At 52.1% G+C, this 57,671-nt stretch carries 52 protein-coding genes, 2 tRNA genes and 4 rRNA genes (1 of these 58 running past the window's edge); 19 read left to right on the top strand and 39 right to left on the bottom strand.

Going from position 1 to position 57,671, the window contains the following annotated elements:
• The 3 genes in view from aaeB to aaeX are tightly spaced (at most 7 nt apart) and all read right to left on the bottom strand, a layout consistent with a single transcriptional unit that may run on beyond the window.
• Positions 1–1,423, bottom strand: the 5' portion of a protein-coding gene (gene aaeB, locus K8W53_RS02505; protein ID WP_000510913.1) for a p-hydroxybenzoic acid efflux pump subunit AaeB. 545 nt of this gene lie to the left of the window's left edge; 1,423 of the gene's 1,968 nt are visible here — the first part of the coding sequence; it begins with the start codon at positions 1,421–1,423; its stop codon lies off the left edge, out of view.
• Positions 1,424–1,428: 5 nt separating this feature from the next.
• Positions 1,429–2,361 (bottom strand): p-hydroxybenzoic acid efflux pump subunit AaeA, encoded by a 933-nt coding sequence (gene aaeA / locus K8W53_RS02500; RefSeq protein WP_000855138.1) that lies wholly within the window; start codon positions 2,359–2,361, stop codon positions 1,429–1,431.
• 7 nt (positions 2,362–2,368) lie between these two features.
• Positions 2,369–2,572, bottom strand: coding sequence for a p-hydroxybenzoic acid efflux pump operon protein AaeX (aaeX, locus tag K8W53_RS02495; protein ID WP_000051840.1), 204 nt, complete (start codon positions 2,570–2,572; stop codon positions 2,369–2,371).
• Between the two features lie 181 nt (positions 2,573–2,753).
• Here aaeX and aaeR point away from each other — a divergent pair, with 181 nt between their 5' ends.
• Positions 2,754–3,683, top strand: a complete 930-nt coding sequence (aaeR, locus tag K8W53_RS02490; protein ID WP_000440300.1) for an HTH-type transcriptional activator AaeR — start codon at positions 2,754–2,756, stop codon at positions 3,681–3,683.
• 121 nt (positions 3,684–3,804) lie between these two features.
• On the opposite strand, the gene tldD is transcribed toward aaeR, so the two are convergent.
• From tldD to csrD, 8 genes are all read right to left on the bottom strand, one after another.
• Entirely contained in the window at positions 3,805–5,250 is a 1,446-nt protein-coding gene (gene tldD / locus K8W53_RS02485) for a metalloprotease TldD (RefSeq protein ID WP_023224484.1), read from the bottom strand.
• A 144-nt stretch (positions 5,251–5,394) separates the two neighbouring features.
• A complete protein-coding gene (gene yhdP / locus K8W53_RS02480) occupies positions 5,395–9,195 on the bottom strand; it encodes an AsmA2 domain-containing protein YhdP (protein ID WP_024147965.1) in 3,801 nt (1,266 codons plus the stop codon).
• A gap of 106 nt (positions 9,196–9,301) precedes the next feature.
• Positions 9,302–10,771: a ribonuclease G gene (gene rng / locus K8W53_RS02475; protein ID WP_000123188.1), complete on the bottom strand. Its 1,470-nt coding sequence runs from the start codon at positions 10,769–10,771 to the stop codon at positions 9,302–9,304.
• Positions 10,761–11,354, bottom strand: a complete 594-nt coding sequence (locus K8W53_RS02470) for a Maf family protein (protein ID WP_000210306.1) — start codon at positions 11,352–11,354, stop codon at positions 10,761–10,763. The genes rng and K8W53_RS02470 overlap by 11 nt, the downstream gene beginning before the upstream one ends.
• A gap of 8 nt (positions 11,355–11,362) precedes the next feature.
• The gene (mreD, locus tag K8W53_RS02465; protein WP_000179403.1) at positions 11,363–11,851 is read right to left on the bottom strand and encodes a rod shape-determining protein MreD; all 489 of its coding nucleotides are present in this window, start codon (positions 11,849–11,851) and stop codon (positions 11,363–11,365) included.
• Between the two features lie 2 nt (positions 11,852–11,853).
• On the bottom strand, positions 11,854–12,906 hold the full coding sequence (gene mreC / locus K8W53_RS02460; protein WP_000802538.1) for a rod shape-determining protein MreC: 1,053 nt from the start codon (positions 12,904–12,906) through the stop codon (positions 11,854–11,856).
• Positions 12,907–12,970: 64 nt separating this feature from the next.
• On the bottom strand, positions 12,971–14,014 hold the full coding sequence (gene mreB, locus K8W53_RS02455) for a rod shape-determining protein MreB (RefSeq protein WP_000913396.1): 1,044 nt from the start codon (positions 14,012–14,014) through the stop codon (positions 12,971–12,973).
• 307 nt (positions 14,015–14,321) lie between these two features.
• Entirely contained in the window at positions 14,322–16,262 is a 1,941-nt protein-coding gene (gene csrD, locus K8W53_RS02450) for an RNase E specificity factor CsrD (RefSeq protein WP_001241381.1), read from the bottom strand.
• 203 nt (positions 16,263–16,465) lie between these two features.
• Between csrD and K8W53_RS02445 the strand changes: the two genes are divergently transcribed.
• The 10 genes from K8W53_RS02445 to fis all read left to right on the top strand — a co-directional run bounded on the left by K8W53_RS02445 (position 16,466) and on the right by fis (position 26,014).
• On the top strand, positions 16,466–17,440 hold the full coding sequence (locus K8W53_RS02445) for an MDR family oxidoreductase (protein ID WP_001148246.1): 975 nt from the start codon (positions 16,466–16,468) through the stop codon (positions 17,438–17,440).
• A 112-nt stretch (positions 17,441–17,552) separates the two neighbouring features.
• Positions 17,553–18,557 (top strand): protein-methionine-sulfoxide reductase catalytic subunit MsrP, encoded by a 1,005-nt coding sequence (gene msrP, locus K8W53_RS02440; RefSeq protein ID WP_000723876.1) that lies wholly within the window; start codon positions 17,553–17,555, stop codon positions 18,555–18,557.
• The gene (msrQ, locus tag K8W53_RS02435; protein WP_001241496.1) at positions 18,558–19,157 is read left to right on the top strand and encodes a protein-methionine-sulfoxide reductase heme-binding subunit MsrQ; all 600 of its coding nucleotides are present in this window, start codon (positions 18,558–18,560) and stop codon (positions 19,155–19,157) included. It begins immediately after the preceding gene.
• A gap of 392 nt (positions 19,158–19,549) precedes the next feature.
• A complete protein-coding gene (accB, locus tag K8W53_RS02430; RefSeq protein WP_000354626.1) occupies positions 19,550–20,020 on the top strand; it encodes an acetyl-CoA carboxylase biotin carboxyl carrier protein in 471 nt (156 codons plus the stop codon).
• 10 nt (positions 20,021–20,030) lie between these two features.
• A complete protein-coding gene (accC, locus tag K8W53_RS02425) occupies positions 20,031–21,380 on the top strand; it encodes an acetyl-CoA carboxylase biotin carboxylase subunit (protein ID WP_000884627.1) in 1,350 nt (449 codons plus the stop codon).
• A 108-nt stretch (positions 21,381–21,488) separates the two neighbouring features.
• Entirely contained in the window at positions 21,489–21,731 is a 243-nt protein-coding gene (locus K8W53_RS02420) for a YhdT family protein (protein WP_000340016.1), read from the top strand.
• Entirely contained in the window at positions 21,721–23,172 is a 1,452-nt protein-coding gene (gene panF / locus K8W53_RS02415) for a sodium/pantothenate symporter (RefSeq protein ID WP_001175748.1), read from the top strand. Before K8W53_RS02420 ends, panF begins: the two co-directional genes overlap by 11 nt.
• 11 nt (positions 23,173–23,183) lie before the next feature.
• Positions 23,184–24,065, top strand: a complete 882-nt coding sequence (gene prmA, locus K8W53_RS02410; protein WP_001145849.1) for a 50S ribosomal protein L11 methyltransferase — start codon at positions 23,184–23,186, stop codon at positions 24,063–24,065.
• A 661-nt stretch (positions 24,066–24,726) separates the two neighbouring features.
• The gene (gene dusB, locus K8W53_RS02400) at positions 24,727–25,692 is read left to right on the top strand and encodes a tRNA dihydrouridine synthase DusB (protein ID WP_001219664.1); all 966 of its coding nucleotides are present in this window, start codon (positions 24,727–24,729) and stop codon (positions 25,690–25,692) included.
• Between the two features lie 25 nt (positions 25,693–25,717).
• Complete coding sequence (gene fis, locus K8W53_RS02395) at positions 25,718–26,014, top strand: DNA-binding transcriptional regulator Fis (protein WP_000462905.1); 297 nt, start codon at positions 25,718–25,720, stop codon at positions 26,012–26,014.
• Between the two features lie 157 nt (positions 26,015–26,171).
• Here fis and K8W53_RS02390 read toward each other — a convergent pair whose 3' ends face one another.
• The 10 genes from K8W53_RS02390 to K8W53_RS02345 form a co-directional block, all read right to left on the bottom strand.
• A complete protein-coding gene (locus K8W53_RS02390) occupies positions 26,172–26,480 on the bottom strand; it encodes a DUF3892 domain-containing protein (protein ID WP_001547818.1) in 309 nt (102 codons plus the stop codon).
• 150 nt (positions 26,481–26,630) lie between these two features.
• Positions 26,631–28,292 (bottom strand): terminase large subunit, encoded by a 1,662-nt coding sequence (locus K8W53_RS02385; protein WP_058654936.1) that lies wholly within the window; start codon positions 28,290–28,292, stop codon positions 26,631–26,633.
• Positions 28,276–28,632 (bottom strand): phage terminase small subunit P27 family, encoded by a 357-nt coding sequence (locus K8W53_RS02380; protein WP_000113647.1) that lies wholly within the window; start codon positions 28,630–28,632, stop codon positions 28,276–28,278. The genes K8W53_RS02385 and K8W53_RS02380 overlap by 17 nt, the downstream gene beginning before the upstream one ends.
• A 130-nt stretch (positions 28,633–28,762) precedes the next feature.
• Complete coding sequence (locus tag K8W53_RS02375) at positions 28,763–28,915, bottom strand: hypothetical protein (RefSeq protein ID WP_161397194.1); 153 nt, start codon at positions 28,913–28,915, stop codon at positions 28,763–28,765.
• Positions 28,908–29,351: an HNH endonuclease signature motif containing protein gene (locus tag K8W53_RS02370; RefSeq protein ID WP_058654938.1), complete on the bottom strand. Its 444-nt coding sequence runs from the start codon at positions 29,349–29,351 to the stop codon at positions 28,908–28,910. The genes K8W53_RS02375 and K8W53_RS02370 overlap by 8 nt, the downstream gene beginning before the upstream one ends.
• On the bottom strand, positions 29,351–29,650 hold the full coding sequence (locus K8W53_RS02365) for a head-tail connector protein (protein ID WP_001547824.1): 300 nt from the start codon (positions 29,648–29,650) through the stop codon (positions 29,351–29,353). The genes K8W53_RS02370 and K8W53_RS02365 overlap by 1 nt, the downstream gene beginning before the upstream one ends.
• A complete protein-coding gene (locus K8W53_RS02360; RefSeq protein WP_058654940.1) occupies positions 29,647–29,982 on the bottom strand; it encodes a phage head closure protein in 336 nt (111 codons plus the stop codon). Before K8W53_RS02360 ends, K8W53_RS02365 begins: the two co-directional genes overlap by 4 nt.
• Positions 29,979–31,220 carry a phage portal protein gene (locus K8W53_RS02355; RefSeq protein WP_058654941.1) on the bottom strand — a complete coding sequence of 414 codons (1,242 nt, stop codon included), beginning with the start codon at positions 31,218–31,220 and terminating at the stop codon, positions 29,979–29,981. The genes K8W53_RS02360 and K8W53_RS02355 overlap by 4 nt, the downstream gene beginning before the upstream one ends.
• Before the next feature lies 1 nt (position 31,221).
• Positions 31,222–31,782 carry an HK97 family phage prohead protease gene (locus K8W53_RS02350; protein WP_049007540.1) on the bottom strand — a complete coding sequence of 187 codons (561 nt, stop codon included), beginning with the start codon at positions 31,780–31,782 and terminating at the stop codon, positions 31,222–31,224.
• Between the two features lie 51 nt (positions 31,783–31,833).
• Complete coding sequence (locus K8W53_RS02345) at positions 31,834–33,000, bottom strand: phage major capsid protein (RefSeq protein ID WP_058654942.1); 1,167 nt, start codon at positions 32,998–33,000, stop codon at positions 31,834–31,836.
• 262 nt (positions 33,001–33,262) lie between these two features.
• Here K8W53_RS02345 and K8W53_RS02340 point away from each other — a divergent pair, with 262 nt between their 5' ends.
• Positions 33,263–33,775 carry a hypothetical protein gene (locus tag K8W53_RS02340; protein ID WP_058654945.1) on the top strand — a complete coding sequence of 171 codons (513 nt, stop codon included), beginning with the start codon at positions 33,263–33,265 and terminating at the stop codon, positions 33,773–33,775.
• A 46-nt stretch (positions 33,776–33,821) separates the two neighbouring features.
• Here the strand turns inward: K8W53_RS02340 and K8W53_RS02335 are convergent, their stop codons facing one another.
• From K8W53_RS02335 to K8W53_RS02305, 7 genes are all read right to left on the bottom strand, one after another.
• On the bottom strand, positions 33,822–34,157 hold the full coding sequence (locus K8W53_RS02335) for a hypothetical protein (protein WP_023309421.1): 336 nt from the start codon (positions 34,155–34,157) through the stop codon (positions 33,822–33,824).
• Between the two features lie 345 nt (positions 34,158–34,502).
• Positions 34,503–36,632 (bottom strand): DUF927 domain-containing protein, encoded by a 2,130-nt coding sequence (locus K8W53_RS02330; RefSeq protein WP_058654948.1) that lies wholly within the window; start codon positions 36,630–36,632, stop codon positions 34,503–34,505.
• Positions 36,632–36,997 (bottom strand): hypothetical protein, encoded by a 366-nt coding sequence (locus K8W53_RS02325; RefSeq protein ID WP_001549749.1) that lies wholly within the window; start codon positions 36,995–36,997, stop codon positions 36,632–36,634. The genes K8W53_RS02330 and K8W53_RS02325 overlap by 1 nt, the downstream gene beginning before the upstream one ends.
• A complete protein-coding gene (locus K8W53_RS02320) occupies positions 36,994–37,362 on the bottom strand; it encodes a hypothetical protein (RefSeq protein WP_040194363.1) in 369 nt (122 codons plus the stop codon). The genes K8W53_RS02325 and K8W53_RS02320 overlap by 4 nt, the downstream gene beginning before the upstream one ends.
• Positions 37,359–37,673, bottom strand: coding sequence for a hypothetical protein (locus tag K8W53_RS02315; RefSeq protein WP_046275057.1), 315 nt, complete (start codon positions 37,671–37,673; stop codon positions 37,359–37,361). Before K8W53_RS02315 ends, K8W53_RS02320 begins: the two co-directional genes overlap by 4 nt.
• Entirely contained in the window at positions 37,666–37,854 is a 189-nt protein-coding gene (locus K8W53_RS02310; RefSeq protein WP_001549752.1) for a hypothetical protein, read from the bottom strand. The genes K8W53_RS02315 and K8W53_RS02310 overlap by 8 nt, the downstream gene beginning before the upstream one ends.
• Positions 37,847–38,116 (bottom strand): host cell division inhibitor Icd-like protein, encoded by a 270-nt coding sequence (locus K8W53_RS02305; protein ID WP_106918304.1) that lies wholly within the window; start codon positions 38,114–38,116, stop codon positions 37,847–37,849. The genes K8W53_RS02310 and K8W53_RS02305 overlap by 8 nt, the downstream gene beginning before the upstream one ends.
• 133 nt (positions 38,117–38,249) lie before the next feature.
• Between K8W53_RS02305 and K8W53_RS02300 the strand changes: the two genes are divergently transcribed.
• Positions 38,250–38,444: a hypothetical protein gene (locus K8W53_RS02300; protein WP_024194847.1), complete on the top strand. Its 195-nt coding sequence runs from the start codon at positions 38,250–38,252 to the stop codon at positions 38,442–38,444.
• A gap of 123 nt (positions 38,445–38,567) precedes the next feature.
• Here the strand turns inward: K8W53_RS02300 and K8W53_RS02295 are convergent, their stop codons facing one another.
• The 4 genes from K8W53_RS02295 to K8W53_RS02280 all read right to left on the bottom strand — a co-directional run bounded on the left by K8W53_RS02295 (position 38,568) and on the right by K8W53_RS02280 (position 41,871).
• On the bottom strand, positions 38,568–39,347 hold the full coding sequence (locus tag K8W53_RS02295; RefSeq protein WP_004150969.1) for a phage antirepressor KilAC domain-containing protein: 780 nt from the start codon (positions 39,345–39,347) through the stop codon (positions 38,568–38,570).
• A 10-nt stretch (positions 39,348–39,357) separates the two neighbouring features.
• On the bottom strand, positions 39,358–39,642 hold the full coding sequence (locus K8W53_RS02290) for a helix-turn-helix transcriptional regulator (protein WP_001547839.1): 285 nt from the start codon (positions 39,640–39,642) through the stop codon (positions 39,358–39,360).
• A gap of 104 nt (positions 39,643–39,746) precedes the next feature.
• The gene (locus tag K8W53_RS02285) at positions 39,747–40,553 is read right to left on the bottom strand and encodes a DUF6387 family protein (protein WP_023309430.1); all 807 of its coding nucleotides are present in this window, start codon (positions 40,551–40,553) and stop codon (positions 39,747–39,749) included.
• Between the two features lie 91 nt (positions 40,554–40,644).
• Positions 40,645–41,871 carry a tyrosine-type recombinase/integrase gene (locus K8W53_RS02280; protein WP_023309431.1) on the bottom strand — a complete coding sequence of 409 codons (1,227 nt, stop codon included), beginning with the start codon at positions 41,869–41,871 and terminating at the stop codon, positions 40,645–40,647.
• A gap of 273 nt (positions 41,872–42,144) precedes the next feature.
• On the opposite strand from K8W53_RS02280, the gene yhdJ reads away from it, so the two are divergent.
• The 3 genes from yhdJ to K8W53_RS02265 all read left to right on the top strand — a co-directional run bounded on the left by yhdJ (position 42,145) and on the right by K8W53_RS02265 (position 45,526).
• On the top strand, positions 42,145–43,029 hold the full coding sequence (yhdJ, locus tag K8W53_RS02275; RefSeq protein ID WP_000642611.1) for an adenine-specific DNA-methyltransferase: 885 nt from the start codon (positions 42,145–42,147) through the stop codon (positions 43,027–43,029).
• A gap of 82 nt (positions 43,030–43,111) precedes the next feature.
• Positions 43,112–43,276 (top strand): DUF2556 family protein, encoded by a 165-nt coding sequence (locus K8W53_RS02270; RefSeq protein WP_000620015.1) that lies wholly within the window; start codon positions 43,112–43,114, stop codon positions 43,274–43,276.
• Positions 43,277–43,426: 150 nt separating this feature from the next.
• On the top strand, positions 43,427–45,526 hold the full coding sequence (locus K8W53_RS02265) for a putative bifunctional diguanylate cyclase/phosphodiesterase (RefSeq protein ID WP_023224481.1): 2,100 nt from the start codon (positions 43,427–43,429) through the stop codon (positions 45,524–45,526).
• Between the two features lie 2 nt (positions 45,527–45,528).
• Here the strand turns inward: K8W53_RS02265 and envR are convergent, their stop codons facing one another.
• On the bottom strand, positions 45,529–46,191 hold the full coding sequence (envR, locus tag K8W53_RS02260; RefSeq protein ID WP_001085721.1) for an acrEF/envCD operon transcriptional regulator: 663 nt from the start codon (positions 46,189–46,191) through the stop codon (positions 45,529–45,531).
• 413 nt (positions 46,192–46,604) lie between these two features.
• Here envR and K8W53_RS02255 point away from each other — a divergent pair, with 413 nt between their 5' ends.
• From K8W53_RS02255 to K8W53_RS02245, 3 genes are all read left to right on the top strand, one after another.
• Positions 46,605–47,762, top strand: coding sequence for an efflux RND transporter periplasmic adaptor subunit (locus K8W53_RS02255; RefSeq protein ID WP_000160383.1), 1,158 nt, complete (start codon positions 46,605–46,607; stop codon positions 47,760–47,762).
• A gap of 11 nt (positions 47,763–47,773) precedes the next feature.
• Positions 47,774–50,887, top strand: a complete 3,114-nt coding sequence (locus tag K8W53_RS02250; protein WP_001273283.1) for an efflux RND transporter permease subunit — start codon at positions 47,774–47,776, stop codon at positions 50,885–50,887.
• A gap of 236 nt (positions 50,888–51,123) precedes the next feature.
• The gene (locus tag K8W53_RS02245) at positions 51,124–51,345 is read left to right on the top strand and encodes a membrane protein (RefSeq protein ID WP_000825645.1); all 222 of its coding nucleotides are present in this window, start codon (positions 51,124–51,126) and stop codon (positions 51,343–51,345) included.
• A gap of 784 nt (positions 51,346–52,129) precedes the next feature.
• On the opposite strand, the gene rrf (K8W53_RS02240) is transcribed toward K8W53_RS02245, so the two are convergent.
• The 6 genes from rrf (K8W53_RS02240) to K8W53_RS02215 form a co-directional block, all read right to left on the bottom strand.
• Positions 52,130–52,245, bottom strand: a 5S ribosomal RNA gene (gene rrf, locus K8W53_RS02240).
• 39 nt (positions 52,246–52,284) lie between these two features.
• Positions 52,285–52,360: transfer RNA gene (locus K8W53_RS02235), tRNA-Thr, on the bottom strand.
• Positions 52,361–52,374: 14 nt separating this feature from the next.
• Positions 52,375–52,490, bottom strand: a 5S ribosomal RNA gene (gene rrf, locus K8W53_RS02230).
• A 198-nt stretch (positions 52,491–52,688) separates the two neighbouring features.
• Positions 52,689–55,595 (bottom strand): 23S ribosomal RNA (locus K8W53_RS02225).
• A gap of 232 nt (positions 55,596–55,827) precedes the next feature.
• Positions 55,828–55,903: transfer RNA gene (locus tag K8W53_RS02220), tRNA-Glu, on the bottom strand.
• 85 nt (positions 55,904–55,988) lie between these two features.
• Positions 55,989–57,530: ribosomal RNA gene (locus K8W53_RS02215) — 16S ribosomal RNA — on the bottom strand.
• Together the 16S, 23S and 5S rRNA genes with 2 tRNA genes alongside form the textbook arrangement of a ribosomal RNA operon.
• Between the last annotated feature and the right edge of the window lie 141 nt (positions 57,531–57,671).

Raw genomic sequence — 57,671 nt, 5'->3', positions numbered from 1 at the left:
TCGGATTATCCAACACAATAATGTTAATCGTACTGGCCAGCGCCCCCATCGACCCCAGACGCCGTTTCTGGACCTCAATGCCGATAAAGAACCCCAACACCGCCAGGCTCAAACATAACAACAGCATACTTTGCTGCGTATTGGGAATAATCACCAGGAAATAGAGCAATCCCAGCGGCAACGCCGCCAGAGTGCCATAAATAAAATCAATGCAGACCATGCGCGGATTGGGTAAACGCATCGCCAGCGAGGTCACCACGGCAATCATCACCATCGCGCCATTACCCGATGTCCAGCCGGTCCATAGCCAGAATAATGTCCCCAGTATGCAGGAAAGCGTGGTGCGCCAGAAGTTCACCATCGCATGGTGACGTTCAGCGGATTCCACTTTAACCACGGGTTCGCCTTGCAGGATCTCTTCTTCCGTCGCGCTGATTTTGGTGTTGCTGATCACGCCGCGTTTAAGCAGCAGATAGCGCGTCGCAGCGCCTACCCAGCTATAAAGCGTGACGGGCGTTTCGCGCTCACCGGTCCAGACAATGACACGCCGCATCCGTTTTAACTGCCTGTGGACGTCCTGTACCGTTTCAACCGGCGTCTCGAACAGTTCCCGGAATGTATCGGTAATCAGTTCCGGCCGCGTGTTTTGAATAAGATAAGTTTCACAGGATTGCGTAATCAGCGTGAGCGAAAGCGTATTCAACGCTTTCAGGCGGCGGTTAGCGCGTACCCAGCGCGAAGATTCCATATTCAGATTACTTCGCATCCCCTCCAGCGCCGCCGTGCGTCGCACCAGATCGCCCCAGGCGTTGTCGACTTCTTCGCTGTCGCCATGCTTAATACAAAGTTGCATTAGCTGATATTGCGCTACCAGTAAACTGTCCAGTTCGCGATCAACCTCCTGCTTTATCGATCGCGGCGAGAAAAGCAGATCCGCTAAAATAGCGCAGCCAATGCCGATGACGATTTCGCTACAGCGCTCAAGCGCAAATTGCGGCGTGAGCAGCGGCTCCGTCTGAATGGTAATCACAATGATCAGCGCAGTATAACCTGACAGTCCCCACGCATAAGAGTTTTCGATCCTTACTAAAGAGGAGATCCAGGTACAAAAACCGGCCCAGACACAGCACACCAGAATCATCAATAGCGGCGCGCGGATCATAGAGATAATAATGATAAGCGCGGCGATACAGCCAATAAACGTCCCGATAATACGCAACATTCCGCGATAACGGATAGCGCCGGAATAGGGTTCCCCGCCGGCGGCAAATGCCGGGCCTGCCGCCACGATCGCGGCGGTCAGCACCGCCCAACGCGGCGTCTCCAGTTGAAAATGGAAGCCGATAAATAATGCCAGCACAATGGCGCACGCCAGCTTTACCGCAAAACGAATGTGCTGGTTGGCAATGGAGAAAATGCCCATGACGATTAACCGAATTCGCGCAGCCGGTGCGCCAGTTTACGGAAGAAGGAGTCCTGGCTTGCGTCACGATCCTGCTTACCGGTGATCACGACGGTTGCCGTCGTACCGGCAGGCCACAAATTCCCCTGCTGCTCGTCGAGCCGGATACGCACCGGGACACGCTGGGCCAGACGCACCCATTCGAGGTTAGAGTCTATCGTCGCCATCCCTTTCGCATCGCTGGTACTGCTGGCATTCGTTACCCCTGCCGCCACGCTATCGACGGTACCTTTTAATACCCGGTTGCTGCCAAGCGGCGTGATTTCGGCACGATATCCCGGACGCACGCCTTCCAGCTTGGTCTCTTCCATATAGGCCTGCACGTAAAAAGAGTTCTTTTTCACCAGGGCGACGGCTGTGGAACCGCGGGTAATAAATTCACCGGCATAAACATTGAGGTTAGTCACCCAGCCGTCGGCAGGCGCGCGAATGACGGTGCGCTCCAGATCGAGTTTAGCCAGGTCGCGCGTCGCCTGGGCTTTAGCCAGTTGATGCAGTACAGTCTGCAAGACGTTGTTCGCCTGATCGATCTCTTCCCGGGACATCGCCTGTACGCCGAGGCGATTACGGCGACTGGCTTCCTGGCGTTTTTCCTGCGCCAGGACCTGATAATAGGCTACATCAGCTTCCGCTTCCGCCAGTGCTTTTTGATAGCGTGGCTGATCGATGGTAAACAGGACCTGATCCTTTTTCACCAGTTGGTTATCATGCACGTTTACATGGGTAATCAGGCCCGCGACATCCGGGGCAATAGCGACGACATCGGCGCTAAAACGCGCGTCGCGCGTCCAGGGAGATTCGGTGTAATACACCCAGGCGCGGAAAATGGCGATAAAGGCCAGAATAACCAGTACGAGGGTAATGGCCGTACGGGAGAGTTTTCTTGTTAGTGTTTTCACTTCAACCTCAAACGAACAGGCGCGATATTAAATAAAACAGACAACAATACAGCGCGGTATTGAACAGAGCCGGATGCCAGACAAAATCATAGATACCCGTCGGCACAAGCATCCGACGCACCAGCCAAAAAATAGCCAGTGACAAAAGCAATTCGAAAAATATCGGTGGGAAGGAAAGACCAAACACCACGATAACGGGAAACAGACTCATGTTGACCTTGATTTCTGAGAGAGAGCAGGCGATAGATTGTTAAGCTACATCGCCGCAGAGAAGGGCAAGAGACGCCAGGCGAGAGCGACATAGCTCTTATTCGAATAATAGTATATTAACGTAATTGTTATGCTGTTATCTATATTATGTGATCTAAATCACTTTTAAGCCAGAGTGAATAATGGAACGATTAAAACGAATGTCGGTATTCGCCAAAGTTGTCGAGTTTGGCTCTTTTACCGCCGCAGCCAGACAGCTGCAAATGAGCGTATCGTCCATCAGCCAGACTGTGGCGAAACTGGAAGATGAGCTTCAGGTTAAATTGCTCAACCGCAGCACACGCAGCATTGGGCTCACCGAAGCTGGAAAAATCTATTATCAGGGCTGTCGTCGTATGCTGCATGAAGTGCAGGATGTTCACGAGCAGCTTTACGCTTTTAATAACACGCCTATCGGTACATTGCGTATCGGCTGTTCTTCAACCATGGCGCAAAATGTGCTGGCCGGGCTTACCGCAAAATTATTAAAAGAGTATCCCGGTCTGGCGGTCAATCTGGTGACAGGAATTCCGGCCCCGGATTTAATTGCCGACGGGCTGGACGTGGTGATCCGCGTGGGCGCGCTGCAAGACTCCAGCCTGTTTTCCCGTCGACTCGGCGCGATGCCGATGGTTGTGTGCGCCGCCAAGCCCTACCTCGCTCAGTACGGCGTCCCGGAAAAACCCGCCGATCTCAGTAGCCATTCCTGGCTGGAATATAGCGTGCGCCCGGATAATGAGTTTGAACTTATCGCGCCGGAAGGAATTTCTACCCGACTGATTCCACAGGGGCGGTTCGTCACTAACGATCCGATGACGCTGGTACGCTGGCTGACCGCCGGAACCGGAATCGCCTATGTGCCGCTGATGTGGGTGATCGATGAGATTAATCGTGGCGATCTGGAGATTCTGCTGCCTCGCTATCAGTCCGATCCTCGTCCGGTGTACGCGCTGTACACCGAAAAAGATAAGCTGCCGCTTAAAGTGCAGGTAGTGATTAACGCGTTAACTGACTATTTTGTCGATGTCGCACACCTGTTTCAGGGGATGCACGGGCGAGGGAAAGAAAAATAAAAACACCGGGTAATTGCTGAAGACGATTGTAGCCAGATGCCACCCGAGGCTGACATTGCCTGATGGCGCTGCGCTTATCAGGCCTGGGCGGCACACACCACAGGCCTGATAAGGCGGACAGTTATGCGGTGCCGCCAACCGTCAGGTTATCGACTTTCAGCGTCGGCTGGCCTACGCCTACCGGCAGACTTTGACCCTCTTTACCGCAGACCCCCACCCCGTTATCCAGCTTAAGGTCGTTGCCGACCATGGAGATCTGTTGCATCGTTTCAATGCCTGATCCAATCAACGTCGCGCCCTTCACCGGCGTCGTGACTTTGCCGTTTTCAATCAGATACGCTTCCGAGGTAGAGAACACAAACTTGCCGGAGGTGATATCCACCTGACCGCCGCCAAAGTTAGGCGCATAGATGCCGTACTCAACGGATTCGATAATTTCCTGCGGCGTTGACTGCCCCGCCAACATATAGGTATTCGTCATACGCGGCATCGGCAGATGCGCATAAGATTCGCGACGCCCGTTACCGGTCGGCGCAGCGCCCATCAGGCGCGCGTTCAGCTTGTCCTGCATGTATCCTTTCAGCACGCCATTTTCAATCAATACGTTGTACTGGCCTGGCGTACCTTCATCATCGATAGCAACGGAGCCGCGACGGTTCATCATTGTGCCGTCGTCCACTACGGTGCAAAGCGCGGAGGCAACCTGCTCGCCGATCTGACCGCTAAACACAGACGTCCCACGACGGTTAAAATCACCTTCCAGCCCGTGACCGACCGCCTCGTGCAGCAATACGCCCGGCCACCCGGCGCCCAGAACCACCGGTAACGTCCCCGCTGGCGCAGCGACCGCAGAGAGATTAACCAGCGCCATGCGTACCGCTTCTTTCGCCCACGCGTCGGCGCGAACCTCGCCGTCGAGATCGGCAAGAAAATACTCATAACCAAAGCGACCGCCGCCGCCGCTGGCGCCGCGCTCGCGTTTACCGCCTTCTTCCACCTGCACGCTAACGGACAACCGCACCAGTGGACGGACATCCGCCGCCAGCGTCCCGTCGGTCGCCGCCACGAGGATTAATTCATATACGCCGGTCAGGCTGGCGTTAACTTCCTGCACGCGTTTATCGGCTTCTCGCGCCACTTTGTCAACGCGTCTGAGGATATCCAGCTTCTCTTCGCGGCTCATACTTTGCAGCGGATCAAGGGTGGTGTAGAGCGGCTGATGCGCTACGGCGGCGAGCGTTTTTACCTTACCTTCGCCGTTATCGCGTACAATGGTTCGCGCTGCCTGCGCACTCTGCTCCAGCGCGAGGAGGCTTATCTGGTCAGCATAAGCAAAACCGGTTTTTTCGCCGCTAATGGCGCGAACGCCAACGCCCTGGTCGATATTATATGAGCCATCTTTAATGATGCGGTCTTCTAAAACCCAGGATTCGTGATAGCTCGACTGAAAATAGAGATCGCCATAATCAAGACGGCGTTCGGCCAGTTGGCCCAAAATAGCGAACAGATCCTGATGGTTCAGGCCATTCGCCGCTAGCAATTGTTCACTTACCAGGTTCAGACTCATCGTTTTTGCTACTCATTGATTTCTGCCGGATGGCGGTTCACGCCTTATCCGGACTACGTTGTTAGATTGTACAAACCGGATAAACGCAGCGCCGTCCGGCATGACTATTTACTGAGAGTGGGGCAATTCCTCGCCCCCGTCAAATCATTGCTGGCTTTCTTTTCTCGGTTGGCGCAGAACTTCGTTGATCTGCGGCGCATCGACCGGACCGGTAATGCGATAACGCAGAATGGAGACCTTGCTCCATAGCGGCCCCAACACTTTACTGGCGGCAAATACCGCCGCGCCGACAATCGGGTTAACGGCAAACGCGGCGGCGACGCCTACGGTGGCGGAAATTTCCGGCGCGACAACGGCCTCCATATCAAGACGACGACGCACCAGATCAACAGAACCTTTCATTGCAATATCCGCTTCCAGCCCATCCACCAGCGTATCGTCAGTATGCAGGACGCCATCTTTAATCCACGCGGTACTATGAATAGAGTCGAAATAGAAGCCCTCGCTAAAGGTATCTCTGAAGTCAAACCGCAGCTTACGCAGCAACGCGTCAAAACTGAGCAGCCGCAGTAGCTGTCCGGCATGACCGCTACTGAGATCAGTAAACTCGCCTTTGCCCAGACGCGTACGTAAAATCCCGTTGAGCGTGGCTTCCTCAGGTTGCCAGGGCGGGTTTCGCCAGTGCAGATCGTAATCTACGTTAAAAGACGCGTTCTGGATTGGCGTCGAGATGCCGAAGAACCCGGCAGCCGTGTCGAGGTTACTACCATGCAGACTACCTTTCAGCGAGGTTCGTTCATTACCCGGCGCATTCACCCACTCGCCGCTCGCTTTCAAACGGGCGAATCCGGTATCGATCAGGCCATTCGCCAGAGTCAGCGTATTGCCTTTGATGGCGAAATCGCCATCAATACGCCCATATTTTTGCCCCCATAGCCAGCACTCTTCGCAGCGAAGCTGTAAGTCCGGCCAGCCGCGGAAGCTAATCGTGTTCGCCGAAGCCAACGGCGATGTCGGCGTTGGTGACGAGGCGTGCGTTTTTGCGACGCCAGGGTTGTAGTACAGGTACTTAATGTTCGCCAGCCACGGCGCATGGTTGCGCATGAGCAGCGTGGCGTTCACCTCACGGCCCTGCGCTTCAATTTTTGTTCCGTTCAGCGAGGGTGCTGAAACGACGCTCAAATTGTTCCACTGCTGGCCGCCCAGCGATAGCGCGGGAGTACGCAACGTGATGCGTTGAGGAAACTCGGCCGAACTGCTCACGTTATCCGCCGCGCCTTTCTGGAATAACGCCAGCCACTGCGCGCCATCCAGCGCCGGCAGATTGAGCTCAACGCCTTGTTGAGCAGGTAATGGCGGAATCGTCCGGCTGTCCGTCGTCCAGATAGCCCGATCCAACGTCAGCTTCTGATTTAATAACCAGCGGCTGTTAAAGTGATTTTTACTCCCTGCGCTCCCCGTTAGCGCAAAACTTTTCAGGTTGCCGTCAGCCTGAATGTTCACCGGAATGGCTTCGCCTGCGGGTTTATTTAGCGGAGAAGGTAAGTGACTGCTCACATTTCTCAGATCGCCGTTCAGCTCGATGTGATAAGTGGTGTCAGCGTGATACGGAAGATCGATGCCGACTTTACCATTCCACGTCACGCTGCCGCTCAGGGCGTCATTCAGTTGCGGCGGTAAGACGCCCATACGCGTTGGCTGCCAGTTACCGTTCAGGTTGACGGCGACCTGATAGGCTTTTGCCCCTTCCGTCGTACTGAAATCCAGGTTAAGCGGCTGATTAAACCAGTTTGCCGTCAGCGGCCCGCTTTTTAGCGCGCCATTCACAAAGCTGAATTTACCGTTCAGATTTTTGAGCGTGCTGTTTAGCGGCTTAATAAACAGACTGTTATTACGCAACGAGACATCGCCCTCGGCGGTAACCTGTTCGCCATCCAGCGGAATATCAAGATGTAAGCGAGCATTCACATCGCCATCTAATTGGAGCTCCGCCAGCGTCGAGCCAAGCGAGTCTTTTAGCGGCGTCTCGTCGAAATAAGGCCCAACGGCTTTTCCCGGCCCGTTAATATCGGCATCAATGAGCAGTTTCTCTTTGGAATAATCCGGAATCGCCGCCGCGAGTTTGCTGGCCTTCACCCCGCCCAAATCGACGCTATCCGAACGCATCCACAGGCCGTCGTTCAGGAAATCCAGTTCAATGTTGAGATTTTTTAGCGCCGGCCAGTCGGGTTGAAAAGCAAACGTCGCATTGCGCAGCGGCACCAGCACTTCAAACTGACCTTCGTTATGCTTATAGGGAAAGAGGTGCGGGTTACCACCGTAAACCAACGTGGCGTTATCCGCCTCGCCGCCCTGAATCGCGCCGCTAAGGTAATCGACCAGCGCTTTGCCCATCAGGTTTTCCGGAAAATAGCGCCACGCCTGAGATCCATCGTCGGTACTGATGCCGGCCAGAATGCCCAGCCACGGTTCGTCGCCCGTCGGTTGCAGATAGCGGAACCCGCCGCGCGCATGTACCGCCTTTGCTTTGACGTCAATGTCGCGGCCATCAAGCTGAAAGCCGTTCTCATTCTTCAACCAGCTAAGCGTCGCGACGCCGTTTTCAATTTCCAGCGGCGCGCGAAAAACGGTTTCATAGGGCATTTTAGCCTGCTGCATCGCAACCTTCATCTGCCCGTCTTCTACGCTTCCCGCCAGCGTACCGGAAAAATGTTCCGCGCCGGGCAACAGCTTCCACTGTTTCCAGGCAAGATTTTCCCACGATGCCTGAAAACGCGTTTTTTCGGTCGCCTGTAGCGGAATATCCAGCGCCAGTGTGGCGATCTTTCCGCTCGGCTGCGTAGCCTGCCATATTTCGCCCAGCACAGGCGACAGTTTAGCCGCCAGCGGACGTAATGCTTCCAGCCCCGCCAGTTCAAGGTTACTGGCGCGAATGCGTAGCTCATCGCTACGTGTGTGATTCTCGCCGCCGACGTCCTGCTGCGGGAGCCAGGCCACTGTTAAGGCTCCGCTCGGCCAGGATTTACCATCAAGCGTAATCCGTGTGTCCGGAATATAAAACTGCCAGCCCGGCTGCTCACGGCTAATCTGCGCCGTCAGGTTATCGACAGACAGCGTGTGCGTCGTGTTATCGCCCAGCCAGCTTGCGCCGCCCTGTTTCAGCCAGACGTCTCCTCCGGCGATTTCGCCTTTACTGAGCGTCATCCAGCCTTCCAGACTGAAACGCGCCGTCTGGAGCGCCACATTATCCTGCATCCATTTGCCCAGCCACGGCTTGACGTCAATATCGTCGGCCTGTAACCAGACTCTGCCGTTATTCAGCAAACCGTCGTCATCGCGTAAATCCATCCGCACCTGCATCACGCCGTGCTGCCCGGTCAGGCTGGAGAGGCTGACCTCGCCTTCGGCGCGGTGTCGCTCTTTGCCGTTTAGCCAGGTAAGCTGTGGGATCGCCAGCTCCGCGCGTTGTCCGGAAAGCGTCAGAAAACTGATTTGGCTATCGCGCAGATCGAAATGATCGAACTGCCGCAGGAAAAGATCGCTTAAACGGCTGGTTTCGATGCCTTCGCCGTCGCTGCTTTGAAGAGGCGTGTTGGTGCGGAAATTGAGTTGCCAGAAGGTCAGGTCGCGAAACTGCCAGCGCATATGCAACAGGCTTTGCCAGACGTCCAGCGCCAGCGTAACGCGTTTTATCGACAGTTCGCCGCCATCTTTCAGGGCGGCATGAATATTATGCGCTTCCAGCGTAGGGCCAAAATTTTGCCAGCTTGCGGAGAGTTGGCTGGCGGCCACCGGCACGCCGGTCACAGACTCAATCTTATTCAGGATAGCTGGACGCCAGGCGTCAAGATGAGGCAACGCCAGGCGCAGCCCGCTAACCAGCAGCGCTGCAATGACGATGAGCGCGGCTCCAGTGAGCAATAAAATCCCCGGCAATCGCCTCACGCGTCTCTCCTTGTCTGCCAAAAAATACGACTCACAACCTTGCTTTGCCGGACGGCGGCGTGAACGCCTTATCCGGCCTGCAAATGCTCGTACGGGTCGCGGTCTTTTACATCATTACGACGTCAAACTGCTCCTGGTTATAAAGCGGTTCGACCTGAACTTTAACCTGTTTGCCGACAAAGATTTCGACTTCCGCCAGCGCGTGTGATTCTTCGCCTTTCAGCGCTTCCGCCACCGCAGGAGAAGCATAAACCAGGAAGCGATCGGAGTCATAAGCGTGATGAACACGTACAATTTCACGCATGATCTCATAGCAGACGGTTTCCACCGTTTTTACCGTCCCGCGGCCATGACAGGTTGGACACTCGTTACAAAGCACATGTTCCACGCTTTCACGAGTCCGTTTACGGGTCATTTCCACCAGTCCCAGCGGCGAAAAACCGTTAATACTGGTTTTCACGCGATCCTTACTTAACGCCTGTTCCAGCGAATGCAGCACCCGGCGGCGATGATCTTCATTATTCATGTCGATAAAATCGATAATGATAATGCCGCCCAGATTACGCAGGCGTAGCTGGCGGGCAATGGCCTGAGTCGCTTCAATATTGGTATTAAAAATGGTGTCGTCGAGATTACGGTGTCCAACAAACGCACCGGTATTGATATCTACCGTCGTCATCGCTTCGGTTTGGTCGATAATCAGATAACCGCCGGACTTGAGTTCAACCTTACGCTCCAGCGCGCGCTGGATCTCATTTTCCACGTCATAAAGATCGAAGATCGGCTGATGGCCACTGTAATGCTCCAGCTTACTGGTCATTTCCGGGATGTATTCTGCGGTAAACTCCAGCAGCGACTCATAGGTCAGACGTGAGTCAACGCGAATTCGGTCCAACTGCGCATCGGCGAAATCGCGCAGCACGCGCTGCGCCAGCGCCAGTTCGCCATACATCTGGTAGCGCGTTTGCGGACGCTTTTTGCGCTCCATGACTTTCGTCCAGACGCGCTTGAGATAGGCGGCATCAGACGCGAGATCCTCTTCACACACGCCTTCCGCCGCGGTACGGATAATAAACCCGCCCTGTTCGTCGCAGTATTCCGCCACCACCTTTTTCAGGCGCTCGCGTTCACTTTCGCTTTCGATACGCTGGGAAACGCCAACGTGTGACGCGCCGGGCATAAAAACAAGGTAACGGGAGGGCAACGTGATGTCCGTGGTCAAACGCGCGCCTTTCGTGCCGAGCGGATCTTTCACTACCTGCACCATCAGATCCTGTCCCTGACGCACCAGTTCGGAGATATCGCGCACCGTAAACTGTTTTTGCTCGTCGCCCGCCACGCATTCGGTATGCGGCATAATATCGGAAGCGTGAAGAAATGCGGCTTTATCCAGCCCAATATCTACAAAAGCCGCCTGCATACCTGGAAGTACACGACTTACACGACCTTTGTAGATATTGCCTACGATTCCGCGTCGCGCTTCGCGCTCAATATGGATTTCCTGAAGAATACCGCCATCAATGTACGCCACGCGCGTTTCCGATGGCGTTACGTTTACCAACAATTCAGCCGTCATGTTTATCCCTTTTATCACGCAGTGCGTTAAAATGACTCAACAACTCATACGTTTCAACCAGCGGTAAGCCGACCACGGCGTGATAGCTGCCATTTATCTTCCTGACAAAACAGCCACCCCGCCCCTGAATACCGTATGCACCTGCTTTATCTAAAGGCTCGCCGCTGGCGACATAGCCAGTAATATCCTGCGCAGAAAGCGTGCGGAAAGTCACCTCCGTTACCACCAGACAATCCAGCGTCTGCTGCGAGTCCGCAAGCGCAACAGCAGTCATCACCTGATGCGTATTTCCGGAAAGCAAACGCAGCATTTCTGCGGCATGAGCGGCGTCGCGCGGCTTTTCCAGCACCTCGCCGTTTAACACGACTATCGTATCCGCGCCCAACACCGGCAGATCACGGGGAACCAGCGCCACGCCAGCCTGCGCCTTTTCGCGCGCCAGCCGAACAACATACTGCTGCGCGCTTTCCTGAGCACGCCGTTGCTCTTCAATACCAGGCACGACCTGCTCGAATGAAAATCCAAGTTGAGTCAATAATTCCTGGCGACGCGGGGAACCGGAAGCAAGATACAGAGTTGTCATATCGACCTTTATTGCACAGCAAACTGCTGGCGTACTTTACGCATCAGCAAAAAGAGCCAGGGCCACAGCACGCCATTGACTACACTACTCCAGAACACTTCCGGTCTGAAAGAGACGTTGATCACTAAAAACTCGGCCCAGAAAACAATAATGTCCACGGCCAGTGAAAGCAACATTACCACCAGCGCCTGCTGCCAGAGCGCCAGGTTACGGAAGAGCTGGAATTTCAGAGCGACCAGATAGGCGACAATACTCATCGACAGAGCGCGCACGCCAAGTGTGGAACCGCTGATAAGATCAAGTATGGCACCCATCACAAATCCCGTCCCCACATTTACGCGGTGCGGCAGGGCCAGAATCCAGTACAGTAAGATGAGCAAAACCCAGTTTGGCCGGAAAACAATGATGTCGTCCGGCCAGGGCATGATTTGCAGCAACAGCGCAATAAGAAACGAGAGCCAGATAACCCAGCGCCCCTGGCTACGATAGCTCGCCACCATTACCCTCCCGGCGCACGCGCAGGCGGCGTGGTCGCGCCCGAAGGCGATGGTTGCGTTGATACCGGCGCAGTCTGGCCCGCAGATGGCTGAGTAATCCCCGTCGCCGGGTCCGGCACTGGCGCCGGCGGCCCCATCGCATCCGGAGAAGGCAACACCTGCGGCATCATCTGCATCAGGCGCTCATTGGCGACGCGGTGAACCTCTTCCGGCGTCATCGGATTGGCGCCGTTACGATCGGCTCCCCACAACAGCAGCAGATAGCGCAAACGCTGCAAACCCGCGGTTGGACGTGCCTGAATGACGGTATAGGCGCGCTGAGTGTCCAGCTTGACGGAGGAGACCACCGCCACCGGATACCCTTCCGGGAAACGTCCACCAAGTCCGGACGTTACCAGCACATCGCCAACGCGAATATCGGTATTGGCGGGCAGATGTTCAAGCTGAAGATCGTCAGTACAGCCGTTACCGGCGGCAATCACGCGGATGTCATTGCGCAGTACCTGAATCGGCAGCGCATGAGTCGCATCGCAAATCAGCAGTACGCGGCTGGTCAGTTTCGCCACGGCGACAACCTGCCCTACGACGCCTTTGTCGCTAATGACCGGTTGACCTTCATATACGCCATTAACGCTGCCTTTATCGATAACGACCTGATCGCTGTAAGGATCGTTAACCGTTGAAATAACCTGCGTCACCATTTTCTGCTCGTCCTGACGCAGCGGCGACCCCAGCAGCTCGCGCAACCGCGCGTTCTCCTGTTTGTACTGCCCCAGCATCAGCAGGTCGCTGTTTTTTAGCAGTAATTCCTGGCGCAGCGCCCGATTTTCCAGCTCAAGCTGGTCGCGAGAAGCCAGCGTTTGCGACACGCTGTCGAGCAGTTCACGAGGGCCGTTTGAAATAAAATAGAAAGGACTGACGGCAGTGTCCATGTACGTTCGGATTTGACTGAACGTCCCCAGGCGGCTGTCGGCAATGATAACGCCGAGCGCCACCAGCACCGCCAGAATAAGGCGAATCTGTAGCGACGGGCCACGGCTAAAAATTGGCTTCATAGGCTATGCGTATTCTCGCGTCGGAGAGGCAGGATAATCCAGGGATAATCCTGCCCGTATCCAACTACTCTTCGCTGAACAGGTCGCCGCCGTGCATATCGATCATTTCCAGCGCCTTGCCGCCGCCGCGCGCCACACAGGTCAGCGGATCTTCAGCAACCACGACAGGAATGCCCGTCTCTTCCATTAACAGACGGTCAAGGTTACGCAGCAGCGCGCCGCCGCCGGTGAGCACCATACCACGCTCGGAGATGTCTGACGCCAGCTCCGGCGGACACTGTTCCAGCGCCACCATTACCGCGCTGACGATACCGGTCAACGGTTCCTGCAACGCTTCCAGAATCTCGTTTGAGTTCAGGGTAAAGCCGCGTGGAACGCCTTCCGCCAGGTTACGGCCACGCACTTCGATCTCGCGGACTTCGTCGCCCGGATAAGCGGAACCGATTTCGTGTTTAATACGTTCTGCGGTGGCTTCACCGATCAGAGAACCGTAGTTACGACGAACGTAATTAATGATGGCTTCGTCGAAGCGATCACCACCAATACGGACAGAAGAAGAGTAAACCACGCCGTTCAGGGAGATAACGGCAACTTCAGTGGTACCACCACCGATATCCACAACCATTGAACCGGTTGCTTCAGAAACTGGCAGACCTGCGCCGATCGCGGCCGCCATCGGCTCTTCGATCAAAAAGACTTCACGGGCGCCTGCGCCCTGAGCGGATTCACGAATTGCGCGGCGTTCTACCTGCGTCGCGCCGACCGGCACGCATACCAGTACGCGCGGGCTTGGGCGCATAAAGCTGTTGCTGTGCACTTGTTTAATAAAGTGCTGGAGCATTTTTTCGGTCACAAAGAAGTCAGCGATAACGCCGTCTTTCATCGGACGGATCGCAGCGATATTGCCCGGCGTACGGCCCAGCATCTGCTTTGCATCATGACCGACTGCAGCCACGCTTTTCGGCGAACCGGCACGATCCTGACGAATGGCCACAACGGAAGGCTCATTCAATACGATGCCTTGTCCTTTTACATAAATGAGGGTATTCGCGGTACCCAGGTCAATGGACAGGTCATTGGAAAACATGCCACGAAATTTTTTCAACATACTAAGGGATAATCCTGAAAGCTGGGGCGGAAAACAAAATCCGCTTACTTTACCAACCACACGCAGCAGCGACAAGGCGCAAAAATCATCTGCTACGGTGAAAATTAGTGCAGTTCGTTTCCTTTGTTACAAATCTCGGCCTGAGTCCCTCAGGGCTGAAAAAATCAGCAGCAATCCTCGCCTTCGTTTGCAACCTGTCAAAGGTCATTCACCTGCATATTTGCTGCAACAATCTGGCGAGCAGACAAGCACACCCCCATGAGGCGCAGCGCGCGTTATTCTACGTGAAAACAAATTAAACGGCAGGTTAAACCGAGTATCTTTGCGAATATTTTTTCACGTTTGTGTCAAGTAGTTGGGAGGAGGCAAAAAAATCACCCTGCCCGCCAGCCACGCCGCGTTTTGTCAGCGTCTGCCACTCGCCGCGCGAACGGACGCCCGTCGCGTAAACCTGCGTAGGCGTACCCGCGCAGGCCTCTACCAGACTTTGAACCAGAAGCTGGTTTTCCGTTCGCTTCTCAATGTTTCTGACCAGACTCGGATGCAGCTTGAGTAATTCCACATTGAGCGCTTTAATCCAGCTCGTGCTAACCAGCGTCAAACCCGCCTGTGTCACCGCCACCCGAACGCCAAGCGCATTGACTAAGCGAAGGATGGGTTGTAACCGACTGATGTGTTGACAAACATCTGCCTCCGCAAGTTCAATAATTATGCGATTTCGCTGTGATTTTTCACACTGCATTAACGTATCGCGCAACCAGCGCTGAAAACGCGGACGAATCAGCGACTCAACCGTCAACTGCATTGCCAGATTTTCATCCGGCCAGTAGCCCAGCAACGTAATCAGGCGGCTAATTTGTAATCTGTCATACTCTTCCGATAAACCAAATTGCAACACCATCGGCATATACTCCGCCGAGCTCACCTCTTCTTTACCGTCATAGATGCGACACATCAATTCCCGATGATGTACGCGACCTTCTCGCGTGACCGCCGGTTTTTGATAAAGTCGCGGTCCGCCCCGGTTCAGCATCTGCTCAATCAATGTGCGCCAGCGCACATTGCCGCGCCCTTTTTCCGGCAGAGTGTCGTCGTAGATAGCCCAGCTATTTCCCCCCTGCAGGGCGGCATTCCGCGCCGCGGCTTCAGCATGTTCCATCACCTGCTCGGTGGACTGTCCGCTGCGCCAGGCGCAAATGCCAATATGTACCATATCGTCACGATCGAGCATTTTGTTAGCCGGTAGCGCATCGACAGCTTTTAAAAGTTGTCCGGCAATACTTTCCGCTTCTTTTAGCGTTCGATGCGGTAGCAGCACGGCAAAGTCGCTGCGGTGATAACGCGCCAGCAGCGAGCCTGGGTAACGCATAATAAATGTCGATAGCAAATTGATAAGCATAAACATCTGCTCTTCCGCCTGATTGCCTCCCAGGCTGTCGCGCAGAAGATTGAAGTCTGGCAAGCGGATCATCATCACCACGCCATGCACTCCCACTTTTTCCTGATCTTCCAGCAGCGTCGCCAGCTGGTTATCAAAGAACAGACGGTTACCGAGTCCGGTTTTGGTGTCCTGCGCGGCGTAGGAGCGAATGAGGGTGTCCAGGCGGCTACGCTGTTCGTGAGCAAACTGAATTTCGGAAAGCAATACATCAAGCGCGCTACTGGTGCGCGCTGGCCATTCGTAAACAGAACCGCGGACATTCGCCCCGCGTTCGCCGTTCAGAATGCGCGTTGAGCGAATTTCCAGAAGCTCTTGCCCGGAAAGCTGCCGCTGCAGCCAGCGCACCGATAAAAACAAAATCAGAACGATAAAACCGATCGCCAGCGTCAGCGGCGCCGTGGTGATCAGTGAGTGAAAATAGTTACCCATCGGGTCCTGGTAAACCAGACGTAGCGACATTCCTGGATGTTTTATCAGCGGTACGACCAGCTCGCGATACATGTCGCTGGTGCCGGCTGGCCGATAACCTCTGGCGCGAGAATGGCTGTAGACGCTGCGCTCCCCCTGCAACAGATCGACACGCACAATATCGGAAGCGATCATGAGCTCGTCGATTTGCGGCGTCAGCGAGACAATATCATGGGTCACCAGGTGCGTATCAATGGCTGTCGCCGTCGCCTGCACACGGCTGACATACTTATACTGTACGGCGTTATAAAAGCTTAGCGAGCAACCTATCAGAGTCACGAAGATCGTTAACCCCGTGAGCAGCGTGATAAAAGCTGAGAATTTCGTCGTTAATCGCATCCTTGAGTTAACTCCGACGGTTATAAACAGTATGAAAAAGCGAATCTGAAGGCGGAATTCGCCACGGCGCGCAATGAAGCAGGCATACTACCAAAATGGATCTATCTGGCAATTTATTGCGTTGCATCGGCATCACGTTTTAATTAGCGAGTATAGTCTTCGTAGCTATTTTTCCAATCTACCATGTAAAGTGAGGACAGGTTATGCAGGCGTTGATCTTAGAACAGCAGGACGGTAAAACCCTCGCATCCGTGCAACATCTCGAAGAGAGTCAACTGCCGGCAGGTGATGTGACGGTGGATGTCCACTGGTCCAGCCTGAATTATAAAGATGCTCTGGCTATCACCGGAAAAGGGAAAATTATCCGTCATTTTCCGATGATTCCTGGTATTGATTTCGCCGGCACCGTTCACGCAAGCGAAGATCCTCGCTTTCATGCAGGCCAGGAAGTACTACTGACTGGCTGGGGCGTGGGCGAAAACCACTGGGGCGGCCTGGCCGAACGCGCACGCGTTAAAGGCGACTGGCTGGTCGCGCTGCCTGCGGGACTGAGCAGCCGTAACGCCATGATCATCGGCACCGCCGGTTTTACCGCCATGCTGTGCGTCATGGCGCTTGAAGATGCAGGTATTCGCCCGCAAGACGGTGAGGTTGTCGTCACCGGCGCCAGCGGCGGCGTGGGCAGCACTGCCGTTGCATTACTGCATAAGCTGGGCTATCAGGTTGCAGCAGTATCAGGACGTGAAAGCACCCACGGCTATCTTAAGAGCCTGGGAGCTAACCGTATTCTCAGCCGCGATGAGTTTGCTGAATCTCGCCCGTTGGAAAAACAGCTGTGGGCCGGTGCAATTGATACCGTTGGCGATAAAGTGCTGGCGAAAGTGCTGGCACAGATGAACTATGGCGGTTGCGTGGCCGCCTGCGGCCTGGCGGGCGGCTTCGCGCTGCCGACCACCGTTATGCCATTCATTCTGCGTAATGTGCGTTTGCAAGGGGTGGACTCGGTGATGACCCCACCGGCACGTCGCGCAGAAGCCTGGGCGCGTTTGGTTAAGGATCTGCCGGAATCGTTCTATGCTCAGGCCGCCACAGAGATTACGCTGGCGGATGCGCCGAAGTTCGCCGATGCCATCATCAATAATCAGGTTCAGGGCCGTACGCTGGTGAAGATAAAATAACGTCACGTATAAAAAAATTTACACTTAATTAACTATTTATTTTTACACATTGACACACTCCCTGTCATATTCACTACACGCCATGTTGTGGTGGGTAGACCGGGAGTCTGTGATGAAAAAGATACGTCCATTAACAGAAGCCGATGTGACTGCGGAATCGGCTTTTTTTATGCAGCGCCGACAGGTGCTAAAAGCATTAGGCATCAGCGCGGCCGCCTTATCCTTACCCTCAACGGCGCAGGCCGATCTCTTCAGTTGGTTTAAAGGCAACGATCGTCCGAAAGCGCCTGCCGGTAAACCACTTGAGTTTAGTCAGCCTGCCGCCTGGCGAAGCGATTTAGCGTTAACGCCGGAAGATAAGGTGACGGGCTACAACAATTTCTATGAGTTTGGCCTTGATAAAGCCGACCCGGCGGCCAATGCCGGAAGTCTGAAAACCGAACCGTGGACGTTGAAAATCAGCGGGGAAGTCGCGAAGCCATTTACGCTGGATTATGACGATTTAACACATCGTTTCCCATTAGAAGAGCGTATCTATCGAATGCGCTGCGTCGAAGCGTGGTCCATGGTCGTGCCGTGGATTGGTTTCCCTTTATATAAGCTACTCGCGCAGGCACAGCCCACCAGCCACGCTAAATATGTGGCATTCGAAACGCTATACGCGCCGGATGATATGCCAGGACAGAAAGATCGCTTTATTGGCGGCGGACTGAAATACCCTTATGTCGAAGGGCTACGTCTGGACGAAGCCATGCATCCGCTGACTCTGATGACCGTTGGCGTCTATGGTAAGGCGTTACCCCCGCAAAACGGCGCGCCTATTCGACTCATCGTTCCATGGAAGTATGGTTTTAAAGGTATTAAATCTATTGTCAGCATTAAACTCACCCGCGAACGTCCGCCAACCACCTGGAATTTGTCGGCTCCCAACGAATATGGTTTTTACGCCAATGTGAACCCGCATGTGGATCATCCACGCTGGTCTCAGGCTACCGAACGCTTTATTGGTTCAGGCGGTATCCTTGATGTGCAAAGGCAGCCGACGCTGCTGTTTAACGGCTACGCCAATGAAGTCGCTTCGCTGTATCGCGGTCTCAATTTGCGGGAGAATTTTTAAGTGCGTCTGACAGTAAAACAGATAACCTGGCTAAAAGTTTGTCTGCATCTTGCCGGTTTTTTGCCGCTTCTGTGGCTCTTTTGGGCGATAAATCACGGTGGACTCAGCGCAGACCCGGTAAAGGATATCCAACACTTTACCGGCAGAACCGCGCTCAAATTTTTGCTCGCCACCTTGCTGGTTTCACCGCTGGCGCGCTACGCTAAACAGCCATTATTGATACGCACACGCCGCCTGTTAGGATTATGGTGTTTCGTTTGGGCTACGCTGCATTTAACCAGCTATGCCTTACTGGAACTCGGGATACATAACCTGGCGTTGTTAGGAAGCGAGTTGATTTCACGCCCTTATTTGACGCTTGGGATCATTAGCTGGCTGGTGTTATTGGCGCTGACGTTGACCTCAACGCAATTTGCGCAGCGTAAATTGGGCAAACGCTGGCAAACACTGCATAACGTCGTCTATCTTGTCGCGATCCTGGCTCCCATACATTACCTGTGGTCGGTAAAGATTTTATCACCGCAACCGGTCATCTACGCGGCATTAGCGTTAGCCCTTTTAGCGTTGCGTTACCGGAAGTTTCGCCAGTGGTGGCGCTAGTTTGGTGAACTGTGCGGTCGATTGCAAAACGCAAAACAGGTAATGTCCTTTTTATGTTTCGGGTTGATTATCTTCCCTGATAAGACCAGTATTTAGCTGCCAATTGCGACGAAATAGTTATAATGTGCGACTTTACATTGCCCAACGGCGATTTTCGTTCGCAGAAAGGGTGACAATCGAGCAATGAAGGTATATTTTGTTTTTTGCCCGAAAATGGCAGAAGATAGCCACACAATGACTGGCAAATCATGAATTTCACCTTCGGGTGCTACGGCATAACAGGCAAATCAAAGATGCGCGGTATTTTACCCGCGGCAGTCATTCATATGCTTTACAGACGGCGCTAAAACGCCTGTCACAATCACACTAAACAAAGAGTACGGAACCCACTCATGGATATTCGTAAGATTAAAAAACTGATCGAGCTGGTTGAAGAATCAGGTATCTCCGAACTGGAAATTTCTGAAGGCGAAGAATCTGTTCGCATCAGCCGCACAACGGCAAACGCCGGTTTTCCGGTGATGCAGCAGGCTTATGCGGCGCCGATGATGCAGCAACCCGCTCTGTCTAACGCTGTCGCGCCAGCGGCTACTCCAGCAATGGAAGCGCCTGCCGCAGCGGAAATCAGTGGTCACATCGTACGCTCCCCAATGGTTGGTACTTTCTACCGCACCCCAAGCCCGGACGCGAAAGCGTTCATCGAAGTGGGCCAGAAAGTGAACGTGGGCGATACCCTGTGCATCGTTGAAGCCATGAAAATGATGAACCAGATCGAAGCTGACAAAGCAGGTACTGTGAAAGCGATTCTGGTCGAAAGTGGTCAACCGGTAGAATTTGACGAGCCACTGGTCGTCATCGAGTAACGAGGCGAACATGTTGGATAAAATTGTCATCGCCAACCGCGGCGAGATCGCACTACGTATTCTTCGAGCCTGTAAAGAACTCGGCATCAAGACCGTCGCTGTGCACTCAAGCGCGGATCGCGATTTAAAACACGTATTGCTGGCGGATGAGACGGTCTGTATTGGCCCGGCACCGTCCGTAAAAAGTTATCTGAACATCCCGGCTATCATTAGCGCCGCTGAAATCACCGGCGCGGTGGCAATCCACCCGGGTTACGGCTTCCTTTCTGAGAACGCCAATTTTGCCGAGCAGGTTGAACGCTCCGGCTTTATCTTTATCGGCCCGAAAGCGGACACCATCCGCCTGATGGGCGATAAAGTGTCCGCGATTACCGCGATGAAAAAAGCGGGCGTGCCGACCGTACCAGGATCTGACGGCCCGCTGGGCGACGATATGAATGCGAACCGCGCTCATGCCAAACGTATTGGCTATCCGGTGATCATCAAAGCGTCCGGCGGCGGCGGCGGCCGCGGTATGCGCGTGGTTCGTAGCGATGCTGAACTGGCGCAGTCCATCTCCATGACCAAAGCGGAAGCGAAAGCGGCTTTCAGCAACGACATGGTATACATGGAAAAATACCTGGAAAATCCACGCCACATCGAAATTCAGGTGCTGGCGGACGGCCAGGGCAACGCTATCTATCTGGCGGAACGCGACTGTTCCATGCAGCGTCGCCACCAGAAAGTGGTTGAAGAGGCCCCGGCGCCAGGCATTACGCCGGAACTGCGTCGCTATATCGGCGAACGCTGCGCGAAAGCGTGCGTAGACATCGGCTATCGCGGCGCAGGGACGTTCGAATTCCTGTTCGAAAACGGCGAGTTCTATTTCATCGAAATGAACACCCGTATTCAGGTTGAACACCCGGTGACTGAAATGATTACCGGCGTCGATTTGATCAAAGAGCAGTTGCGCATCGCGGCAGGTCAGCCGCTGTCGATCACACAGGACGAAGTTGTCGTTCGAGGCCATGCGGTAGAATGCCGTATCAATGCCGAAGATCCGAACACCTTCCTGCCAAGCCCAGGCAAAATCACGCGCTTCCATGCGCCTGGCGGCTTTGGCGTTCGCTGGGAATCTCATATCTACGCGGGCTACACGGTGCCGCCGTACTATGATTCCATGATCGGCAAGCTCATCTGCTACGGTGAAAACCGCGACGTGGCGATTGCCCGTATGAAAAATGCCCTGCAGGAACTGATTATCGATGGTATCAAAACCAATATCGATCTGCAGACCCGCATCATGAATGACGAGCACTTCCAGCACGGTGGAACCAACATCCACTATCTGGAGAAAAAACTCGGTCTTCAGGAAAAGTAATCGCACGTTAGTCTCAAAAGGCCGGTGAATCCGGCCTTTTTTATTTCTGGGGATAGCGATGCCCCATCATGTACAATTCCCGCTTTCTTCACCCATAAGGGACAAAAAATGGACGCTCGTTTTGTTCAGGCCCATAAAGAGGCGCGCTGGGCGCTGTGGCTGACCCTTTGCTATCTGGCGGCATGGTTAGTGGCTGCTTACTTACCTGGAGACTCGCCGGGAATTACCGGTCTGCCGCACTGGTTCGAGATGGCCTGCTTATTGACGCCGCTGGTCTTTATTTTGCTGTGCTGGGCGATGGTGAAATTCATTTATCGCGATATTCCGCTGGAGGATGACGATGCAGCTTGAGGTCATTCTACCGCTGGTAGCCTATCTGGTCGTGGTCTTCGGGGTCTCGATTTACGCTATGCGCAAGCGTACCGCCGGCACCTTTTTAAACGAATATTTTCTTGGCAGCCGTTCGATGGGCGGGATCGTGCTCGCGATGACGCTTACCGCCACCTATATTAGCGCCAGTTCATTTATCGGCGGTCCCGGCGCGGCTTATAAATACGGTCTGGGCTGGGTCTTGCTGGCGATGATCCAGCTTCCCGCCGTCTGGCTTTCACTGGGTATTCTGGGTAAAAAATTCGCTATCCTGGCGCGTCGCTATAATGCCGTCACGCTTAACGATATGCTATTCGCGCGTTACCAAAGCCGCCTGCTGGTGTGGTTGGCAAGCCTGAGTTTATTGGTCGCGTTTATTGGTGCAATGACCGTACAATTTATCGGCGGCGCGCGACTGCTGGAAACCGCGGCGGGAATTCCCTACGAAACCGGCCTGCTAATATTTGGCGTCAGTATCGCACTCTATACGGCGTTTGGCGGCTTTCGCGCCAGCGTACTTAACGATACGCTACAGGGCCTGGTGATGCTGGTCGGCACGATAGTGCTGCTGGTGGGCGTGGTGCATGCGGCGGGCGGTCTAAGTCAGGCCGTTGACACGCTGCACGCTCTCGACCCCAAACTGGTAACGCCGCAGGGCGCCGATGACATACTTTCTCCCGCCTTTATGACCTCTTTTTGGGTACTGGTCTGTTTTGGTGTGATTGGCCTGCCGCATACGGCGGTGCGCTGCATCTCCTATAAAGACAGTAAAGCGGTACACCGGGGCATTATTATCGGTACGATTGTCGTGGCGATTTTAATGTTCGGGATGCACCTTGCCGGCGCGCTGGGTCGCGCGGTGCTTCCGGATCTGACGGTGCCGGATCTGGTGATCCCAACGCTAATGGTGAAAGTTTTGCCGCCGTTTGCCGCCGGGATCTTCCTCGCTGCGCCAATGGCGGCGATCATGTCAACAATTAATGCCCAACTGCTGCAAAGTTCCGCGACGATCATTAAAGATCTCTATCTCAACCTGCGCCCCGATCAGATGCAAAATGAGATCCGGCTGAAGCGTATGTCGGCAGCGATTACATTACTGCTAGGCGCGCTGTTGCTGCTGGCAGCATGGAAACCGCCAGAGATGATCATTTGGCTCAACCTGCTGGCGTTTGGCGGCCTGGAAGCGGTGTTCTTATGGCCGCTGGTACTGGGCCTTTACTGGGAGCGGGCAAACGCGGCAGGCGCATTAAGCGCCATGATCGTGGGCGGCGTGCTATATGCCCTGCTTGCCACATTTAATATTCAGTACCTGGGCTTTCATCCGATTGTGCCCGCGTTACTGTTAAGTTTATTGGCTTTTCTGATCGGAAACCGATTCGGCTCTTCCGCTTCGCAAGCCACCGTATTGTCTACTGATAAATAAAGAGTTTTGCCATGCCATGGATCCAATTGAAACTGAATACCACCGGCGCGAATGCTGAAGAGCTGAGTGATGCGCTGATGGAAGCGGGCGCCGTTTCCATTACCTTTCAGGATACGCACGATACGCCGGTTTTTGAGCCGTTGCCGGGCGAAACCCGTCTGTGGGGCGATACCGATGTGATCGGTCTGTTCGACGCCGAAACCGACATGAAAGACGTTGTCGCGATTCTGGAGCAACATCCGCTGCTGGGTGCCGGATTTGCCCATAAAATCGAACAACTGGAAGATAAAGACTGGGAACGCGAATGGATGGATAATTTCCATCCGATGCGTTTTGGCGAGCGTCTGTGGATTTGTCCCAGCTGGCGTGACATTCCGGACGAGAATGCCGTCAACGTGATGCTCGACCCGGGACTGGCGTTCGGTACGGGTACGCACCCCACCACCTCTTTATGTCTGCAATGGCTGGACGGGCTCGATCTCAACGGCAAAACCGTGATCGACTTTGGCTGCGGTTCAGGCATTCTGGCGATTGCCGCGCTGAAGCTGGGAGCGGCAAAGGCGATTGGTATTGATATCGATCCGCAAGCTATTCAGGCCAGTCGCGATAATGCCGAACGCAACGGCGTGTCTGACCGGCTGGAGCTGTACCTGCCGAAAGACCAGCCAGAAGCCATGAAAGCCGACGTGGTCGTCGCTAACATCCTGGCAGGCCCATTACGCGAACTGGCCCCGTTAATCAGCGTACTGCCCGTTGAGGGCGGTCTGCTGGGGCTTTCAGGTATTCTCGCCAGCCAGGCGGAAAGCGTCTGCGATGCTTACGCCGAGCTTTTCACTCTCGACCCGGTCGTCGAAAAAGAAGAGTGGTGCCGCATTACTGGCCGTAAGAAATAATTCTTGTCAGCGTGGTCGCCCGGCCACGCTTTTCTCCACACAACTGCCTTAACACCTTTCTGTCACCGAGACATCATTAAATTCATCAAATAAATGCCTGAAATGACTTCTTTGTCACTATCCATCTGGATAATCAGCAGCTACCAGCGGACAAAAGATACTGGCGTTTTAACGGGTCGCAGCCATCGTCCTCGTGCATTAGTAATGCTGTCCGGGTTGTTCTGCAGCATCCGCTAGCCCTCTCTTCAGCGCAGCTGGAAAAATTTATCCGTGCCGTTCATGAACACAAAAGCGCGTCTGTGCGCCCCCTTCCGACTGACAATGGAGAAAAATCACGCGCAGCGGGAAGTGATCTTGTCCTGAAACGAGACGGCGATCCCATTCATTTGGGGTAATTAGCTTATAAAAAAAGCAGATTATTCCGCTTATCTTGTTTCTGGACGAAGAAATAGAGAGAAGTTACGGGAATTTGTAAGCGCGTACAAAACCGCCGACAATAAATAACCCTATGATTTTACTGAATTATAAATTTATTTTGCTGTTTTTAAGCACGATTCATTGATCTACAACAGTGGATTGTTCAAAGTTTGGCCTTTCATCTCGTGCAAAAAATGCGTAATATACGCCGCCTTGCAGTCACAGTATGGTCATTTCTTAACTCATGCGCATCGGACAATATCAGCTCAGAAATCGCCTGATCGCAGCGCCCATGGCTGGCATTACTGACAGACCTTTCCGGACGCTGTGCTATGAGATGGGAGCAGGATTGACAGTATCCGAGATGATGTCTTCTAACCCGCAAGTGTGGGAAAGCGATAAATCTCGTTTACGGATGGTGCACGTTGATGAGCCAGGAATTCGCACGGTGCAAATTGCCGGTAGCGACCCTGTTGAGATGGCCGATGCCGCACGTATTAACGTGGAAAGCGGCGCCCAGATTATTGATATCAATATGGGGTGCCCGGCGAAGAAAGTGAATCGTAAGCTGGCAGGTTCAGCCCTCTTGCAGTACCCGGATTTAGTGAAGTCTATACTCATCGGGGTCGTAAACGCAGTGGACGTCCCTGTGACTCTCAAGATTCGCACCGGCTGGGCGCCGGAACACCGTAACTGCGTAGAGATTGCCCAACTGGCTGAAGATTGTGGTATTCAGGCTCTGACCATCCATGGCCGCACCCGCGCCTGTTTGTTCAACGGAGAAGCTGAATACGACAGTATTCGGGCAGTTAAGCAGAAAGTTTCCATTCCGATTATCGCGAATGGCGACATTACTAACCCGCATAAAGCCAGAGCTGTTCTCGACTATACAGGGGCGGATGCCCTGATGATAGGCCGCGCAGCTCAGGGAAGACCCTGGATCTTTCGGGAAATCCAGCATTATCTGGACACTGGGGAGCTGCTTCCGCCGCTGCCGCTGGCAGAGGTAAAGCGCTTGCTTTGCACGCATGTTCGGGAACTGCATGACTTTTACGGTCAGGCAAAAGGGTACCGAATCGCGCGTAAACACGTCTCCTGGTATCTCCAGGAGCACGCTCCAGACGACCAGTTTCGGCGCACATTCAACGCTATTGAGGACGCCAGCGAACAGCTGGAGGCGTTGGAGGCATACTTCGAAAATTTTGCGTAAACAGAAATAAAGAGCTGACAGAACTATGTTCGAACAACGCGTAAATTCTGACGTACTGACCGTTTCTACCGTTAACTCTCAGGATCAGGTAACCCAAAAACCCCTGCGTGACTCGGTTAAACAGGCACTGAAGAACTATTTTGCTCAACTGAATGGTCAGGACGTTAATGACCTGTATGAGCTGGTACTGGCTGAAGTAGAACAGCCCCTGTTGGACATGGTGATGCAATACACCCGTGGTAACCAGACCCGTGCTGCTCTGATGATGGGCATCAACCGTGGTACGCTGCGTAAAAAATTAAAAAAATACGGCATGAACTGATACATTTCAGCTATGTTATTGAATAAAAAGGCGCTACTCGGCATGGGGATGCGCCTTTTTTATTATTGTTTATACAAATGTTTATACAGCTTTGGCTGAACAAACAAAAAAGCACCAGAACAATTCTGATGCTTTATGCCTTTAGTAACCAAAGTGTTTAGTACTCAGGAAGGTTTTCTAAGTTATCCTTGGATGTACCATTAGGTCTAGTAGTAATGTAATCAGTACCGTTGACACGGTCCTTAACCACTTTTTGACCTTTCTTCCACTTACCGTCATCACCTTTGAAAATGGTGTAAAAGGTATAGCCGCTATCGATTTTATTCACTACCCACTGCCGTGTTTCTGATGTCCCTTCTCCAACAGTATCGCCATTATCGACATGCACATACACATGGGTAATGTGAGTGTGTTTATCGTTATATCGGACTTTAGAAATAAGGTAATCAGCCCATTTATCAGTCATATTTCACCAGAAGTTTGAACAGGAAAAGCCCTGCAATACATTTATAAACAACAAAACAGACTCTTCCTATTCCACGACAGCAATGTAGTGATCTAGAGCAATTTTATATTCCTGATAACCTCAAGATAATTCTGCCTTTACGCTTTATGCTCAAATCCCATTAAATAAAGCCAGTCGCTCTTTGTGACTGTCGCTCATATCGAAAGCAAAATCTTCGTGTTCTGCCTGGAATGTGCCGAACGCCATGAGTGCAGAAACCGCCGGGTCTATCTTGTTGGAGGATTTCTTTTTGTTGGGTTTGATATTGGCGTTGGCGTCGGACTCCATCACCACGTTACCAATCGCCCAAGCCAGAACCGGATCGCCACGATGGCGCACCACCTTGCGGTTAACAAAAACCTCAAAAGATTTCGCTACCGGACTGAATTTCAGATAGGTTTGCGGGAACGGCTCCACATCGAGGCCAGCCCCCTGTAACTGAGTGCGCAAGTGTGTGGCGTTCCACGTATCGAAGCCCACCAGCCTGATATTGAAGGTTTCAGCGTCGCGCAGAATATCGTCACGGATGCGGTCATAGTCGATACAGTCGCCGGGTGTAGTGCGTATCCAGCCCGCTTTCACCCACTGGCGGTAGATGGCGCGGTTTTTGTTGGCGACGTTAAGCAGTTGCGCTTCTGGCAGATAATGACGGGTCAGCAAGCGGATCTCCCTGTCGAACGGGAAAGCGTAGCTCACGCTGGTAATGTCGCTGGTAGAGGACAGGTCAAACCCGGCGTAGCACTCCATTCCGGCCAGATCGTCTTCGGTATAGTCGAGCGCACAGGCATCCCATGCACCGGCACCCATCCACGGCGTGGAGCCCTGGCACCAGATATTGAAACGCTTGGTCAGCATTTCCACCCATTGCGACGGTATGCCCCGCGCTTTCTGGATGGTGGACTCCAGTTTCGCCGCATCAACGGACACATGCAGGTTGGGGTTAGCCTTGATCCACATTTCCGGATGCTCAACCTCGCTTTCGTCGTCCAGCTCGTAGATCAGGACAAACAGCGAATCGTTGCTCTCTTCCCCGGCCAGAATCTGGCAGCAGTAGTCATAATGCTGTTTACAGGCAGAGACAACGTTACTCCCGGCGGTCGTGATGGCGAACAAAATCGCCTCAGGACGTGCGCCCATACCCAGCTCAAGCGCGGAATAAACGCCGTTATCCGGGTGAAGGTGATATTCATCGACAATCGCCAGGCTGGGGTTAGTCCCTTCAATGGTGGCCGCTTTCGCCGCCAGCGGCTTTAACAGGCTGTTGCTCTTCGGGAAAATGACCTTATGCGCCTGAATATTGACGCGCTTTTTCAGCGGTTTTGACAGCAAGCACATCTGGCGGGCATCGTCGAATACGATTCGGGCCTGATCCCGGCTAACCGCCGCCGTGTAGATATCCTGCTGGCCCTTCTCCATCACCAGAAACCAGTTAGCCAGCATGGCGGCTACGGTGGATTTGGCATTCTTGCGCGGCACCTCAATAAAGGCGCTGCTGTACTTGCGGCGGCCTGACTCCCTGACCTTAAAGCCCAGGAGGTTAGCAAAGGCGAACTGCTGCCAAGGCTCCAGCTCGATAGGCTGGCCCCGCAGCGGGCCTTTGACGTGTGGACAGAGCCGGGAGAACGCGATAAACCGCTCTACGGTCGCCGTATCGAACTCATAACGGGGATCATTCAGGTCTGAAAAGTACCTTTCCACGGCCTGTTTTACGCGCTTACAGGCCGGAATTTCGCCCGTTTTTATCGCATTTGCGTACTCATTCCAGACGGTCAAGCTCGTCCTCCTCTTCCGTTTCCACCGGGTTACGGCGACGACTTACCGGATCAAAGCCCAGCAGCGACGACATTTTAATCATGATTTTTTCAGCATCGGCCTTTGCACTCAGTGCCGGATTTCGGCTCTCTCCACCCTGGCTGTTAACAATGCTAAACCCACGGCTGGCAAGGTCTTCCACTGCTTTGCGGTACATCGAATAGTTGACGCAAAAAAGCTCAAGGTTGTTCCAGTCGGCGGGTGTCAGATCGCCACGCTCGGCCAGTTGCTTCGCTTTCGCTTTCCACTGCTGCGCGGCTAACTCATCAAGGTAAGCTGGCGGTTTTGGTGGTCTTGCCATAAAAATTTCTCGTTTCCATCGCGTTTTATTTTCAAAAAAATCACCGTGCGTAAAAATTTGAGGGGGCGGGCGGTGCCTGGCGCCTTGAGGTTTGTCCTGAAAACCTCCCCCACCCCGTCCATGCGGCCTGTCAGCGATTGCGGAAGCATTCCCGCAACTCCCGGTCACGCTCGGTCATACGCTGCGCAGGCTGGCGCTCATTGCATCTGCTTCGCCCCCGCATGAAGCCATCACGGCAGCGCATCAACGATCGGTACAGATTCACCACGTCTTTCTCATTCATTGCTGGCCTCATAGATCCAGTCATTGCGATGGGCTGCACGCTTTTCCTGCTCTCGGTACAGCCCTGCCTTACGGTTCGCTTTGGTGATGGGGTCTTGCTGCGTGGTCTTCTGGTTATGATGCATCTGGCATAACGGCTGGTGATTCCACTCAGGCCAGAACAGAACATCGTCACCGCCATCGATAGGGATGATGTGATCAACAATCTTTGCAGGAACGTAGAGGCCCAGCTTCTGGCACTCGACACACAGCGGCTGACGTTTCAGGTACTGAGCGCGGTACTTCTCCCATGATGCTGAGTAACCACGGGCGCGACGGTGGCCGCGTCTGGCATCTTCCGCCCGCCAGGCTTCCCGCTTGTGCTCATCGCACTTACCAGACTTCACCCGCTTATTACATCCCGGCTCAGTGCACCGGCGCATTGGTTGCCACGGCATCAGTACACCCCCACATCGCGATACACAGACCACAATGCAGAGATAGCAAGGGGGATCTCTTTCGCCTCCACATCACTAATCATCGTGCGGTATTCGTACAGTTGGGAAACGTACATAAGGCATCCGATCTTGATGGCAGGAGTGAATTCCAGACCAGCACCGAACCGCTTACCGATATGCTTCTGGCAGACTTCCAGCGACGCTTCGATGTATGCCTGAATCATTGCATCTTCATAGGAATCATCGTTATCGATGCGACAGTGAAGTTTTGCCTCATCAAGCCCAATTAGTTCACTCACAGCTTAAGCCCTCCCTTACAAAGCAACTCCAGCCTGGTAGCCTTTTCATCAGGAATTGCCGACTGAATATCAAATGCTTTTGCATCATGTCCTTTCTGTTTCCAGATGATCCGGCTGGCGCTGGTTACGTCAGAGCGGTAACGTACCCACATACGAAATGTAACCTCGGACATTTCAGCACCCGCAGCAATCAGCTCACGGCCACTGATCCCCTTAACTTCTGCCCAGACTGTCGCAACGTCGTACCATTCCTGAATGACGCCACCAGAAGGGGTTCGGCTGGTAGTAAAATTCTGAATCGTAACGCGTTGCCTTAATCCTCCCGGCCTCATGACGCATCCTCCTTATTCTCAGAACCGGTACTGACCTTCACTTCCTGCTTCCATGCCTGGCTGTATTCGTCGCCACCTTCACGCGGCGGCATCCCTTCGCGTTCGCGGGCTTCGTTCGGGTTCATGATCCCGTTCTTGATACCGCGCTCATAAGTTGCGTAACGTTCGGTTGGAGTGGCTCGAAGAAGATCGGCAGAGTCGAACTCCACCTGATAACGAATTCCGGGTACAGGCGATGCCACCAGCAACGCGGATTTAATCTGCTGCTCAAAGTTCGCCAGCCACGGGCGCATTGTCATGGTAAGAAAGGCGCGGCTCGCCTCACTAAAATTGCTGTAGGTGCTGTTGCTGTATTCCTGCAGAAAGATGGGAGAAACGTTAAACATGCGGGCAATATCTTCGATGGTGAAGCGCCGGGAGGCCAGCCACTCGGCATCCTGATTGCTCATGCCAAGCTGCTTATAGTCCATGCCACCTTCAAGGATCGGTGTTTTACCGGCATTTCTGGCACCTTTGTAGCGCTCAAGCGCGTCCAGCGCCTGCTTACCCTTCACACTATCGAGCCATTCAGCAGTAGTGACTACGCCCGCCGCCATCATGCCATCTTTCATAATGCTGGCACCGTGGCGCTGCTGGGCCAGACCTAACCCCAGCGCTTCACGGCAGATGGTGATCGGCGAGCGCCCCAGAAAACCATCATCGGTCGAGTAACGCAGGTGCAGAATCTCTTCCTGCAGGTAGGTGCGCACTGCCCCGGTAAACGGTTCAGTAACGGTGTATTTGTACTTATGCTGGCCGATACGCTCAGGAACAACCGCCCCCGGCGCATACGGATGCAGGGATTGCGGCTGGCCGTCACGGCCCCACTGGATCACCGCATAGGCGTTACCATTCAGCAGGCAATGACGCATCATCGTGCGCTTGAACTGGTAAGGCGTCTGGCAGTCGTTCGGTTGCTCGTTCAGGAGAAAATCTACCGGATGATTACTCAACCACTCCCGCGCTTCTCGCCCGTTATCGTTGCGCACGCGGTAGAGATAGCAGGGCATTGTTGCCACTGCCTCACTGATAACTGACACGGCGTTCATCACCGCCGGCAGAGATTCCGCAGTACCAGCAGACACATATTCGCCTGATCCGGTATTTGGAATCCCTGCCATCGCCAGAAACTCATCAATCGTCATGCTGCGCTGTTCGGATGGCTCAGATTTACGGCCAAAAGGCCAGATATTCCACATATCACAGCCCCGCTAAGTCAGCCCAGCGTCGGCGGTTATCACCAGCGCGGCGCAGTTCAGGATGTTGGGAGAACAGAGAACGGTGCGCAATTTCCACGCCGGACTCAGGGTAAGCAGGCATAGAAGTAACGGTGATCTCCCGCAGCTCGGCAGCGGTAACAGTGCGAATATACGGTGTAGGAGTAATATCCCAGGACTCTTTCAGCGCACGGAACCCGAAGCTCATGCCGGAAATGTCTCCACGCTCCACCAGCTCCAGCACATCGTTTCCAAGCTGGGTATTCGGCGGGGTCAGTTCGAAGCGTAGCCCGGTATCATCTTCGGCCAACACCAGCGTGCCGGATTTGGTACGCCCCAGCAGTTGGGTATAGTTATGCTCGTACAGCGCACGCACATCGCTACCGGATGCCAGGCTGTCTTTAAACGCCCCCGGCGCAAACTGCTCGCGGAACTCATCCCAGATAACTTCTGACAGGCTGTTCCAGCGCACGGCATAGCCCACCAGCTTTTTGTTGCTGGCACTCAGTTCGGAGGTACGGATTTCAAAATCGATTGTTTTCATTATTGGACTCCACAGAGGGCAAAAAGGGGCCGAAGCCCCTTAAACGTCAGATCAGGAACCGGAGCCGGAAAGCTCAAGCACCTTGATGGCGTTGGAGTCCACCACGCCGCCACCCAGGTATTTATCGGTGTGCACCTTGTAGAAACCAGGTTCGGTGATGTTGTCGGGGCGGGTACGCACGCCAGTAGTGTGATCCACGATGAAGTAACCGCGCTTAAAGTCGCCGACAGCCAGGAACGCTTCACCCGCATCCGCATCAGGCATCGTTTCCAGATATTGAACCGGACGGCCAAGAAGGGTATCAGGGGAGTCAGCGACGAGACGATCACGCCAGATGTAATCCCCGTTGCCGTTTTTCAGCTTTTGCAGCGTAGCGGCAGTGTTGGAGTTCATCACCCATACGGCATTTTTGCGGTATTTGGCTTTCAGCTTGTACAGCAGGTCGATCAGACCATCAGAGGAAACGGCAGCAGCCTCCATCTTCTCCAGCGTGCCGAACGGACGGGTTTTATCGCTGGTGGCCGCACGCGGATAGGACAGGAACCCTTTGGATTTTTTATCACCGTCGCCGTTCACAAAGTCGGTTTCTTCGGTAGCAGTGAAGGTGTCGGTGATTTCGGAAGACAACCAACCCAGAATATCAACTTCGGAGAAGTCGAGAATTTCCTGAGTGGTTTTCGGGTAGGCGTAGATCGGGTTGAGTTTGATATCAACGCGCTCCATCTTCGGTGTGCTGGTTTCGGTACGCGCTTCGCCTTCGGTGCCGCGCTTAACGGTAGTGCCACCCACTGACACCAGCTTCTGGTATTCGTTGGTTTTGGTGGTCTTCACCGTGGCGATGGAGCGCATAACGCTGTCATCCTGCAACTGGCGCATGATCTCTTTGTCCAGCTCAGGGATAACGGTATAACCGCCGTCAGCCTGCACCAACGTGGAGAGAGAGCGGGTATCGCCGGTCATGATGTAGTGGCGCAGCTCATCGTTGCTTACACCGTTACCTTCAACAGAAGTACCAGGCAAATTGCGCTGATCGTCGGCGACGGCCTCAAGGCGGGTAATTTCAACTTCAAGCGCATCAGCCTGGGCGCGGAGTTCATCGAACTGCTTGCCCTCTTCATCGTTGAGGCTTCGCTTTTCGCTGTCAGCTTTTTCCAGCATGGAACGCATCTGGGTTTTGAGTGCGGCTTTCTGCTGGCGTAATTCAAGTAATTTCTTCATGGAGTGGTTTCCGTAACAATTAACGTTGAGACGTGAAACCAGCGCTTGGAGGGATGTCCACCTGGAAAGGAAACCGTCGCAGAACGGGAAAAAACCAGGTGGACAGTGGCGGCTCACGTCTGAGTGCCACTCTTCAAGATATACATAATAATCAATGAGTAAACACCTCTATGTTGTCGCAAACAGCAGCGAAAACAGGAGAACAAATAATTTACAAAGTTTGATAATATGAACGGGAAAAACACCACTTCTGGGGGATTTTATGGACTTCGATTTTGATGATATGGCGTACCCGGATATTTTTTTAATTTCCGGCGAGGAGTTTAAAGGAAGCCGGAACACAGGAAAAAATCAGGTAGATATCCCGTTTACTGACGAACCGCAAATTGAATTGGGCGATATTCTGATTCAGAAGATTGGAAGCCGTGAGTTAAGTCTTAAAGTTGTCGATCTTTCAATATCAAGGAATGGAACGCTGAACGTGGGTACAACGCATCCCCACTTGCTTACGCTATCCGTAGAGAATCTTTCTTCCGACGCACACAGGACAGCAAAGAGTATGAATACTTTTAACATTGGCTCCGTCAGTGGTGAGCAAGTTCAAATAGGTGAAAGTAATCATATGCTGGTGAATATCAGTATTACTGAACTTGTCGAGAAAGTGGCTAACTCTGGCGATCCACAGGCTAAATCAATACTGAAACAGTTACTGGAAAATGGCACCGTTGCCAGTATCGTTGGCGCTGGCGCTTCCGCGCTGTTAGGTCTGCTTTAAAATATGGCCTGGGAAAACCAGGCCACTAGCTTACATGGCAGGATGATTATTCTTTATCCAGCCCCCACTGATAGAAAGCCCAGCTTGCCGTTGATTGTGCGCTATGGATAGCGTTCTCAAGGCCAGAGGTTGGGTACGACAAATCAGCCGCCATCCTCTGTAGAAGATCGAGGTAAGCGCTGGCATCTTTCGACAACTCTTGCCCCCCTTCTTCCAGCCCAGACTGGTACGCTTCCAGATCAAGCTTTTCAGAAGTGACAAAAGCGCTCAGAGCCAGAAAATCCGTCACCGTAATCTCATCTTTATTTGAAAGCTCATCAACGGCGCTATAGAGAAACTTGAGATCGCTCATATGCCCGTTATCTTTGCCAATCAGTTTCATAATGACCTCGTTATTTTTTCGCGTATATATACAAAACGTAGCGGGTTACGTGGGTTATTGGGTTATCTTCGCTTGCTAAGTATTTTTTATTACATATATTCAACAAGTTAACATTTAATCAACACGAAAACGTAACCCACTCAGCCCCTGAAATAACCCACTTATCCGTTTTTAAGGTGGGTTACGATTTTCGCAGTGGGTTATTTTGCCCTGCCAGTGGGTTATAAGTGGCGTTTAGTGGGTTACTGGTGGGTTATTCAATCCCTTTAAAATCAGAATGTTAAGAAACTTAACTACCACGTAACCCACATAACCCACCTATATAATCCTCACCTGTATAAAAAATTACTCTTCATCCGGCGAGAACATCAGCACATAAAACACATGCTGCTTGCCGCCCATCTTGCGGAGTGCTTTCTTCTTGTACCTCCCTTTATCCCCGGTCTCAAGCATCCCCGCGCTGGCTAAAGCCCTGGCAAATTGCGTATGGTTAAAGCCGCTGGCAATCTCCCGTTCAAATGCCGCAGGGAAGGTGTAGAACTTGTAAACCTCATCCCCGGATGGGTTTCCTGTACGGTAGCCAGCCAGCTCTTTAATTGGCAAATCGCGTGCATCGCTTTCCGGGTAAGGAAGGTAACGACTGAAACCGTAGGCATTCAGGAACGCCTCGCACTGCTCGATGATCTGCTGGTGCTCTTTGTTACCCGTGCCGAACTCTTTCACCCAGGCGTTAAAGCTATGCTGGATAGCGTCACGGCTGGCCTGTTCACTCCATCCGGTGATTGATGCACCAGTTACCAGCGCGGCTTCGAGGATTGCAAAGCGTTCGGCCACGCGGTGTACCTGCTCACCGTAATCCGCCGGGATGAGGCCGCGCCAGCGCGTTTGCGCGTCACGCACCGCCTGTTTAGCCTCCTGCTGGTTAGCCGCCAGCCATTTAACCCACTCACGCCCCGCCGCCCCGTGGTTATCAATCCAGGCTTCTTTCAGTGCGTCAGCATGAGCCTTGCCGTTTGGCAGACCGTTAAAGGCCGTCGATTTCTCCATAGGGATGTTGAGCAAGCGCACCAGTTGGCCCGCTTTCACTTTCAGCCCACCAGCAGCCAGGAAGGTTTCAATATCCATTTCCCCGGTGCTGATCGCCACAGTGCGCCAGCGTTTAAGCTCCCGATTGCCGCCCTCTTTGGCTCCCTGCAACTTTCCGGCACCGTTAAACAGGGTGTAAGCAGACGTGGCAACATCTTTGGCACTGCTGCCCTGTCCTACCTCATCAAGCGGTAACAGGCTGTCGTTATGCGCCTCCGCTTCGTTTGCTATGCCAAGCGCAGTACCGTACCAGGTAAGCCGCAACGCATCAGGCTCACCCCACAGGCTGCTCGCAATATTGGCGGTAGTGGTCTTACCGGCGCTCGACTGCTCGAACAAATGGACGCCGAAACCATCAGCACCCACCAGGCCAATAAGCGGCGCGGATAATGCCGCTGCCACGCCCAGCATCATGGACGGATTGCCCCCGGCCAGACGGGCGACGGAATCCCGCCAGGTGGCAGCAGTACCAGCAATGGCATACCCGGAAGATGCAGCGCTGCGACCGTTAAAGAGAATGGGCGTCTCTGGATCACCAATCACTTCACCATCAGGCATGATATATGCGCCATGATGCCAGCCAGTGGTATGGGTGATAATCCATTCCCGATCAGTGCCGCTTTGCTGCAACCAGTCGGCCAGAATCGCCCGGAAGGTGCTTTTAGTGGTCACATTCACCCCACCAGCTTTAAGTGAGCGCCAGCCGTCGCGCTCACCGATATCAGCACAGGGGATCGCCCTGGTAATATCTTCGTGGCCACGCGGCGAACGCCAGCGCAAAACAAGATAGCGCTCTGCCCCGTCACTACCGGAACCGACTACCTCAAGAGGCGAGCACAGCCACGTTTCGTTATTGATGATCTCGCCACTATCCTTGTCCACCTTTGGCGTGATCCAGTACAGACCATCGCTGCGGCTTTCCACGCGGGGTTTGAGTTCATCGCCCGGTTCAGGCTTTGGCTCCCGTTTTTTCACAGGCAAGTTCACCACAATACTTTCCCCGCGTTCGGCCTCTTCTTTGAGAAGTGGAAGCCTGCCCGTCCAGTCCTCCTTCGGCTGAGGCTCAAACATGCCATTAAACAGCCGGGCCTCTTTCACATCCGCCAGCGCCAGTTTGGTTGCGATAGTGCTTATCTGCATTTCGGAAAGCTCGCCAGCGCGGATCACACGAACACTGCGACGGCCGTTATCAACGATGTTTAATCGTTCCAGTTCTGCCAGTTGCCTTTTGCCCAGATAAACAGGCGGCACATCATCCCACGCCCTTTTACCTTCGCTCTCGATCCAGTGCTGCACATGTGAATAGGCATCTTCACCCGCAAAGATAATCGCCTCAGTAAATTTATCTTTCGGCAGAAATTTGATATTCGGGGCATTCTTCATCTTCATCAGTGCAACACCTTATTGGACATATCCGCGCCCAGGTCTTCATGCAGGTACTCAAGGTGGCAGCTTTTCACTATCTGCAACCCCATTTCGTTAATATCGCCATCGTCGGTAAAGCAGGTCAGCAGAATATCCCGCAAACGCCTTAACCCCTCATCGCGCCCGAATTCTTCAAAGCAGCCAAAAATCATATATTTCATCAATACGTTTTCAGTTACGCGCGGCTCCAGCGTGAAGCGATAGCGGGCCATATACTTATCGCTTTCCACCAGCAAGGTTGCCGAACCGGTTTCCGCTATCTGGTGAGCAATACAGGTTTCGGTCAGTTTGCGGAACAATGGGCCTATCACTTCAAAAATATCGGTCATTGCGGGATACCTCCGCTCATCTGAAATTTGCCAAGTAATGGGTGATACCAGTACGCCGATCCATATTTGCGCTTCGCGCTGCGCAGAACCTGCCTCGCCACCTCTCTGAACTTGTTATCCGGCGCGATAAAGCCACCAGCTTTCATTCTGACCAGCATCACGCCCGTGTTTTTTGCCAGCTCTTCGGCTTTTTTCGTCGATATGCCGAACTCAGCCGCCAGCGTGGCGACCGGAGCCATACCGGGAGGAATATCTCCCCCCTGGCTTTCGGTGAGTGTGCGCACCTGCTGCTCTAACTCCAGAACGCGGTTAACCAGCAAATCGACTCGGTTTTCAAGCTCGTTAAATTTCAAGTGACTGATCATGATTGCTCCCCTGCTTTATTACGCTGGGTACGCACATAATCCGCAGCATCACTACTCTGATTGAGTGCTTGCGCCATTCTGGGAAGGTGACGCAATGCATGGCTTACAAGGATCAAATCACGCCGGGCATCTTCATCGGAATAGTCCTCTGCATTGATTGCATCAAACGCCAGATTGCCGATCAGTGTGAGCGCACTATTGATGGCAAATGCGCCAGCAGAATATAAATCGCTGGATTCAGCCAAAGCCTCATCAGTGAAGTTTTTAAAATCAGGAGTGCTCTTAACAAGCTGATGGTAAATATCACGCATGGGTCACCTCACTTGCCGCTTTTAGTTCACGAACGCGGGACAACGACATGCTGATCAGATCCATCGCAACGCTGTACTCGGTTTCATCATCAAAATTCATATACAGCGATGTTGAGAGCAACGCTTCCAGGCGGCGCAGTTCATCTTCAATGTCAATTTCCGACCATTTGACCTTACGCATGACGCACCTCCTGAATCGCGGCGCTGTCGAACTCCCACCCGCGGCGGGTGGTGTAATCGAAGAACGCAACGCGGCAAGGAGCCTGAGCGCGGATTTTGGCGGCAAAAACTAAATCCCAGCCGGGGAAAGCGGCGCGGGCTTTAGCTTCCGTGTCAGCATCAAAGCGAAGCACTACTGGGGTGCATTCAGGAGTGTGATCTGGGGTTGCCAGGAATAACCATGTAAATTCCGGGCGAGTTTGGGTAGACTGATTGTCAGCCATAACTGTTACCTCACTTAACGGTTTGGTGAGACGCCTCGGTACTGCTCGAACAGTCCGGGGCGTTGTTTTTTTAGATAGCACCGTGTTAAGGTGTGTACCTATTAAAGAAAACAGTACGCCAATAGGTACGCACATGTCAACACCCATTAAACGAGATCGGCAACCAAAAGGAGCGGGGAAAGCACCAGCGTTCCAGATTCGAATCCCCCCCGAACTTAAAGAGCAATTTGAAAAAGAAGCCCAAGCAGAGAGTGTTAGCCTCGCAAATTGGATGAAGGAATTAGGCCGGGAAGCCCTCCGAAAGAAAGGTATTGAGCCAAAAGGCTGAATAAAATCAGCGGGCGCAGAATTGCGCTGGCTCATTCTTTGACCACCAGCATTAACCCTGGTATGCTTAATCTGTTTCGGTTTTTCGTAGTGACATTGGCAGCTCTGCAAAGCTGCCTTTGTTTTATTCAGCGTCAGCATTCGGCACCTCCGGCAATACACCACCAGCGATCAGTCTTTTCGTTAACCACTGCTCACCCTTCCCCGTCAGCATCGTTGTGAATGAGGCTCTTACCTCGCCATTCGTTTCATACGTTCCCTGGCGAACGGCAAAATAACCGCTATCGATATAACGCTGCATAGGCAGGTTGTGGCGCTGGCCACCATTGATGAGAATCCCCTGTTGCCTCATCCAGCCGAATAATTTGATGGGGCCAAGCCCTACGGCTTTGGCATAGTTTGGAATGGAAATCCCCTTACTGATCTCCGCCACGCGATCAGCGAAATCAACTTTTGGCGCAGCGGCCACCAGCCGGTTTTCAAGTTCGCTTGCCTTTTCGGCCAGATCAGCAGCAAGGCGCAGGGCTTCCGGTAACGTCTGGGGGATATTAGCGGCGGCTTTTGCCTGGCGTTCGCAGTTGATGAAGTAGCGGCGCACCTCCCGCCCTTTTTCGTTGCGCTCAACCATTGCCAGCTCTTTACCCATGTCGATGGTGATCAGGTAATCATGTGCAATTTGTTGGCGATATTTTGCGCTCCCCGAAACGGGGGCGCTCAAATTTTCAACCACCGTAAAATCTACACCAGCAGTAAAACCATACTGGCTGATACGCCCCTTAATCCATGTGGTGAAATCACGCCCAACGCCGAGAAACTCATGGAGTTTTTTTGCACTGACCAGCGATACCGTCACGCCGCCAATATTTCCGGGGTTAACCGGAACCAACTCATTTAATTTTTGCATAGCGCCCCCCTTACGCGGATTTACGGTTGTAAGGGGTGTTGACGTTCTCAACAGCAGGTGGATTGCGAACCCACCAAAGAACATCTGACAGAAGCCATGCGCAACTATTACGGCCAAAGTGGCAGCGTGGCGGGAATTTACCTTCGTTCTCCATATACCAGCGGGTGGAACGGGAAAGGCTGGTTATTTCGAAGCATTCACTTTCACGAATACGGCGATCAAACTTAATGCCATATTCTGCGAGAATGGTGCGGCGTTGTTCTGGTGTTGGCGGGGTAAAACGAGTATTTGACATGCTTCCTCCACTTAACACATTCAGAAGGACACTTTCCTAACTGTTCTTGTGTTGTGGAGGAATATTGATATCTACATCATCTTACTGATACAGAGGAAAAAAATTCATTTCCTACGCCTATTTTTTTGCTCAATCAACCTCTCCCGAATTTCTCTCTCAAACTTTTCCAACGAAAAATTTGCAAGATTTTTTTCGAAAAAAGGCCGAATAGTTTCACAGAGTTTCTTTTCTCCGACTGATAGATCAGGGAAAATCGAACCGGCAATAACACTACTGCTTATCCTGTTTCCTGTAATTTTTTGCCAGCAGAACAGGTCAGCATAGGGGAAGATTCCATAACTTATTATCTTCCTTCTGGCTACTTCCCAAGAATTTATTGATAGTTCATTATTTGGGTCTGGAATATTTAAGGAATTTCGCCATAATGAAAGCAAAGATGATAAATCTTCAATTAAAAATTCATCAGGATAACGTAAGTCCAATTTAACAAAAAAATCATCCCCGAAATTATCAATCAGATTAATGCAGTCAAACAGCCCCAAAGTATCAGCATCATCATATTCATCAACTACTTTTTTAGAGTGCATTATTTTGAATATATCGTGACGCTGTAAAGGCTCAATCAGCATTGACGAACCAAGCCGCTTACCTGCATTTGAGTTATTTTCCTGCATATCGGATTGCACGTAATCAACACCTGCAAAGGCATCCTCACTATATTTTCTGTCAGCTATTGGATTAGACATTATTATTTTCAAATCATCTTCATCTATCCATTTATCATAATCTGCAACCATATAATGACGCATTAATAACTGATTAAAAAACTCTCTATCATCTAATGATTCAAAAGTTTTATATTTCCCTATATCGAAATACTCCGGCAAATCGCTTTTCTTGTTAATTAACATATCGTCACCCTCAACGCCCCTAATAACTTGCGAGCCAGGCGGGTAGGGTTTCCCGCTTTTCGGTTGGCCGACCTAGACCCGCAATATCAGTTTAATCTCTATTCGCTACAGTTAACAGAACCACATTTTGATGATTACCCGCAAGAAGTTCTAAGCGGTCATACCACTTGTTCAGCGCGTCCAGCTTCTCCGGCAAGTACAGACTACGGTTATAAATTGCCATAACTCCCGGCATTGAGTGGCCCAGCAACTGTTCAACAACATGCGGAGCGATACCCATATTATTCATATGCGTTGCAAGCGTTCGCCGTAGATCATGCAATGTCCACGGTTCAGAATGCCCCAGTTTTTTATAAACGCTACGGCCCCACTGGCTAACCGCCTCGCTATTCTTCACAACTCCGAGAAGGTAGCCGGATGATTTTGTTTCATCGTGGAGAATTTCAATAAATGAACGCATCGCTTCTGGAACTGGCCGCACAATCTTTTCACCGCCTTTACTATGCGCTTTCGGAACCGTCCATACCCATGCCTCCATATCCCATTCGGCCCACTCGGATAATCTGGCCTCCTGGGTGCGGCAACCAAACAAAGTGGTGATCCTGAGCAAGTTTGTGTAGTAAGGCAGAAAAACATCGCCGGAAGATATAGCAGCCCACAATCTCCCAACCTCTTTATCTTTCAATACCCGATCTTTTTTCGCCTGCTTTTTACCAACATCGGGAATACTCAAATCTTCAAGGGCGGTACTGACGGCGTAACGGCGAACGCGGCAGAATTTCAGAGCCTGCTTACACATCTGGAATACATAACCCGCAGCAACTGGCGTCTTCTTTTTCATTCTGTCAAAGCAGTCAAGCCAGTATCGGGTTTCGCAGTCAGCGAGCGCCATTTTCCCAATGTAAGGGTAAATATGTTTGCGTAGCTCCGCTTTATGCCGCTCAACGTTCGCGCGGTTTTCTTCCGCATATTCGCGTATCCAGTATTCGATAGCTTCCTGCACCGTGACTGGTTTAAGCGTTTCCTGAGTAGTGAGCGCCAACTGGTGCTTTGGGTCTTTACCAGAGGCCAACCACTGACGACATTTATCACGCGAAGAACGGGCCTCTCTGAGACTCATATCAGGGTAGCGCCCCAGAGTCAGCCGATGCAGCTTCTGCCCGTCGAGTCGGTAAGTAAACACCCAGCTAATGCCACCAGCTTTCGTTACCTTAGCGCTCAACCCGGCACCATCAGCATAAAACTCAATCTTACTGGCCGGGATGCCATGTAATCCCTTTAACTTCCTGTCGCTCAGTTTGTTAAGTTCGCCAGCCATAGACCACCACCCAGCCCAAAGTGTTTATACAAATGTTTATACAGAATTGCTTGCATAATAGCATAAACAACAAAAAGCACTGGAACAATATACAGTCATAATTTCATATAACCAATTGATTTTAAATAAAATATAAAAACCACCTCAAAGCATGAAAACAGCTAATCTGACAGTACGGCATGAACTAATTTCGATTAGCTAACTGCTTGTTTAAAAAGGCGCTACTCGGCATGGGGAAGCGCCTTTTTTATACGCATCACATGGAATTTGGTCATGAAAGCGGAATGTGAACCTCAGTACTTTGGCGATGAATCGAAGAAGATTATTCACGGTGACGCGCTAACAGAACTTAAAAAACTGCCTTCTGAAAGCATTGACTTAATTTTTGCCGATCCGCCTTACAATATCGGAAAAGATTTCGACGGTATGGTCGAATCCTGGGACGAAGCGTCTTTTCTGGCCTGGCTGTATGAATGCATTGATGAGTGCCACCGCGTACTGAAGAAACACGGCACCATGTACATCATGAATAGCACAGAAAATATGCCGTATATCGATCTCAAATGCCGAACGCTTTTTACCATCAAAAGCCGTATCGTCTGGTCCTATGATAGTTCCGGGGTGCAGGCGAAAAAATACTTTGGTTCTATGTATGAACCGATCCTGATGATGGTAAAGAACCCGAAAAGCTATACCTTTAACCGTGACGCGATTCTGGTCGAGACCACCACGGGCGCTAAGCGCGCGCTAATCGATTATCGAAAAAACCCGCCCCAACCATACAATCAGAAAAAAGTGCCGGGCAACGTCTGGTCATTTCCTCGCGTACGTTATCTGATGGATGAATATGAAAACCATCCTACGCAAAAGCCCAGCGCGCTGTTAAAACGGATCATACTGGCCTCTTCTAACCCGAGCGATACCGTATTGGACCCTTTCGCGGGCAGTTTCACCACAGGCGCTGTCGCAGCGGCGTCAGGTCGTAAGTTTATCGGTATTGAACTCAATAATGAGTACGTAAAAATGGGGCTCAGAAGATTGAGCGTCACTTCGCATTATTCAGAAAATGAACTTGCAAAAGTCAAAAAGAGAAAAACACAAAACCTGTCCAAAAAGCAGCGAAATGTCGGGATAAACGCGCTATCTTCAGAGAAGTAAAAGCATTGTAAGTCCGCTTTTCAGCGTCAAAATTTCATGTATATTCCCAGCACGCATGGGCATGAATACACAGGATTTGACGATGATACGTAAGTATTGGTGGCTGGTTGTTTTTGCCGTCTCCGTTTTTCTTTTTGATGCGCTTTTGATGCAATGGATCGAATTGATGGCAACTGAACAGGATAAGTGCCGAAACATGGATTCGGTTAACCCTCTCAAATTGATCAATTGTACCGATCTGGAGTAGCGAACCGGGCGATTTAACCTATGATTATTTATCACCCGGATTTCTTTTATCCCTTATAAAAACAGGGAATTAAAACACGTTGAGGATAAAAGAAGGGGTGATACTGTCTCGTCCTTTTCTTTTCCTGCATAACCAATGAGCTAATGATACATGCCGGTTAGTGAGTACAACCACATCCTTGTGGCGGTTTCATTTGCTGTCGCTATTTTTGCGTCCTATACCGCATTAAATATGGCCGGACGCGTAGCCGGAAGCGCCCGATCAAACGCCAGAATATGGCTAATGGGCGGCGGCTTCGCGCTGGGCGTCGGTATTTGGGCGATGCATTTTGTCGGGATGCTGGCGATGGATCACGCGATGAACATGCGCTTCGATCCGTTCCTCACCGGCCTCTCCATGCTGATCGCGATCGGCTCCTCCCTGTTTGCGCTATGGCTGGTCAGCGCTGAAAAACTGCGCCTGCGCCGTTTACTGCCGGGCGCGCTGGTGATGGGACTGGGCATCAGCGCAATGCATTATACCGGGATGGCGGCGCTGCAATTTGCTTCCATTATCGTCTGGAATAGCGCGTGGGTTGCCCTCTCTATCATTATCGCGCTACTGGCGTCCTGCGGCGCGCTGTGGCTCACGTTCCGCCTGCGTCATGAGGGAACAGATGTCGCCCTGAGGCGAGCAGGCGCCGCGGTATTAATGGGGATAGCTATCGCCGGCATGCATTACGCCGGTATGAAGGCCGCACACTTTCCCCAAAACTGGCCGATGGAGCATCGTGGCGTCGATAGCAACTGGCTGGCTGTTCTTGTCAGCGTGGTCGCGCTGACTATCCTGGGCATTACTCTGCTGGTTTCTTTATTTGACGCCCGGCTTCAGGCCCGTACCGCACTACTTGCCTCTTCACTGGCGCAGGCGAACCAGGAACTGGCGCAGTTGGCGCTGCATGATACGCTCACCCGTTTACCAAACCGGGTACTCCTTGAGGATCGTCTGGAACAGGCCATCAGCAAAGCGAATCGGGAAGGCACGTCTTTCGCGCTACTGTTTATGGATCTGGATGGCTTTAAAGCCGTTAATGACGCTTATGGTCATGATATTGGCGATAAGCTACTGGTAGCGGTCACGCATCGTCTGAACCACCCGCTGAGCGGTCAGTTTACCCTGGCGCGGATTGGCGGCGACGAATTTGTGCTGCTTGCAGAAGTCAGCGCGCCTGACGAAGCGGCTTCCCTTGCCAGCGCGCTGGTACATTCGATAGATGCGCCCTTTACGATAGATCCGTATGAACTGGTCGTCACCCTTAGCGTGGGAATAGCGCTCTATCCGCTGGACGGAAAAAACGAACGGGAACTGATGTTCAACGCCGATGCCGCGATGTACCACACGAAGCATACAGGGCGTAACGGATACCATTTCTTTCAGCCATCAATGAATATGCTGGCGCAAACCCAACTTCAGCTAATGAATGACCTGTGGCTGGCGCTGGAAAGACAAGAGCTCAGGCTGGTGTATCAGCCTAAATTTCAGGCTCCTGCCGGCCCTATTGTAGGATTTGAGGCCCTGTTGCGCTGGTATCATCCAAAACAAGGCGTACTGAATCCTGACCAGTTTTTACCGCTGGCGGAAAAAACGGGTCTTATCGTCACTATCGGTAGCTGGGTGATAGACGAGGCGTGTCGACAGCTCCGCGAGTGGCACTTACAGGGATACGCCTTATGGTCAGTGGCGGTAAACCTGTCCGCCTTACAATTTGAGCAGCCCGGGCTTGTGGACACCATTACGCGGAGCCTGGCCCGACACAGTATCCGTCCCGATTTATTGATTCTGGAAATCACCGAAACCACGGCGATGAACAAGCCAGAGCAAAGCGTCGCTATACTCACCAGATTAACGGAAATGGGGGTTAAGGCCTCTATTGACGACTTTGGCACCGGTTATTCCAGCCTTCTCTATCTGAAACGTCTTCCGGCGTGCGAACTAAAAATTGATCGCGCTTTCGTACATGAACTCAGCGAGGCAGGCGACGGCGCGACCATTGTTGCGGCTATTGTCGCGCTGGCGAAAGCGTTAAATCTGCAAATTGTGGCAGAAGGGGTAGAAAATGAAACACAGCAACAATTTTTGACCCAGTTAGGATGCCATACGCTTCAGGGGTTCCTGCTTGGCAAGCCGCGTACGGCAGAGGAAATTGCTCGCGATATTCGGGACCCTGCCAATATATTCACAAGGCCAATATATAATATCAACTCAAAATAATCTCAGGCTTCTTCCGCCTGTTGTTCATTTGGCATTAATTGCCTCACACTGCCATCCGGGCTTAGCATTTTTAATACATTATCGACTAATGCAGGCGCCTGCTTATAAAGATCATAACTTGTGGGATTCATTAACCAGTTCTTTACTATTCCGCTAAAACTACCATGCAGAATAATTAATATGACATCCAGATCAAGACTGCCTGAGATCAGCTTTTTATCCATACATCGCTGTAATACTTCAAGCAGCGACTGATGATGGAAACCAATCTTCTCCCGAATGGCCTGTTCCGATATCATACCATTATGGAATTCACATTTATGATATAAAATCTGCATTAATGCCTGCTGACGAGGCACTGCCGCAATATATTGTAAGGCTGCAATAAATTTCTCTCGTAGATCCTGTAAAGGATTATCATTCCAGCATCCCGTAAGCCTATCCTGAATAAGTTCGCGTAAAGGTGGTTGCTGTAACCAAACCTCATTAAACAACTGCGTTTTATTCTCAAAGTGCCAGTAGATGGCGCCCCGCGTGACATCAGCGGCATCAGCGATATCATTCAACGTCGTGTTGGCAACGCCGCGCAAAGCGAACTGCGCAATAGCGGTTTCAATCAAATGTTGCCGCGTTTTAAGCGCATCCGCCTTCGTTTTCTTCGCCATAATTAAGATATCCTGGACCATAAAAACGATAAATACGCTGATAAAATACTCAGCACAAAAAACAACTTTATCATGTCCTTTTTAGTCAGACGAGAGACAGCCATTTTTATTTCGCACAATATCGCCAAATCAATAATAAAAACAAATAAATTAATAAAACATATTCATATAAAATATATATTTCTATTTATGTTATTCAACATCATGATTTTACTAATCGGGACATTATGAAACGACAGGGAATAGTTCTTTTTTTTTGCTTTTATGTGCCGTGAACCCCATCCCAAAATAAGTATTGCTTACATCACAAGCTAATAATTTGTAGGATACCCCACTGCTATTCTATTTTTCGCGCGTTAACGCCTTACCGTTATCCGGTGAATAACGAGCTTTCGGTTTTTTAAGGAACAGTAATGACGAAACATGCCAGGTTTTCACTCCTGCCCTCATTCATCATATTCTCTGCTGCGCTGCTGGCCGGTTGTAATGACCAGGGAGATACCCAGGCTCATGCCGGCGAGCCGCAAGTCACCGTCCACGTGGTCGAAACAGCGCCGCTAGCCGTAACGACCGAACTTCCCGGACGTACGTCCGCATTTCGCATTGCGGAGGTTCGCCCCCAGGTGAGCGGGATCGTGCTTAAAAGAAACTTCACCGAAGGTAGCGATGTAGAGGCCGGGCAGTCGCTTTATCAGATCGATCCTGCCACTTATCAGGCCGATTATGACAGCGCTAAAGGCGAACTTGCTAAAAGCGAAGCGGCTGCGGCTATCGCGCACCTGACGGTCAAACGCTATGTTCCACTGGTCGGCACAAAATATATCAGCCAACAGGAATATGATCAGGCGATTGCCGACGCCCGCCAGGCCGATGCCGCCGTTGTGGCGGCAAAAGCCGCTGTTGAAAGCGCGCGTATTAACCTTGCGTATACCAAAGTCACCTCACCCATCAGCGGGCGTATAGGAAAATCTAATGTGACTGAAGGCGCGCTGGTGACTAATGGTCAGTCAACTGAACTGGCTACCGTGCAGCAACTCGACCCGATTTATGTCGACGTGACGCAATCAAGCAACGACTTTATGCGACTCAAGCAATCCGTCGAACAAGGTAACCTGCATAAAGACAGTGCCAGTAGCACGGTTCAACTGGTAATGGAAAATGGTCAGGTCTACCCGATTAAAGGCACGCTGCAATTTTCCGACGTTACCGTAGATGAAAGCACCGGCTCTATCACGCTCAGGGCGGTTTTCCCTAACCCGCAACACAGTCTGCTTCCCGGTATGTTTGTTCGCGCCCGCATTGATGAAGGCGTCCAGCCTAATGCCATCCTTGTCCCCCAGCAGGGCGTAACCCGCACGCCGCGCGGCGACGCAATGGTGATGGTGGTTAACGATAAAAGCCAGGTCGAAGCCCGCAATGTCGTGGCGGCGCAGGCTATTGGCGATAAATGGCTCATCAGCGAAGGGTTAAAACCGGGCGATAAGGTCATCGTCAGCGGCTTACAAAAAGCGCGACCGGGCGTCCAGGTGAAAGCCACTACCGATGCTCCTGCAGCGAAAACGGCGCAATAAGGTAACCGTACATGGCAAACTTTTTTATTAGACGTCCTATTTTCGCCTGGGTTCTGGCCATTATCCTGATGATGGCTGGCGCACTGGCAATAATGCAACTTCCCGTTGCGCAGTATCCAACCATTGCGCCGCCAGCGGTTTCTATTTCTGCAACCTATCCTGGCGCGGATGCGCAGACGGTACAGGATACGGTCACTCAGGTTATCGAACAAAATATGAACGGTATCGATAACCTGATGTATATGTCCTCTACCAGCGACTCTGCTGGTAGCGTGACCATCACCCTGACCTTCCAGTCCGGAACCGATCCGGATATCGCGCAGGTTCAGGTGCAAAATAAATTGCAGCTCGCCACGCCTTTACTGCCGCAAGAAGTCCAGCAGCAGGGGATTAGCGTTGAAAAGTCCAGCAGCAGCTTTTTGATGGTCGCCGGGTTCGTCTCGGATAATCCGAACACTACCCAGGACGACATCTCTGACTATGTCGCCTCTAACATTAAGGACTCTATCAGCCGTCTGAATGGTGTGGGCGACGTTCAGCTATTTGGCGCACAGTACGCCATGCGTATCTGGCTGGATGCGAATCTGCTAAATAAATACCAGCTCACGCCAGTTGACGTCATCAACCAGTTAAAAGTACAGAACGACCAGATTGCGGCAGGCCAACTGGGCGGCACGCCAGCATTACCGGGCCAGCAGCTTAACGCCTCAATCATCGCCCAAACGCGTCTGAAAGATCCGGAAGAGTTCGGCAAAGTTACGTTGCGCGTCAATACCGACGGCTCTGTCGTCCATCTCAAAGATGTCGCGCGTATTGAGCTTGGCGGTGAAAACTATAACGTTGTAGCGCGCATTAACGGTAAACCGGCCTCCGGTCTCGGTATTAAACTGGCGACCGGCGCTAACGCGCTGGATACCGCAACCGCAATCAAAGCGAAACTGGCGGAACTGCAGCCTTTCTTCCCCCAGGGAATGAAGGTGGTTTATCCTTATGACACAACGCCCTTCGTAAAAATATCTATCCACGAAGTGGTAAAAACGCTGTTTGAAGCGATTATTCTGGTGTTCCTGGTAATGTATCTGTTCTTACAGAATATCCGGGCAACCCTGATTCCTACCATCGCTGTTCCTGTCGTGTTGCTAGGCACTTTTGCGGTACTCGCCGCCTTTGGCTATTCCATCAATACCCTGACGATGTTTGGTATGGTACTGGCGATAGGGCTGTTGGTTGACGATGCGATAGTGGTCGTAGAAAACGTTGAACGTGTAATGATGGAGGATAACCTTTCTCCCCGAGAGGCGACGGAAAAATCCATGTCGCAGATTCAGGGAGCGCTGGTAGGTATCGCGATGGTACTGTCTGCAGTATTTATCCCGATGGCCTTTTTTGGCGGCTCGACCGGGGCAATTTATCGCCAGTTCTCTATTACTATTGTTTCAGCAATGGCGCTATCCGTTCTGGTTGCGTTGATTCTGACGCCAGCGCTATGCGCTACGCTGCTTAAACCCGTATCTGCTGAACATCACGAGAAAAAAAGCGGCTTCTTTGGCTGGTTCAATACCAGGTTTGACCACAGCGTTAACCACTATACTAACAGCGTAAGCGGCATCGTGCGTAATACGGGTCGCTATCTCATTATCTATCTACTTATTGTAGTCGGAATGGCGGTTCTGTTTTTACGCCTCCCGACCTCCTTCCTGCCGGAAGAAGATCAGGGGGTATTCCTGACCATGATTCAGCTCCCCTCTGGCGCTACGCAAGAACGTACGCAGAAAGTGCTGGATCAAGTCACTCATTACTACCTGAATAATGAAAAAGCGAACGTCGAAAGCGTGTTTACCGTAAACGGCTTTAGCTTTAGCGGTCAGGGACAAAACTCAGGGATGGCATTTGTCAGCCTTAAACCCTGGGAAGAGCGTAACGGTGAAGAAAATAGCGTCGAAGCCGTTATCGCCAGAGCGACACGCGCCTTCAGCCAGATTCGCGACGGGTTGGTGTTCCCCTTCAACATGCCGGCAATTGTCGAGTTAGGTACCGCGACAGGTTTCGACTTTGAACTGATTGATCAGGGAGGACTCGGTCACGATGCGTTAACAAAAGCGCGTAATCAACTCCTGGGTATGGTCGCGAAGCATCCTGATCTATTAGTGCGCGTACGCCCGAACGGGCTGGAAGACACGCCACAGTTCAAGCTGGATGTCGATCAAGAAAAAGCGCAGGCGCTCGGTGTTTCGCTGTCTGATATCAACGAAACCATCTCCGCGGCGTTGGGCGGCTATTACGTTAACGACTTTATCGATCGCGGACGAGTGAAAAAAGTATACGTTCAGGCTGACGCTCAGTTCCGTATGCTGCCGGGAGATATCAACAATCTTTATGTTCGCAGCGCTAATGGCGAGATGGTGCCCTTCTCTACCTTTAGCTCAGCACGGTGGATTTATGGTTCGCCACGCCTGGAACGCTATAACGGGATGCCGTCAATGGAACTGCTCGGTGAAGCAGCGCCCGGACGAAGTACCGGTGAAGCCATGTCGTTAATGGAAAACCTGGCTTCACAGCTGCCAAACGGTATTGGCTATGACTGGACAGGTATGTCGTATCAGGAACGGTTGTCAGGTAACCAGGCGCCGGCGCTGTACGCAATCTCACTCATTGTCGTTTTCCTCTGCCTTGCCGCTCTGTATGAAAGCTGGTCAATTCCGTTCTCGGTAATGCTGGTCGTACCGCTCGGCGTGGTTGGCGCTCTGCTTGCAGCGTCATTGCGCGGTCTGAACAATGACGTTTACTTCCAGGTTGGCTTGTTAACCACTATTGGCCTTTCTGCTAAAAACGCCATCCTGATTGTCGAGTTCGCCAAAGATCTCATGGAGAAAGAAGGACGTGGATTGATTGAAGCGACGCTGGAAGCATCCCGTATGCGTTTACGTCCTATTCTAATGACCTCGCTGGCTTTTATTCTCGGGGTAATGCCGTTAGTTATCAGTCGTGGCGCAGGTAGTGGTGCACAGAACGCAGTAGGCACAGGGGTTATGGGGGGAATGTTAACCGCAACTTTATTAGCTATTTTCTTCGTGCCAGTATTCTTCGTTGTTGTAAAACGCCGATTTAATCGCCATCATGATTAACCGGTAAACAGAGGCGTCTTCGGACGCCTTTTTAAACGGTACGTCTTTATCTCCGCTATTCCCCCTCTCCGCTTACCTCTGCATTCTCCATAGTTTTTACAATTCACATGAATTGAGATGATTCCTCATGTCGGCCATTTTTTCTGTGGTGGTAAAATAACTCTCGTTTTCGCAGCGGTTAGAGCCAGCATTTACGTTGCTGTACTTCGCGAAACGCTGATTAATGAGGTAACACCATGAAAAGACTAATTCCAGTTGCATTGCTTACCACCTTATTGGCAGGTTGTGCACATGATTCTCCCTGCGTACCGGTTTATGACGATCAAGGGCGACTGGTTCATACCAATACATGTATGAAAGGTACAACGCAGGATAACTGGGAGACAGCAGGCGCTATTGCTGGCGGCGCTGCGGCGGTAGCAGGGTTGACGATGGGTATCATTGCGCTTTCTAAATGATACATGCAGGCGCGGCAATGCCGCGCTTTCAGTAATAATATAAAGGTCGTAAGGATACTCAGCGACGTAATCTATTCAGCCTATCCCCCGAAAGTTAACACGATAAAACGCTCTCTTTTCTTACTCGCCCATCCCGATGGTATTTATTCTATTCCTTGTCCGATGCAGACAAAATTGTAGCTTGATAGCATCGTAAGCCGCATTACAAACACGCTTTATACAGTAAGACTTAGAGCGTGGTCATTAGGCATAAATTATTACAGACAGTCTGGATATAAACCGGAGCATACACGTAATACATGAGGATTTTGAGCACTGTCCCAGGGCCAAACTGGCAAATAAAATAGCCTAATGGACCAGATTCTTAGTCCTCAGCGAATATCTCTATTGCTTATTAGAGGCGTAAGTAAAAGCCGTTTGTACATCTACTTCAGCACGGTTCACATTCGATGGTTCAGGCGGATATATGGCGGGAAATCACGTTGACTAAAACGGTTTTTATCCACTCTACGAAGATGTTTAAAACGCGTCGGCGTCATTATCCGATAACTTTTTCCATAGAGAGATAAATGCAAAAAGGCCCAGTCTTTCGATTGGGCCCTTTGCTTTATTTGATGTCTGGCAGTTTATGGCGGGCGTCCTGCCCACCACCCTACGGGCCGTTGCTGCGCAACGTTCAAATCCGCTCCCGGCGGATTTGTCCTCCTCAGGAGACTACTCACCGACAAACAACAGATAAAACAAAAGGCCCAGTCTTTCGACTGAGCCTTTTGTTTTATTTGATGTCTGGCAGTTCCCTACTCTCGCATGGGGAGACCCCACACTACCATCGGCGCTACGGCGTTTCACTTCTGAGTTCGGCATGGGGTCAGGTGGGACCACCGCGCTACTGCCGCCAGACAAATTCTTTTTCAAATGCCGAACTTTAACCGTATTAAGTGGTGCTGATACCCAGAGTCGAACTGGGGACCTCACCCTTACCAAGGGTGCGCTCTACCAACTGAGCCATATCAGCACACTAAATTTGATGCCTGGCAGTTCCCTACTCTCGCATGGGGAGACCCCACACTACCATCGGCGCTACGGCGTTTCACTTCTGAGTTCGGCATGGGGTCAGGTGGGACCACCGCGCTAGTGCCGCCAGGCAAATTCTTTTATGCTCAGTACGCAATTCTTTATCGCATCAGCGGCGTTGCCTGCATTCGCAAAGTCAGTCACATACTTCTGTATGCGCCTTCCTTTCCTTCGCTTGCCGCCTTGCCGCTGCGCAAATTATTGCGTACTCAACTCTGAATCAGTACTGAAAATCATCTCTCAATCCGCCAAAACATCTTCGGCGTTGTAAGGTTAAGCCTCACGGTTCATTAGTACCGGTTAGCTCAACGCATCGCTGCGCTTACACACCCGGCCTATCAACGTCGTCGTCTTCAACGTTCCTTCAGGAGACTCTAAGTCTCAGGGAGAACTCATCTCGGGGCAAGTTTCGTGCTTAGATGCTTTCAGCACTTATCTCTTCCGCATTTAGCTACCGGGCAGTGCCATTGGCATGACAACCCGAACACCAGTGATGCGTCCACTCCGGTCCTCTCGTACTAGGAGCAGCCCCCCTCAGTTCTCCAGCGCCCACGGCAGATAGGGACCGAACTGTCTCACGACGTTCTAAACCCAGCTCGCGTACCACTTTAAATGGCGAACAGCCATACCCTTGGGACCTACTTCAGCCCCAGGATGTGATGAGCCGACATCGAGGTGCCAAACACCGCCGTCGATATGAACTCTTGGGCGGTATCAGCCTGTTATCCCCGGAGTACCTTTTATCCGTTGAGCGATGGCCCTTCCATTCAGAACCACCGGATCACTATGACCTGCTTTCGCACCTGCTCGCGCCGTCACGCTCGCAGTCAAGCTGGCTTATGCCATTGCACTAACCTCCTGATGTCCGACCAGGATTAGCCAACCTTCGTGCTCCTCCGTTACTCTTTAGGAGGAGACCGCCCCAGTCAAACTACCCACCAGACACTGTCCGCAACCCGGATTACGGGTCCACGTTAGAACATCAAACATTAAAGGGTGGTATTTCAAGGTCGGCTCCATGCAGACTGGCGTCCACACTTCAAAGCCTCCCACCTATCCTACACATCAAGGCTCAATGTTCAGTGTCAAGCTATAGTAAAGGTTCACGGGGTCTTTCCGTCTTGCCGCGGGTACACTGCATCTTCACAGCGAGTTCAATTTCACTGAGTCTCGGGTGGAGACAGCCTGGCCATCATTACGCCATTCGTGCAGGTCGGAACTTACCCGACAAGGAATTTCGCTACCTTAGGACCGTTATAGTTACGGCCGCCGTTTACCGGGGCTTCGATCAGGAGCTTCGCTTGCGCTGACCCCATCAATTAACCTTCCGGCACCGGGCAGGCGTCACACCGTATACGTCCACTTTCGTGTTTGCACAGTGCTGTGTTTTTAATAAACAGTTGCAGCCAGCTGGTATCTTCGACTGACTTCAGCTCCATGAGTAAATCACTTCACCTACGTGTCAGCGTGCCTTCTCCCGAAGTTACGGCACCATTTTGCCTAGTTCCTTCACCCGAGTTCTCTCAAGCGCCTTGGTATTCTCTACCTGACCACCTGTGTCGGTTTGGGGTACGATTTGATGTTACCTGATGCTTAGAGGCTTTTCCTGGAAGCAGGGCATTTGTTGCTTCAGCACCGTAGTGCCTCGTCGTCACGCCTCAGTGTTAAAGTGAACCGGATTTACCTGGAACACACACCTACACGCTTAAACCGGGACAACCGTCGCCCGGCCAACATAGCCTTCTCCGTCCCCCCTTCGCAGTAACACCAAGTACGGGAATATTAACCCGTTTCCCATCGACTACGCCTTTCGGCCTCGCCTTAGGGGTCGACTCACCCTGCCCCGATTAACGTTGGACAGGAACCCTTGGTCTTCCGGCGAGCGGGCTTTTCACCCGCTTTATCGTTACTTATGTCAGCATTCGCACTTCTGATACCTCCAGCATCCCTCACGGGACACCTTCGCAGGCTTACAGAACGCTCCCCTACCCAACAACACACAGTGTCGCTGCCGCAGCTTCGGTGCATGGTTTAGCCCCGTTACATCTTCCGCGCAGGCCGACTCGACCAGTGAGCTATTACGCTTTCTTTAAATGATGGCTGCTTCTAAGCCAACATCCTGGCTGTCTGGGCCTTCCCACATCGTTTCCCACTTAACCATGACTTTGGGACCTTAGCTGGCGGTCTGGGTTGTTTCCCTCTTCACGACGGACGTTAGCACCCGCCGTGTGTCTCCCGTGATAACATTCTCCGGTATTCGCAGTTTGCATCGGGTTGGTAAGCCGGGATGGCCCCCTAGCCGAAACAGTGCTCTACCCCCGGAGATGAATTCACGAGGCGCTACCTAAATAGCTTTCGGGGAGAACCAGCTATCTCCCGGTTTGATTGGCCTTTCACCCCCAGCCACAGGTCATCCGCTAATTTTTCAACATTAGTCGGTTCGGTCCTCCAGTTAGTGTTACCCAACCTTCAACCTGCCCATGGCTAGATCACCGGGTTTCGGGTCTATACCCTGCAACTTAACGCCCAATTAAGACTCGGTTTCCCTCCGGCTCCCCTATTCGGTTAACCTTGCTACAGAATATAAGTCGCTGACCCATTATACAAAAGGTACGCAGTCACACAGGTAAACCTGTGCTCCCACTGCTTGTACGTACACGGTTTCAGGTTCTTTTTCACTCCCCTCGCCGGGGTTCTTTTCGCCTTTCCCTCACGGTACTGGTTCACTATCGGTCAGTCAGGAGTATTTAGCCTTGGAGGATGGTCCCCCCATATTCAGACAGGATACCACGTGTCCCGCCCTACTCATCGAGCTCACAGCACATGCGCTTTTGTGTACGGGGCTGTCACCCTGTATCGCGCGCCTTTCCAGACGCTTCCACTAACACACATGCTGATTCAGGCTCTGGGCTCCTCCCCGTTCGCTCGCCGCTACTGGGGGAATCTCGGTTGATTTCTTTTCCTCGGGGTACTTAGATGTTTCAGTTCCCCCGGTTCGCCTCATTAACCTATGGATTCAGTTAATGATAGTGTGACGAGTCACACTGGGTTTCCCCATTCGGGTATCGCCGGTTATAACGGTTCATATCACCTTACCGGCGCTTATCGCAGATTAGCACGCCCTTCATCGCCTCTGACTGCCAGGGCATCCACCGTGTACGCTTAGTCGCTTAACCTCACAACCCGAAGATGTTTCTTACGATTCATCATCGTGTTGCGAAAATTTGAGAGACTCACGAACAACTTTCGTTGTTCTGTGTTTCAATTTTCAGCTTGATCCAGATTTTTAAAGAGCAAATATCTCAAACGTGACTCGTAAGTCAGTTTTGAGATATTAAGGCAGGTGACTTTCACTCACAAACCAGCAAGTGGCGTCCCCTGGAGGTTTGACCTCATCAGTTTGAACGCTGGCGTCCCCTAGGGGATTCGAACCCCTGTTACCGCCGTGAAAGGGCGGTGTCCTGGGCCTCTAGACGAAGGGGACACTGAAGTCTCAATCGCAAGACGCCTTGCTATTCACTTTTCATCAGACAATCTGTGTGAGCACTGCAAAGTACGCTTCTTTAAGGTAAGGAGGTGATCCAACCGCAGGTTCCCCTACGGTTACCTTGTTACGACTTCACCCCAGTCATGAATCACAAAGTGGTAAGCGCCCTCCCGAAGGTTAAGCTACCTACTTCTTTTGCAACCCACTCCCATGGTGTGACGGGCGGTGTGTACAAGGCCCGGGAACGTATTCACCGTGGCATTCTGATCCACGATTACTAGCGATTCCGACTTCATGGAGTCGAGTTGCAGACTCCAATCCGGACTACGACGCACTTTATGAGGTCCGCTTGCTCTCGCGAGGTCGCTTCTCTTTGTATGCGCCATTGTAGCACGTGTGTAGCCCTGGTCGTAAGGGCCATGATGACTTGACGTCATCCCCACCTTCCTCCAGTTTATCACTGGCAGTCTCCTTTGAGTTCCCGACCTAATCGCTGGCAACAAAGGATAAGGGTTGCGCTCGTTGCGGGACTTAACCCAACATTTCACAACACGAGCTGACGACAGCCATGCAGCACCTGTCTCACAGTTCCCGAAGGCACCAATCCATCTCTGGAAAGTTCTGTGGATGTCAAGACCAGGTAAGGTTCTTCGCGTTGCATCGAATTAAACCACATGCTCCACCGCTTGTGCGGGCCCCCGTCAATTCATTTGAGTTTTAACCTTGCGGCCGTACTCCCCAGGCGGTCTACTTAACGCGTTAGCTCCGGAAGCCACGCCTCAAGGGCACAACCTCCAAGTAGACATCGTTTACGGCGTGGACTACCAGGGTATCTAATCCTGTTTGCTCCCCACGCTTTCGCACCTGAGCGTCAGTCTTTGTCCAGGGGGCCGCCTTCGCCACCGGTATTCCTCCAGATCTCTACGCATTTCACCGCTACACCTGGAATTCTACCCCCCTCTACAAGACTCAAGCCTGCCAGTTTCGAATGCAGTTCCCAGGTTGAGCCCGGGGATTTCACATCCGACTTGACAGACCGCCTGCGTGCGCTTTACGCCCAGTAATTCCGATTAACGCTTGCACCCTCCGTATTACCGCGGCTGCTGGCACGGAGTTAGCCGGTGCTTCTTCTGCGGGTAACGTCAATTGCTGCGGTTATTAACCACAACACCTTCCTCCCCGCTGAAAGTACTTTACAACCCGAAGGCCTTCTTCATACACGCGGCATGGCTGCATCAGGCTTGCGCCCATTGTGCAATATTCCCCACTGCTGCCTCCCGTAGGAGTCTGGACCGTGTCTCAGTTCCAGTGTGGCTGGTCATCCTCTCAGACCAGCTAGGGATCGTCGCCTTGGTGAGCCGTTACCTCACCAACAAGCTAATCCCATCTGGGCACATCTGATGGCAAGAGGCCCGAAGGTCCCCCTCTTTGGTCTTGCGACGTTATGCGGTATTAGCCACCGTTTCCAGTAGTTATCCCCCTCCATCAGGCAGTTTCCCAGACATTACTCACCCGTCCGCCACTCGTCAGCAAAGCAGCAAGCTGCTTCCTGTTACCGTTCGACTTGCATGTGTTAGGCCTGCCGCCAGCGTTCAATCTGAGCCATGATCAAACTCTTCAATTTAAAAGTTTGATGCTCAAAGAATTAAACTTCGTAATGAATTACGCGTTCACTCTTGAGACTTGGTATTCATTTTTCGTCCGAGGACGTCAAGAATCCGTATCTTCGAGTGCCCACACAGATTGTCTGATAAATTGTTAAAGA

It is taken from the genome of Salmonella sp. A29-2, assembly GCF_020150755.1.
Taxonomy (GTDB): domain Bacteria; phylum Pseudomonadota; class Gammaproteobacteria; order Enterobacterales; family Enterobacteriaceae; genus Salmonella; species Salmonella enterica.
The sequence above is the reverse complement of the archived record's forward strand: the minus strand, read 5'-3'. Positions and strand labels throughout refer to the sequence as shown.

What these genes read in the sequence shown, in the direction of transcription:
- aaeX (WP_000051840.1), bottom strand. Translation starts at nt 2,572, where the DNA reads ATGAGTCTGTTTCCCGTTATCGTGGTGTTTGGTCTTTCCTTCCCACCG.
- aaeR (WP_000440300.1), top strand. Translation starts at nt 2,754, where the DNA reads ATGGAACGATTAAAACGAATGTCGGTATTCGCCAAAGTTGTCGAGTTT.
- tldD (WP_023224484.1), bottom strand. Translation starts at nt 5,250, where the DNA reads ATGAGTCTGAACCTGGTAAGTGAACAATTGCTAGCGGCGAATGGCCTG.
- rng (WP_000123188.1), bottom strand. Translation starts at nt 10,771, where the DNA reads ATGACGGCTGAATTGTTGGTAAACGTAACGCCATCGGAAACGCGCGTG.
- K8W53_RS02470 (WP_000210306.1), bottom strand. Translation starts at nt 11,354, where the DNA reads ATGACAACTCTGTATCTTGCTTCCGGTTCCCCGCGTCGCCAGGAATTA.
- mreC (WP_000802538.1), bottom strand. Translation starts at nt 12,906, where the DNA reads ATGAAGCCAATTTTTAGCCGTGGCCCGTCGCTACAGATTCGCCTTATT.
- mreB (WP_000913396.1), bottom strand. Translation starts at nt 14,014, where the DNA reads ATGTTGAAAAAATTTCGTGGCATGTTTTCCAATGACCTGTCCATTGAC.
- csrD (WP_001241381.1), bottom strand. Translation starts at nt 16,262, where the DNA reads ATGCGATTAACGACGAAATTCTCAGCTTTTATCACGCTGCTCACGGGG.
- K8W53_RS02445 (WP_001148246.1), top strand. Translation starts at nt 16,466, where the DNA reads ATGCAGGCGTTGATCTTAGAACAGCAGGACGGTAAAACCCTCGCATCC.
- msrP (WP_000723876.1), top strand. Translation starts at nt 17,553, where the DNA reads ATGAAAAAGATACGTCCATTAACAGAAGCCGATGTGACTGCGGAATCG.
- accB (WP_000354626.1), top strand. Translation starts at nt 19,550, where the DNA reads ATGGATATTCGTAAGATTAAAAAACTGATCGAGCTGGTTGAAGAATCA.
- accC (WP_000884627.1), top strand. Translation starts at nt 20,031, where the DNA reads ATGTTGGATAAAATTGTCATCGCCAACCGCGGCGAGATCGCACTACGT.
- K8W53_RS02420 (WP_000340016.1), top strand. Translation starts at nt 21,489, where the DNA reads ATGGACGCTCGTTTTGTTCAGGCCCATAAAGAGGCGCGCTGGGCGCTG.
- panF (WP_001175748.1), top strand. Translation starts at nt 21,721, where the DNA reads ATGCAGCTTGAGGTCATTCTACCGCTGGTAGCCTATCTGGTCGTGGTC.
- prmA (WP_001145849.1), top strand. Translation starts at nt 23,184, where the DNA reads ATGCCATGGATCCAATTGAAACTGAATACCACCGGCGCGAATGCTGAA.
- dusB (WP_001219664.1), top strand. Translation starts at nt 24,727, where the DNA reads ATGCGCATCGGACAATATCAGCTCAGAAATCGCCTGATCGCAGCGCCC.
- fis (WP_000462905.1), top strand. Translation starts at nt 25,718, where the DNA reads ATGTTCGAACAACGCGTAAATTCTGACGTACTGACCGTTTCTACCGTT.
- K8W53_RS02390 (WP_001547818.1), bottom strand. Translation starts at nt 26,480, where the DNA reads ATGACTGATAAATGGGCTGATTACCTTATTTCTAAAGTCCGATATAAC.
- K8W53_RS02380 (WP_000113647.1), bottom strand. Translation starts at nt 28,632, where the DNA reads ATGGCAAGACCACCAAAACCGCCAGCTTACCTTGATGAGTTAGCCGCG.
- K8W53_RS02375 (WP_161397194.1), bottom strand. Translation starts at nt 28,915, where the DNA reads ATGAATGAGAAAGACGTGGTGAATCTGTACCGATCGTTGATGCGCTGC.
- K8W53_RS02370 (WP_058654938.1), bottom strand. Translation starts at nt 29,351, where the DNA reads ATGCCGTGGCAACCAATGCGCCGGTGCACTGAGCCGGGATGTAATAAG.
- K8W53_RS02360 (WP_058654940.1), bottom strand. Translation starts at nt 29,982, where the DNA reads ATGAGGCCGGGAGGATTAAGGCAACGCGTTACGATTCAGAATTTTACT.
- K8W53_RS02355 (WP_058654941.1), bottom strand. Translation starts at nt 31,220, where the DNA reads ATGTGGAATATCTGGCCTTTTGGCCGTAAATCTGAGCCATCCGAACAG.
- K8W53_RS02350 (WP_049007540.1), bottom strand. Translation starts at nt 31,782, where the DNA reads ATGAAAACAATCGATTTTGAAATCCGTACCTCCGAACTGAGTGCCAGC.
- K8W53_RS02345 (WP_058654942.1), bottom strand. Translation starts at nt 33,000, where the DNA reads ATGAAGAAATTACTTGAATTACGCCAGCAGAAAGCCGCACTCAAAACC.
- K8W53_RS02340 (WP_058654945.1), top strand. Translation starts at nt 33,263, where the DNA reads ATGGACTTCGATTTTGATGATATGGCGTACCCGGATATTTTTTTAATT.
- K8W53_RS02335 (WP_023309421.1), bottom strand. Translation starts at nt 34,157, where the DNA reads ATGAAACTGATTGGCAAAGATAACGGGCATATGAGCGATCTCAAGTTT.
- K8W53_RS02330 (WP_058654948.1), bottom strand. Translation starts at nt 36,632, where the DNA reads ATGAAGATGAAGAATGCCCCGAATATCAAATTTCTGCCGAAAGATAAA.
- K8W53_RS02325 (WP_001549749.1), bottom strand. Translation starts at nt 36,997, where the DNA reads ATGACCGATATTTTTGAAGTGATAGGCCCATTGTTCCGCAAACTGACC.
- K8W53_RS02320 (WP_040194363.1), bottom strand. Translation starts at nt 37,362, where the DNA reads ATGATCAGTCACTTGAAATTTAACGAGCTTGAAAACCGAGTCGATTTG.
- K8W53_RS02315 (WP_046275057.1), bottom strand. Translation starts at nt 37,673, where the DNA reads ATGCGTGATATTTACCATCAGCTTGTTAAGAGCACTCCTGATTTTAAA.
- K8W53_RS02310 (WP_001549752.1), bottom strand. Translation starts at nt 37,854, where the DNA reads ATGCGTAAGGTCAAATGGTCGGAAATTGACATTGAAGATGAACTGCGC.
- K8W53_RS02305 (WP_106918304.1), bottom strand. Translation starts at nt 38,116, where the DNA reads ATGGCTGACAATCAGTCTACCCAAACTCGCCCGGAATTTACATGGTTA.
- K8W53_RS02300 (WP_024194847.1), top strand. Translation starts at nt 38,250, where the DNA reads ATGTCAACACCCATTAAACGAGATCGGCAACCAAAAGGAGCGGGGAAA.
- K8W53_RS02295 (WP_004150969.1), bottom strand. Translation starts at nt 39,347, where the DNA reads ATGCAAAAATTAAATGAGTTGGTTCCGGTTAACCCCGGAAATATTGGC.
- K8W53_RS02290 (WP_001547839.1), bottom strand. Translation starts at nt 39,642, where the DNA reads ATGTCAAATACTCGTTTTACCCCGCCAACACCAGAACAACGCCGCACC.
- K8W53_RS02285 (WP_023309430.1), bottom strand. Translation starts at nt 40,553, where the DNA reads ATGTTAATTAACAAGAAAAGCGATTTGCCGGAGTATTTCGATATAGGG.
- K8W53_RS02280 (WP_023309431.1), bottom strand. Translation starts at nt 41,871, where the DNA reads ATGGCTGGCGAACTTAACAAACTGAGCGACAGGAAGTTAAAGGGATTA.
- yhdJ (WP_000642611.1), top strand. Translation starts at nt 42,145, where the DNA reads ATGAAAGCGGAATGTGAACCTCAGTACTTTGGCGATGAATCGAAGAAG.
- K8W53_RS02270 (WP_000620015.1), top strand. Translation starts at nt 43,112, where the DNA reads ATGATACGTAAGTATTGGTGGCTGGTTGTTTTTGCCGTCTCCGTTTTT.
- K8W53_RS02265 (WP_023224481.1), top strand. Translation starts at nt 43,427, where the DNA reads ATGCCGGTTAGTGAGTACAACCACATCCTTGTGGCGGTTTCATTTGCT.
- envR (WP_001085721.1), bottom strand. Translation starts at nt 46,191, where the DNA reads ATGGCGAAGAAAACGAAGGCGGATGCGCTTAAAACGCGGCAACATTTG.
- K8W53_RS02255 (WP_000160383.1), top strand. Translation starts at nt 46,605, where the DNA reads ATGACGAAACATGCCAGGTTTTCACTCCTGCCCTCATTCATCATATTC.
- K8W53_RS02250 (WP_001273283.1), top strand. Translation starts at nt 47,774, where the DNA reads ATGGCAAACTTTTTTATTAGACGTCCTATTTTCGCCTGGGTTCTGGCC.
- K8W53_RS02245 (WP_000825645.1), top strand. Translation starts at nt 51,124, where the DNA reads ATGAAAAGACTAATTCCAGTTGCATTGCTTACCACCTTATTGGCAGGT.